The organism is Burkholderia sp. KBS0801 (assembly GCF_005937855.2).
Lineage (GTDB): Bacteria > Pseudomonadota > Gammaproteobacteria > Burkholderiales > Burkholderiaceae > Burkholderia > Burkholderia ambifaria.
The window spans coordinates 513,807-570,447 of the sequence record NZ_CP042179.1; the positions used below are offsets into that span (position 1 = coordinate 513,807).

Annotated in this window: 52 protein-coding genes and 1 pseudogene (1 of these 53 running past the window's edge); 21 read left to right on the plus strand and 32 right to left on the minus strand. The window is 68.1% G+C overall.

Annotation, left to right across the window (positions count from 1 at the left end; genetic code table 11):
• A protein-coding gene (locus tag FFI87_RS31855; RefSeq protein ID WP_138850459.1) for an ATP-binding protein crosses the window boundary here: on the plus strand, positions 1-1,833 show its 3' portion. The gene continues 360 nt to the left of window position 1, outside the view; 1,833 of the gene's 2,193 nt are visible here — the last part of the coding sequence; its start codon lies off the left edge, out of view; its stop codon occupies positions 1,831-1,833.
• 55 nt (positions 1,834-1,888) lie between these two features.
• Here FFI87_RS31855 and FFI87_RS31860 read toward each other — a convergent pair whose 3' ends face one another.
• A complete protein-coding gene (locus tag FFI87_RS31860; protein WP_138850460.1) occupies positions 1,889-2,599 on the minus strand; it encodes an MgtC/SapB family protein in 711 nt (236 codons plus the stop codon).
• Between the two features lie 309 nt (positions 2,600-2,908).
• Between FFI87_RS31860 and FFI87_RS31865 the strand changes: the two genes are divergently transcribed.
• Together FFI87_RS31865 and FFI87_RS31870 are read left to right on the plus strand one after the other, a co-directional pair.
• Entirely contained in the window at positions 2,909-3,193 is a 285-nt protein-coding gene (locus FFI87_RS31865) for a multiprotein-bridging factor 1 family protein (RefSeq protein WP_006752887.1), read from the plus strand.
• Positions 3,183-4,487, plus strand: coding sequence for a HipA domain-containing protein (locus tag FFI87_RS31870; protein ID WP_012372576.1), 1,305 nt, complete (start codon positions 3,183-3,185; stop codon positions 4,485-4,487). Before FFI87_RS31865 ends, FFI87_RS31870 begins: the two co-directional genes overlap by 11 nt.
• Before the next feature lie 241 nt (positions 4,488-4,728).
• On the opposite strand, the gene FFI87_RS31880 is transcribed toward FFI87_RS31870, so the two are convergent.
• Genes FFI87_RS31880 through nthA form a run of 3 tightly spaced genes read right to left on the minus strand, consistent with a single transcriptional unit; the run spans position 4,729 to position 7,270 of the window.
• Complete coding sequence (locus tag FFI87_RS31880) at positions 4,729-5,973, minus strand: GTP-binding protein (RefSeq protein ID WP_138850461.1); 1,245 nt, start codon at positions 5,971-5,973, stop codon at positions 4,729-4,731.
• On the minus strand, positions 5,970-6,626 hold the full coding sequence (gene nthB / locus FFI87_RS31885) for a nitrile hydratase subunit beta (RefSeq protein ID WP_138850462.1): 657 nt from the start codon (positions 6,624-6,626) through the stop codon (positions 5,970-5,972). Before nthB ends, FFI87_RS31880 begins: the two co-directional genes overlap by 4 nt.
• A gap of 44 nt (positions 6,627-6,670) precedes the next feature.
• Positions 6,671-7,270: a nitrile hydratase subunit alpha gene (nthA, locus tag FFI87_RS31890; protein ID WP_012372579.1), complete on the minus strand. Its 600-nt coding sequence runs from the start codon at positions 7,268-7,270 to the stop codon at positions 6,671-6,673.
• A gap of 424 nt (positions 7,271-7,694) precedes the next feature.
• On the opposite strand from nthA, the gene FFI87_RS31895 reads away from it, so the two are divergent.
• The 4 genes from FFI87_RS31895 (at position 7,695) to FFI87_RS31910 (ending at position 12,502) form a co-directional block, all read left to right on the plus strand.
• Positions 7,695-8,591 carry a transporter gene (locus tag FFI87_RS31895; protein WP_012372580.1) on the plus strand — a complete coding sequence of 299 codons (897 nt, stop codon included), beginning with the start codon at positions 7,695-7,697 and terminating at the stop codon, positions 8,589-8,591.
• A 98-nt stretch (positions 8,592-8,689) separates the two neighbouring features.
• Positions 8,690-9,742, plus strand: coding sequence for a phenylacetaldoxime dehydratase family protein (locus FFI87_RS31900; RefSeq protein WP_012372581.1), 1,053 nt, complete (start codon positions 8,690-8,692; stop codon positions 9,740-9,742).
• Between the two features lie 57 nt (positions 9,743-9,799).
• Positions 9,800-11,326, plus strand: a complete 1,527-nt coding sequence (locus FFI87_RS31905) for an amidase (protein ID WP_012372582.1) — start codon at positions 9,800-9,802, stop codon at positions 11,324-11,326.
• A gap of 132 nt (positions 11,327-11,458) precedes the next feature.
• Entirely contained in the window at positions 11,459-12,502 is a 1,044-nt protein-coding gene (locus tag FFI87_RS31910) for a helix-turn-helix domain-containing protein (RefSeq protein ID WP_138850463.1), read from the plus strand.
• A 204-nt stretch (positions 12,503-12,706) separates the two neighbouring features.
• Here the strand turns inward: FFI87_RS31910 and FFI87_RS31915 are convergent, their stop codons facing one another.
• Entirely contained in the window at positions 12,707-12,919 is a 213-nt protein-coding gene (locus tag FFI87_RS31915; protein ID WP_138850464.1) for a twin transmembrane helix small protein, read from the minus strand.
• On the minus strand, positions 12,916-13,266 hold the full coding sequence (locus FFI87_RS31920) for a hypothetical protein (RefSeq protein ID WP_138850465.1): 351 nt from the start codon (positions 13,264-13,266) through the stop codon (positions 12,916-12,918). Before FFI87_RS31920 ends, FFI87_RS31915 begins: the two co-directional genes overlap by 4 nt.
• 310 nt (positions 13,267-13,576) lie before the next feature.
• Between FFI87_RS31920 and FFI87_RS31925 the strand changes: the two genes are divergently transcribed.
• Positions 13,577-14,335 carry a YoaK family protein gene (locus tag FFI87_RS31925; RefSeq protein WP_012372586.1) on the plus strand — a complete coding sequence of 253 codons (759 nt, stop codon included), beginning with the start codon at positions 13,577-13,579 and terminating at the stop codon, positions 14,333-14,335.
• Between the two features lie 92 nt (positions 14,336-14,427).
• Positions 14,428-14,613: a ribbon-helix-helix protein, CopG family gene (locus FFI87_RS31930; RefSeq protein WP_006752901.1), complete on the plus strand. Its 186-nt coding sequence runs from the start codon at positions 14,428-14,430 to the stop codon at positions 14,611-14,613.
• A 33-nt stretch (positions 14,614-14,646) separates the two neighbouring features.
• On the opposite strand, the gene FFI87_RS31935 is transcribed toward FFI87_RS31930, so the two are convergent.
• Positions 14,647-15,483 carry a spermidine synthase gene (locus FFI87_RS31935; RefSeq protein ID WP_012372587.1) on the minus strand — a complete coding sequence of 279 codons (837 nt, stop codon included), beginning with the start codon at positions 15,481-15,483 and terminating at the stop codon, positions 14,647-14,649.
• Between the two features lie 44 nt (positions 15,484-15,527).
• The gene (locus FFI87_RS31940; protein ID WP_006752903.1) at positions 15,528-15,872 is read right to left on the minus strand and encodes a zinc ribbon domain-containing protein YjdM; all 345 of its coding nucleotides are present in this window, start codon (positions 15,870-15,872) and stop codon (positions 15,528-15,530) included.
• A 353-nt stretch (positions 15,873-16,225) separates the two neighbouring features.
• Between FFI87_RS31940 and FFI87_RS31945 the strand changes: the two genes are divergently transcribed.
• The 3 genes from FFI87_RS31945 (at position 16,226) to FFI87_RS31955 (ending at position 17,666) form a co-directional block, all read left to right on the plus strand.
• Positions 16,226-16,489 (plus strand): HPr family phosphocarrier protein, encoded by a 264-nt coding sequence (locus FFI87_RS31945; RefSeq protein WP_041490264.1) that lies wholly within the window; start codon positions 16,226-16,228, stop codon positions 16,487-16,489.
• Between the two features lie 65 nt (positions 16,490-16,554).
• Positions 16,555-16,776, plus strand: coding sequence for a hypothetical protein (locus tag FFI87_RS31950; RefSeq protein ID WP_011661424.1), 222 nt, complete (start codon positions 16,555-16,557; stop codon positions 16,774-16,776).
• Between the two features lie 335 nt (positions 16,777-17,111).
• Positions 17,112-17,666 carry a GNAT family N-acetyltransferase gene (locus tag FFI87_RS31955; RefSeq protein ID WP_244097026.1) on the plus strand — a complete coding sequence of 185 codons (555 nt, stop codon included), beginning with the start codon at positions 17,112-17,114 and terminating at the stop codon, positions 17,664-17,666.
• A 78-nt stretch (positions 17,667-17,744) separates the two neighbouring features.
• On the opposite strand, the gene FFI87_RS31960 is transcribed toward FFI87_RS31955, so the two are convergent.
• The 11 genes from FFI87_RS31960 to FFI87_RS32010 all read right to left on the minus strand — a co-directional run bounded on the left by FFI87_RS31960 (position 17,745) and on the right by FFI87_RS32010 (position 29,804).
• On the minus strand, positions 17,745-19,412 hold the full coding sequence (locus tag FFI87_RS31960) for an efflux transporter outer membrane subunit (RefSeq protein ID WP_138850467.1): 1,668 nt from the start codon (positions 19,410-19,412) through the stop codon (positions 17,745-17,747).
• 2 nt (positions 19,413-19,414) lie between these two features.
• The gene (locus tag FFI87_RS31965; RefSeq protein WP_138850468.1) at positions 19,415-21,019 is read right to left on the minus strand and encodes a DHA2 family efflux MFS transporter permease subunit; all 1,605 of its coding nucleotides are present in this window, start codon (positions 21,017-21,019) and stop codon (positions 19,415-19,417) included.
• 85 nt (positions 21,020-21,104) lie between these two features.
• Positions 21,105-22,487, minus strand: a complete 1,383-nt coding sequence (locus FFI87_RS31970; protein WP_138850469.1) for an HlyD family secretion protein — start codon at positions 22,485-22,487, stop codon at positions 21,105-21,107.
• A 302-nt stretch (positions 22,488-22,789) separates the two neighbouring features.
• A complete protein-coding gene (locus FFI87_RS31975; RefSeq protein ID WP_138850470.1) occupies positions 22,790-23,275 on the minus strand; it encodes a DUF1641 domain-containing protein in 486 nt (161 codons plus the stop codon).
• Between the two features lie 113 nt (positions 23,276-23,388).
• A complete protein-coding gene (locus FFI87_RS31980; RefSeq protein ID WP_041490266.1) occupies positions 23,389-23,871 on the minus strand; it encodes a BON domain-containing protein in 483 nt (160 codons plus the stop codon).
• Positions 23,872-24,093: 222 nt separating this feature from the next.
• Positions 24,094-24,834: an FRG domain-containing protein gene (locus tag FFI87_RS31985; protein WP_138850471.1), complete on the minus strand. Its 741-nt coding sequence runs from the start codon at positions 24,832-24,834 to the stop codon at positions 24,094-24,096.
• Between the two features lie 207 nt (positions 24,835-25,041).
• Positions 25,042-25,434: a DUF305 domain-containing protein gene (locus FFI87_RS31990; protein WP_138850472.1), complete on the minus strand. Its 393-nt coding sequence runs from the start codon at positions 25,432-25,434 to the stop codon at positions 25,042-25,044.
• A 59-nt stretch (positions 25,435-25,493) separates the two neighbouring features.
• Positions 25,494-27,164 carry a GMC family oxidoreductase gene (locus FFI87_RS31995; RefSeq protein ID WP_138850473.1) on the minus strand — a complete coding sequence of 557 codons (1,671 nt, stop codon included), beginning with the start codon at positions 27,162-27,164 and terminating at the stop codon, positions 25,494-25,496.
• Positions 27,154-27,813, minus strand: a complete 660-nt coding sequence (locus FFI87_RS32000; protein ID WP_138850474.1) for a gluconate 2-dehydrogenase subunit 3 family protein — start codon at positions 27,811-27,813, stop codon at positions 27,154-27,156. Before FFI87_RS32000 ends, FFI87_RS31995 begins: the two co-directional genes overlap by 11 nt.
• Complete coding sequence (locus FFI87_RS32005) at positions 27,810-28,661, minus strand: hypothetical protein (protein WP_012372599.1); 852 nt, start codon at positions 28,659-28,661, stop codon at positions 27,810-27,812. The genes FFI87_RS32000 and FFI87_RS32005 overlap by 4 nt, the downstream gene beginning before the upstream one ends.
• 42 nt (positions 28,662-28,703) lie before the next feature.
• A complete protein-coding gene (locus FFI87_RS32010; RefSeq protein ID WP_138850475.1) occupies positions 28,704-29,804 on the minus strand; it encodes an enolase C-terminal domain-like protein in 1,101 nt (366 codons plus the stop codon).
• A 164-nt stretch (positions 29,805-29,968) separates the two neighbouring features.
• On the opposite strand from FFI87_RS32010, the gene FFI87_RS32015 reads away from it, so the two are divergent.
• A complete protein-coding gene (locus FFI87_RS32015; protein WP_138850476.1) occupies positions 29,969-31,795 on the plus strand; it encodes a thiamine pyrophosphate-requiring protein in 1,827 nt (608 codons plus the stop codon).
• 161 nt (positions 31,796-31,956) lie between these two features.
• Here FFI87_RS32015 and FFI87_RS32020 read toward each other — a convergent pair whose 3' ends face one another.
• Together FFI87_RS32020 and FFI87_RS32025 are read right to left on the minus strand one after the other, a co-directional pair.
• Complete coding sequence (locus tag FFI87_RS32020) at positions 31,957-33,735, minus strand: glycoside hydrolase family 15 protein (RefSeq protein ID WP_138850477.1); 1,779 nt, start codon at positions 33,733-33,735, stop codon at positions 31,957-31,959.
• A 5-nt stretch (positions 33,736-33,740) separates the two neighbouring features.
• Positions 33,741-34,724, minus strand: coding sequence for an SDR family oxidoreductase (locus FFI87_RS32025; RefSeq protein ID WP_138850478.1), 984 nt, complete (start codon positions 34,722-34,724; stop codon positions 33,741-33,743).
• A 273-nt stretch (positions 34,725-34,997) separates the two neighbouring features.
• Between FFI87_RS32025 and coxB the strand changes: the two genes are divergently transcribed.
• Genes coxB through FFI87_RS32045 form a run of 4 tightly spaced genes read left to right on the plus strand, consistent with a single transcriptional unit; the run spans position 34,998 to position 40,691 of the window.
• Complete coding sequence (gene coxB / locus FFI87_RS32030) at positions 34,998-36,056, plus strand: cytochrome c oxidase subunit II (protein WP_138850479.1); 1,059 nt, start codon at positions 34,998-35,000, stop codon at positions 36,054-36,056.
• Between the two features lie 14 nt (positions 36,057-36,070).
• On the plus strand, positions 36,071-38,710 hold the full coding sequence (gene ctaD / locus FFI87_RS32035; protein ID WP_138850480.1) for a cytochrome c oxidase subunit I: 2,640 nt from the start codon (positions 36,071-36,073) through the stop codon (positions 38,708-38,710).
• Positions 38,707-39,108 carry a cytochrome C oxidase subunit I gene (locus tag FFI87_RS32040; RefSeq protein WP_138850481.1) on the plus strand — a complete coding sequence of 134 codons (402 nt, stop codon included), beginning with the start codon at positions 38,707-38,709 and terminating at the stop codon, positions 39,106-39,108. Before ctaD ends, FFI87_RS32040 begins: the two co-directional genes overlap by 4 nt.
• Complete coding sequence (locus FFI87_RS32045) at positions 39,099-40,691, plus strand: cytochrome c (protein ID WP_138850482.1); 1,593 nt, start codon at positions 39,099-39,101, stop codon at positions 40,689-40,691. Before FFI87_RS32040 ends, FFI87_RS32045 begins: the two co-directional genes overlap by 10 nt.
• Positions 40,692-40,891: 200 nt before the next feature.
• Here FFI87_RS32045 and FFI87_RS32050 read toward each other — a convergent pair whose 3' ends face one another.
• Positions 40,892-42,352: an efflux transporter outer membrane subunit gene (locus FFI87_RS32050; protein ID WP_138850869.1), complete on the minus strand. Its 1,461-nt coding sequence runs from the start codon at positions 42,350-42,352 to the stop codon at positions 40,892-40,894.
• 76 nt (positions 42,353-42,428) lie between these two features.
• Between FFI87_RS32050 and FFI87_RS32055 the strand changes: the two genes are divergently transcribed.
• The 4 genes and pseudogenes from FFI87_RS32055 to FFI87_RS32070 all read left to right on the plus strand — a co-directional run.
• Positions 42,429-43,046 (plus strand): TetR/AcrR family transcriptional regulator, encoded by a 618-nt coding sequence (locus FFI87_RS32055; protein WP_006753846.1) that lies wholly within the window; start codon positions 42,429-42,431, stop codon positions 43,044-43,046.
• An 82-nt stretch (positions 43,047-43,128) separates the two neighbouring features.
• Positions 43,129-44,238 carry an efflux RND transporter periplasmic adaptor subunit gene (locus FFI87_RS32060; protein WP_138850483.1) on the plus strand — a complete coding sequence of 370 codons (1,110 nt, stop codon included), beginning with the start codon at positions 43,129-43,131 and terminating at the stop codon, positions 44,236-44,238.
• Positions 44,235-47,372, plus strand: a complete 3,138-nt coding sequence (locus FFI87_RS32065; protein WP_138850484.1) for an efflux RND transporter permease subunit — start codon at positions 44,235-44,237, stop codon at positions 47,370-47,372. Before FFI87_RS32060 ends, FFI87_RS32065 begins: the two co-directional genes overlap by 4 nt.
• A 35-nt stretch (positions 47,373-47,407) precedes the next feature.
• Positions 47,408-47,506 (plus strand): annotated as a pseudogene (locus tag FFI87_RS32070) (SDR family NAD(P)-dependent oxidoreductase); the annotation flags it as partial.
• Here the strand turns inward: FFI87_RS32070 and FFI87_RS32075 are convergent.
• The 10 genes from FFI87_RS32075 to FFI87_RS32125 all read right to left on the minus strand — a co-directional run bounded on the left by FFI87_RS32075 (position 47,506) and on the right by FFI87_RS32125 (position 56,536).
• Positions 47,506-47,898 carry a RidA family protein gene (locus FFI87_RS32075; protein ID WP_138850485.1) on the minus strand — a complete coding sequence of 131 codons (393 nt, stop codon included), beginning with the start codon at positions 47,896-47,898 and terminating at the stop codon, positions 47,506-47,508. The pseudogene FFI87_RS32070 and the gene FFI87_RS32075 sit on opposite strands and share 1 nt — an antisense overlap.
• 116 nt (positions 47,899-48,014) lie before the next feature.
• Positions 48,015-48,791: a benzoate diol dehydrogenase BenD gene (benD, locus tag FFI87_RS32080; protein WP_041490267.1), complete on the minus strand. Its 777-nt coding sequence runs from the start codon at positions 48,789-48,791 to the stop codon at positions 48,015-48,017.
• Entirely contained in the window at positions 48,788-49,813 is a 1,026-nt protein-coding gene (gene benC / locus FFI87_RS32085) for a benzoate 1,2-dioxygenase electron transfer component BenC (protein WP_138850486.1), read from the minus strand. The genes benD and benC overlap by 4 nt, the downstream gene beginning before the upstream one ends.
• Before the next feature lie 38 nt (positions 49,814-49,851).
• Positions 49,852-50,340, minus strand: coding sequence for a benzoate 1,2-dioxygenase small subunit (gene benB, locus FFI87_RS32090; protein ID WP_138850487.1), 489 nt, complete (start codon positions 50,338-50,340; stop codon positions 49,852-49,854).
• Positions 50,337-51,695, minus strand: a complete 1,359-nt coding sequence (locus FFI87_RS32095) for a Rieske 2Fe-2S domain-containing protein (protein WP_138850488.1) — start codon at positions 51,693-51,695, stop codon at positions 50,337-50,339. The genes benB and FFI87_RS32095 overlap by 4 nt, the downstream gene beginning before the upstream one ends.
• A 116-nt stretch (positions 51,696-51,811) precedes the next feature.
• Positions 51,812-52,765, minus strand: a complete 954-nt coding sequence (catA, locus tag FFI87_RS32100; RefSeq protein ID WP_138850489.1) for a catechol 1,2-dioxygenase — start codon at positions 52,763-52,765, stop codon at positions 51,812-51,814.
• Between the two features lie 75 nt (positions 52,766-52,840).
• Positions 52,841-53,131, minus strand: coding sequence for a muconolactone Delta-isomerase (gene catC, locus FFI87_RS32105; RefSeq protein ID WP_011661452.1), 291 nt, complete (start codon positions 53,129-53,131; stop codon positions 52,841-52,843).
• 34 nt (positions 53,132-53,165) lie between these two features.
• On the minus strand, positions 53,166-54,302 hold the full coding sequence (locus FFI87_RS32110) for a muconate/chloromuconate family cycloisomerase (RefSeq protein ID WP_012372620.1): 1,137 nt from the start codon (positions 54,300-54,302) through the stop codon (positions 53,166-53,168).
• A gap of 1,060 nt (positions 54,303-55,362) precedes the next feature.
• Entirely contained in the window at positions 55,363-55,845 is a 483-nt protein-coding gene (locus FFI87_RS35120; protein WP_229203034.1) for a hypothetical protein, read from the minus strand.
• Between the two features lie 187 nt (positions 55,846-56,032).
• Positions 56,033-56,536 (minus strand): hypothetical protein, encoded by a 504-nt coding sequence (locus FFI87_RS32125; protein ID WP_012372622.1) that lies wholly within the window; start codon positions 56,534-56,536, stop codon positions 56,033-56,035.
• Positions 56,537-56,641 lie beyond the last annotated feature (105 nt).

Here is a 56,641-nt window from a genome sequence, read left to right on the forward strand (position 1 = left end):
CGATACGTCGGCGCCCTGCGACTGGAAGCGTTATGGGACGAACTGATCGCGCGCTACCGCTTCTCGCTCTACTGCGGCTATTCGCATGACGCGTTTCCGAGCGCCGAGCAGTCGGAGATGTTCCGCCACGTGTGCTCGCTGCACCGCCGCATCCTGCCCGCCGCGTCGCTGCGCAACGACGAAAACGAGCTGCACCTGACGCTGGCGCTGTCCCAGCAACGCTCGCGCGCACTGAGCGACGAGATCCGCCGCCGCGAGGACGCCGAACAGCAACGCAACGGCGTGCTGATGCATGCGCCGTTGCCGATCGCGCTGCTGTCGGGCCCGGAGCACCGGATCGTGCTCGCGAATCACCGCTTCTCCGCGCTGTGCGGCCGGACCGACATCGTCGACCGGCCGCTGACGTCGGTGCTGCCCGGCGGCGACACGCCCGCGATCGTGCTGGCGCTTGAAACCGCCCGCGAGCAAGGCTGCTCGACGACGATCGGCGAGCACCACGACCGGCCCGAACCGGACGGCGCCGCCCGCGTGTACCGGCTGCATTTCAATCCACAGCCGCTCGCCGAGGGGCTCGGCGTGATCGTCAGCGCGGTCGAGGTGACCGAGCACGTCGCCGCGCGCGAGAAGCTCGTCGCCGCGAATGCCGAGCGCGACCGGCTGCTGGGCGAACTGCGCGACGCGAACCAGGCGAAGGACCAGTTTCTCGCGGTGCTCGGCCACGAGCTGCGCAATCCGCTGACGCCGATCTCGCTCGCGCTCGAGCTGATCCGCAACCGCGACGGTCAGGCGACGCCGAACGAGATCGCGATCATCCAGCGGCAGCTCGATCACATGGTCCGGCTGATCGACGACCTGCTCGACGTGTCGCGCATCACGCGCGGCAAGATCACGCTGAAGAAGGAATCCTTGCGGCTCGCGGACATCGTCGACCGCGCGGTCGAGGTCGCCAGCCCGCTGCTCGAGCAGCGCCGTCACCGCCTGCATGTCGACGCCGATCCCGACGCGCGCTGCCACGGCGACCCGGTACGGCTGTCGCAGGTGGTCGCGAACCTGCTGACCAACGCGGCGAAATACACGATGCCGGGCGGCGACATCACCGTGCGCGCGACGCACGGCGCGGACGGCGCCGCGATCATCGAGGTTTGCGACAACGGCGCCGGCATTCCGCCCGACCGCCTCGACAGCATCTTCGAGCCGTTCTACCGGCTCGACGGCGAAACGAAGCAGGCGCACGGCGGCCTCGGCATCGGCCTCGCACTCGTGCGCAGCCTCGTGAACCTGCATGGCGGCACGGTGCGCGCGGACAGCGCCGGCCCCGGCTGCGGCAGCACGTTTACGATCGCGCTGCCCGAATACCGGCCGAAAGCCGTGGCGGTGGTCACGCCGCAGCCGCCGCCGGGCATCCGCGAGTTGGCGCCGGGCAGCACGGGCCGGCGCGTGATGCTGGTCGACGACAACGAGGATGCCGCGTCGACGCTCGCGCAATGGCTGCGTGACGCCGGCCACGAAGTCGCCGTCGTGCACGACCCGGTGACCGCGCTGGCCGCCTACCGCGCGTACCGTCCCGACGTCGCGATCCTCGATATCGGGCTGCCGGTGATGGACGGCTACGAGCTGCTGCGGCGGCTGAAGGCGATCAACGAAGTCACGACGTGCATGTTCCTCGCGCTGACCGGTTATGGCCGCAGCGCGGATCGCGAGCGCTGCCTCGCCACCGGGTTCCTGCAGCACTTCGTGAAGCCGGTCGATCCGGCCGCGCTGCATCTCGCGATGATGCTGCCCCGGCCGGGCGGCGATGCACACGACGGCACGGGCGCCGAAGCCGGACGCTGACCGCGACACGGCTCCGGTACATGCGCGCCGGCGACGGCGGGCGGCGGCGCGCGGCTCAGTTCTCCGATGAACAGCGGACCGACGTCAGCCCGGCCGACTCGAGAGTCCGGATCAGTTGCGGCAGCATCACGTCGGTGTTGGCCTGCTCGCGCCACTGCACGAGCAGCTCCTCCTCGCGCAGCGCACGCGCGACCGATTCGTGAAAGCCGCGCGTGCGGCACGTGAATCCCGCGGCGTGCAGCCGGGTCGTCAGCCGCTCGCGCGCCGTCGAGCCGAGTTCGTATTCGACCGTGACCCGCGCAGTCCTGACGCCGCGCAGCCGTTCCTCGACCAGCCGCAGCGGCCACACGACGAGCAATGCGAGCACGAGCCCGAGCGCGCCGAGCGACAACTGGCCGCCGCCGATGCACAGTCCGATGATCGTGACGAACCACAGCGTCGCTGCCGTGGTCACGCCGGAGACGAGGCCGTCGCGATGCAGGATTGCGCCCCCGCCGATGAAGCCCATCCCGGTCAGGATGCCGAGCGGCAGCCGCATCGGGTCGATCACCGCAAACGCGCCCTCCGGCTTGCCGGCCTGCATCAGCAGCGCATTCACCTGCAGCATCGCCAGGCACGCGGCGAGGCAGACGAGGATCGTCGTGCGAAGCCCGGCCGTCTTGCCGGCTTCACTGCGATCGAGGCCGACCAGCCCGGCCGCGACGAGCGCCAGCGCAATCCTGAGGAGAGCATCGGTCCAGTGAAGTACGACCGGCATCGGCTCCATGCGCGCCTCCATGCAAATCGTCATGCGAGATGCGTCGCGGTACGACCGCGGACGACACTGCCGGGGCGCAAGGTTCGAGCCCGGCCGCGCGAGCAGTGCGCGACGCCACATCCCGTTCTCGGTGTATCCGATCGGATACGGCCATAGCCGCACGCGGCGATTGAACGCTCCACCGTTTCCGATCGGGTACGAAATGACGCACCGACTTGCCGTGAACAGATCTTCGTTCCTGAGTGGATACGAAATGGTGCCCTGGCCGGCGCGTTGTGCGATACTGTTCCCGATCAGATACGAAGCACGGAGAACGTCATGTCGGAGTCCCAGTCCGTCGACACGATCGGCGCGCTCGCCCACCTCATTCGCGCGACGCGGCTCCAGCAGGGGTTCACGCGCGACGAACTCGCGAACGCGACCGGGCTGTCGCCGAAATTCATCAGCCAGGTGGAAGCCGGAAAGCCGACCGCGCAAATCGGCAAGGTCATGCTGCTGCTCGGCGAACTCGGCGTGCGCCTGTACGCGGAGTCGTCGGTCGAGATTTCGGAAGCCACCGCGCTGAAGGCCGCGCAACGCCGCAGGAGCAGCCATGGCGGCTAGAACGCTGATCGCCTCCGCCAACGGCGTGCGCATGGGCACGCTGACCGACGACAAAGGTATCTGGTCGTTCGCATACGATCCGCAGTGGCTCGCGTCCGCGGCCGCGTACCCGCTGTCGCCGGCGTTCGCGCTGCGCGCGGATACCTTCACCGACACGTCGACCGATCGCCCCGTCCAGTGGTTCTTCGACAACCTGCTGCCCGAGGAAGGCATGCGCACGTCGCTCGCCCGCGAGGCGAAGGTCGATGCCGCCGACGCATGGGGCCTGCTCGCATACTTCGGGCGCGAATCGGCCGGCGCGCTGACGCTGCTCGCCGACGGCGAGCGGGAAGCGCCCGGCAGCCTGCAGCCGCTGTCGCTCGACGAACTCGAACGCCGGATCCAGGCGATGCCCGAGCGCGCGCTGACGGCCACCGCGCCCAAGCGCATGTCGGCGGCCGGCGCGCAGCAGAAGCTGCTGCTGGTGTTGCGCGGCGACGCGCCCGACTACACGCTGTACGAGCCGGTCGGCAGCGAGCCGTCGATGCATCTGCTCAAGCCGGACATGCGCGCGGCCGGCTACCCGCACTCGGCGATCAACGAATTCTTCTGCATGAAGCTCGCGAGGAAGATGGGGCTCGACGTGCCCGACGTGCACTTCCTGCGTGCGCCGTCCGCGTGCTACGTGATCGACCGGTTCGATCGCGACGTCGCGTCGGCGCCCGCTGGGCGCGTGCATACGATCGACGCGATGCAGCTGCTCAACTACGACCGCGGCTTCAAGTACCAGCGCGCGAATGCGCAGGAGCTGGCGCGCGCGATCGAGCGCACCAGCACGCGCGCGCTGGCGCGCCTGTCGGTGTTCCGCTGGACCGTGTTCAACGTGGTGGTGGGCAATGCCGACGCGCATCTGAAGAACCTGTCGTTCTTCGTCGACGCGCGCGGCTACCGGCTCGCACCGTTCTACGACATCGTCAGCACGGTCGTCTATCACACGCCGACGCACCGGCCCGACCATCGCGGCGATCATTGGCCGCACTGCGAACTGACGATGCCGCTCGGCAGCGCGACGCGGTTTGCCGATATCGATGTGGATGCGTTGATCGCATTCGGCGAGGCGCTCGGGCTCAGAGGCAAGGCGGCGGCCAGCGAACTGCGGCGCTTTCTCGAGCCGCTCGATCGCCACGTCGCGCAGACGCTCGACGAAGTGCGGGAAATCGCGCGGCCGGACGCCGGGGAGATGCGGTTGCTGAATTCGATCGTCGCGATGCCGATCGCGGAGATGGGGCGGGCGCTTCGGTCGATGCGGGATTGAGCCGGGTTGGGTGGAAAAGCGCGCCGGCGGGCACTGCGCTTCGCCGCGGGCCTCCCCCGCCGGGACACCCGCTCAGCGGCGCACCGCGAAGGCGTCGACTCCCGTCAGCGCAGCGGAGTGCGCCCATAGACGCTCGGCCGCCTCGGGATCGATCGCGTGCGGCCGCACGCCGGCCTCCTCGTCGCCGCACGTGACCACGGCGACATCGCAAATTCATCGCTGACCGGCGGGCCAGCAAGCGTCACGGATGTTCGATGGCCACGAGCGCGTCGAACGCGTCGGCTTGCGGAAACGCCGCCCACGATTCTGGTCCCGCCTCGATTTCCTCCACCGTCAACAGGCACGCATCGAGTTCGCGGCGCAACCGTCCGTGATCGATCGACTGCCCGATGAACACGATTTCCTGCCGGCAATCGCCGACCGGCTCCGCCCATTTTTCCAGCACGCCGGCGCGGCGATAGTCGTCGCGCGGCCAGTCCGACTGCGGCACGAATCGCCACCAGCGGCCGACATAGCCCCACTGGAACCGCCCCCCCGTCTGCACGAGCATGCCGATCTCCTCATGGCGGTGCGCAGCCCATGCATAGCCCTTGCAGCGAAGTAACCGGCCGTTGGTCCACGGCCGCCGCAGCCAGGCGAGCAGGCGCGCCGGATGAAACGGCGCACGTTCGCGATAGACCCACGATCCGATTCCGTATGTGTCGGACTCCGACGGTCGTGGGTCGACCTGCATGTGGCGCATCCATCCCGGAGATTCGACGAGCGCCGGCAGGTCAAAGCGCCGGGTATCGAGCACGTCCGACGGATCGATTTCACCGTCCTGCATCGGCAGAATCCGCGCGGATGGATTCAACGACGCGAGCACCGCGCGCAGCCTGTCGAAACCCGCATCGCCGATCCGATCGAATCGGCTGACGAGGACGACGTTCGCATACTCGACCTGTTCGATCAGCAGGTCCGACAGCTTGCGTGGCTGCCCGGTTTCACTTCCGTCCGAGGCCGGTTCTTCCGACGTGATCATGTCCTCGAACGTCTCGCCGTTGACTACCGTGACGAGCGTATCGAGCCGCGCGAGTTCGCTGAGGCTGAAGCCGTCGCGATCGAGGAACGCGAACGTCTCCGCGACCGGCATGGGCTCCGAGATTCCAGTCGACTCGATCAGCAGGTAATCGAAGCGCTGTTGTCGCGCGAGCGTGCTGACCTGATCGAGCAGATCGGCGCGCAGCGTGCAACAGATGCAGCCGTTGCTCATCTCGACCAGTTCGTCCACGCCGCGATGCAGCTCGACGTTGCGTCGCACATCGTCGGCGTCGACGTTCACTTCGCTCATGTCGTTGACGATCACGGCCACCTTCAGGCCGGCGCGATTGCGCAGGATGTAATTCAGCAGCGTCGTCTTCCCGGCGCCGAGGAATCCGGACAGTACCGTCACCGGAATCCGCGCCGGCGGGCCGGCCGGCGCGGGTTGATTCGCCAGCGCATTCATGCGCGCGTCTCCGGCGCGCGATCCAGGTAGCCTTCGAACAAATCGGCCACGACATAACCGTCGTCGGCGGCGTCGTCGCCCCACAGATCCCTCACGCGGAATTCGACGTGATAGGTCGGCTGATGCGCGGCGCCGGTGTCGCCGTGACCGATCGCGTCCGGGAACGGCCACGATTCGGTCGTCCGGTGCAGCACGACGCCTGCCTTTCCTCGCACGTAGCCCGGTGCCCGGACGTGTCCGCTCACGTATTCGTCGCGCACGACGACGCGATCGCCGACCTCGAACCGCGTCGCGCCGGCGGGCGCCGCCCGGCCGACGGAATGCGACGGATTCGCGAGCCGGAAGTGCGAACCGAGCGCGCGGTCGAGTTCGTCCTGCGTCAGCACGCCGGTTTCGACGAGCAGCGTCGCGGTCGCGATCACGTAGCGTTCGTAGTAGCGCGTGCCGACATGCTGGCGCACTTCGATCCGTTCGACCGCGTGACGCACTTCGTCGACGCTGAACTTTTTCAATTGATCGACACCGACGAACATCAAGCTGTATGCGAGATGTTCCCAGTCTTCCTTGAAGACCGGCTTGTAGCCGAGGCTGTTGATCGTGTGCGGCACCTCGCCGAAGCCCTGGAATCCGCCGAGGTCGTGAAAGCCGTCCATCTGTGATCTCCGAAATGAAGGTCGATAAGGGAATGCGGCGCGGATCAGCTCGCGCGCGGCAGCGCGACGCCGATCAGCACGTCCTTCGTGACAAGCGTTCGCAGTTGTTCCTCGGTCATGTGCTCGGTGCCGGCGGGACGCACGGGCAGCACCAGGTAGCGGCTTTCGGCCGTCGTGTCCCAGACCTTCACGACGACGTCGTCGGGCAAGTCGGTACCGAGTTCGCGCAGCACCGTGCGCCCCTCGCGGACGAGCCGCGCGCGGTATTCGAAACCCTTGTACCACTCGGGCGGCAGCCCGAGCACCGGCCAGTTCGTGCACGAGCACAGGCTGCAGACGATCACGTTCTTCAGCGTCGGCGTATCTTCGAGCGCGACGATGTATTCGCCCTGCGGGCCGGTGTAACCGAACTGCGCACACGCGGCGGTACCGTCCTTCAACAGCAGCTCGCGAAACCCCGGATCGGCCCACGCGCGCGCGACGATCCGCGCACCGTTGGCCGGGTCCCAGGTCGTCGACATCAGTTCCGTCAGGCCTTCTATATAGCCGTCCGGGATCAGGTTTTTCTCTTTCATCACGCGAAACAGCGCCCAGGCGCGTTCGCCGGGTGTCGATGCTGTTTCTGCAGAGTGGTTCGCGCTCATCGTGGGGCTCCTCGTGGTGGTTCGGGTCGACCGCCGCCACGCCGCTGCTTCCCTGGCGGGGCGCGGACACGTCGTATCGGTCACGCTCGACGAGTAGGTTAAGAAGAGAAAAAGCGCGGTTCTTTGCCGGCACGGATCGGAAACTGTGCTGAGACGGATCCGACACCTGCCTTTGTTGCGACTGCATGGCATCGACGGCAGAGGCCCGCCACAACCAATTTCTTGTTCCGCCGGAAAACAGAATCGCGGATTTTGCCTCCCTATTCTCATCCTCAAGCGACGGCCGTTCGGTGTCGCGAATCGTCGGCGCACCCGATGCGCCGATGGATAACAGCGTGCAGCACACCACGACTCCGGCGTCCGGCAACGGCGCGCGTGCGTCGCACATCGGACGCGATGGTATCTGCGCATCCAGGCAAGGGGCATGATGGACAACGTCAACAGAATGAAACTGAAGCGAATCGCGCACTGGATCGGCGCATCGCTGCTGGTCGTCGCGTCGCATTACGCGGGCGCGGTCGAGGTCGATCCGGGCGACTACGAGCAGTATCCGGTCGGCGCGACCATCGGCGTGCTGTATTACAACTATTCGGCGACGAACGCGTATTACGCGAACGGCAGCAAGACGTCGAATTTCGACCTGCAGTCGAACATCGGCATCGCGCGCCTGCTGCACGTATTCCAGCTGACCGACCGGCTGACGATCGATCCGCAGGTGCTGCTGCCGTTCGGCCACGTGAGCGGCTTCGGCAATGCGAGCGCGCTCGGCAGCACGACCGGCGTCGGCGACGTGATTCTGACCGCGCCGCTGAAATTCCGCCTGAACGAAGCGAAGGACGTGATCGCCGCGACCGTCTACCTGTATGCGCCGACCGGAAGCTACGACCAGAACCGCGGCCTGAATCTCGGCGCGAACCGCTGGTCGCTCGACTTCCAGGCCGCGTACGTGAAGCATTTCTCGGCGCAGTGGGCGCTCGACCTCGTCGGCGACGCGATCTGGTACGGCAACAACACGTCGTACGGCGCAAGCGGTGCGACGCTGCATCAGCGGATGAGCTACAGCGCGCAGGCGATGGTTCGCTACATGCCTGATCCAGGCACATCGCTCGGCTTAGGGATCACGCAATTCTGGGGCGGCGAAACGCGCGTCGACGGTGTCGACGGCCATGACGCGCTGCGCACGACGCGGATGCGGCTGACCGCGTCGAAGTTCGTGACGAAGGCCGACCAGGTACAGGTCCAGCTCGGCACCGACCTGAGCGTGCGCAACGGGCCGAAGAACAGCCTGCTCGTCGGCCTGCGTTACGCGCACATCTTCTGACGATGAGCCGGCGCCGGGTTCTGCTTCCGGCGCATATCGATTCGTTTTACCGACAGTTGATTCGTCGACACCCGACTCCCTTTCCAATGAGGCCATGCATGGAATCCGCAATCGATAAACACCTGGTCTGCCCGCGCACGCTGTCACGCCGTGTCGCCGACGACTACCAGCCGCCGTTCCCGATGTACGTCGCCCGTGCGGCGGAAGACCTGAGCCAGGTCGTGATGGGCTATTTCGGCGTGCAGTATCGCGGCGCCGACAAGCGCTCCGTCGCACTGGCCGCGCTGCGCCGGATCGTCGCCGATTTCGATGCGCCGGACGGCCCGGGCAATCATGATCTGACGCAGCACACCGACAACCAGGGCTACGACAATCTGATCGCCGTCGGCTACTGGCGCGACCCTGACGCATACGCGCGCTGGATCGCGTCGCCGGCGGTCGCCGAATGGTGGGCATCCGACGCGCGACTCGCGGACGGCATCGGCTACTTCCGCGAGATCGTCGCGCCGCGCGCGGAGCAGTTCGAGACGCTGTACGCGTTCACGAACGATTTTCCCGGTGTCGGTTCGATCATGGACGGCGTCAGTGGCGAGATCGAGGAACACGGTTACTGGGGGTCGATGCGCGACCGGTTCCCGATTTCGCAAACCGACTGGATGCATGCGGACGGCGAATTGCGGATCGTCGCGGGTGATCCGGCGCGCGGCGGCCGCGTGGTCGTGCTGGCGCACGACAACATCGCGCTGATCCGCTCCGGGCAGGACTGGCGTGCGGCCGAAGACGACGAACGCCGGCTGTATCTCGACGAGATCGAGCCGACGCTTCGCAGCGGGATGGAATTCCTGCGCGACAACGGCGTCGACGTCGGCTGCTATAGCAACCGCTACGTGCGGTCGATCGATCTCGACGGCAATCTGCTCGACGAGAGTTACAACATCGGCCACTGGCGCTCGCTCGACCGCCTCGAGCGATGGGCGGAGTCGCATCCGACTCATCTTCGGATCTTCGTCACGTTCTTTCGCGTCGTCACCGGGCTGTCGAAGCTGCGGCTGTATCACGAGGTGTCCGTATTCGACGCGAAACATCAGGTCTACGAATACGTGAACTGCCATCCGACAACCGGGATGATGCGCGACGCCGCCGCCCGCTGAATCGTGCCGGCGCCGCGCAGTGCGGGCGGCGCCGCCTTACTGAACTGGAGAACGTCGATGGCCATCAAACGCCCGACCCGCGAACAACTTTCCGACATCGCAGCCGGCTTCGGCTTTCATGTCGATGCCCGGCAGCTCGCCGATTACGACGACGCGCTGCAGGCGAATTTCGACGCGTACGACGCGATCGACGCGCTGCCCGACTATCTGCCGACCATCGCGTATCCGCGCACGCCGGGCTACCGCCCGGAAGGCGACGAAAACCGTTATGGCGCGTGGGCGCGCAAGAGCACGATCCACGGCGCCGCCGACGGCAAGCTGCGCGGCAAGACCATGGCCGTGAAAGACAACATCTGCGTCGGCGGCGTGCCGATGCGCAACGGCGCGAGCACGTTCGAAGGTTACGTGCCCGACGTCGACGCGACTGTCGTCACGCGGATGCTCGACGCCGGCGCGACAATCGCCGGCAAGTCGACCTGCGAGTACTACTGTTTTTCCGGCGGCTCGCATACGAGCGCGTCCGGGCCCGTGCTCAATCCGCGCAAGGCCGGACATTCGGCCGGCGGTTCGTCGTCCGGCAGCGGTGCGCTGATCGCGAGCGGCGAAGTCGACATGGCGCTCGGCAGCGACCAGGGCGGCTCGGTGCGGATTCCGTCCGCGTATTGCGGTGTCTACGGAATGAAGCCGACGCACGGCCTGGTCCCGTATACCGGCGCAATGCCAATCGAGGCGACCGTCGATCACCTCGGGCCGATGACGGGCAACGTGCTCGACAACGCGCTGCTGCTCGACGTGATCGCCGGTGACGACGGGGTCGACCCGCGCCAGCGGGCGCTGCCGCCGCGCGCCGACTATCTCGGTGCGATCCGGGACGGCATAGCCGGCCTGCGGATCGGCATCCTGCGCGAAGGGTTTGGACTCGCGAATTCGGAGGCGGTCGTCGACGAGGCCGTGCTCGTCGCCGCGCACCGGTTGCGCCAGCTTGGCGCGAAGGTCGACGAGGTATCGGTGCCGTTGCATGCGACCGGAACGGCGATCTGGCTGCCGATTGCCGCCGAAGGCGCGACTCAGCAGATGATGAAGGGCAACAGCCACGGCTTCAACTGGGGCGGCCTGTACGTGACGGGCATGATCGATCATCACGCGGGCTGGCGCGAGCGTGCCGACGAGCTGCCGGATACCGTCAAGGTGACGATGCTGCTCGGAGAATATTTCACGAGCCGGTATCGCGGCCGCTATTACGCGAAGTGCCAGAACCTCGCACGGCGGCTGCGGGCGGATTACGACACGGCCCTGCAATCGTATGATCTTTTGTTGATGCCGACCGTGCCGATACGCGCGTCGAAACTGCCGGAGCCCGGTTGCCCGATGTCCGAATCGCTGACGCGCGCGTTCGAGATGCTCGCGAATACGGCACCGTTCGACGTATCCGGACATCCGGCAATGTCGCTTCCCTGCGGGATCGCGGAAGATCTACCGATCGGGCTGCAACTGGTCGGGCGTCGCTTCGACGAGGCGACGATCTACCGGTGCGCCTATGCGTATGAACAGTCGTCCGACTGGCGCCAGACGACGTTCGCATAATGAGCCGGGCACGTCGGTGCACCCTGTCGCGTCGGCGGCCAATGCGGCGCGGGGTTTCGACCGGGTTGGACAATGCGTTTTTGAACGGGCACGCTACTCGCTGCCGTTTGCTCATCCATGTGGGGCACGATCATGACAACACCTTCGATCCCTCCCTTCCCCGGTTGCGACGACTTCGCCCTCGCGTCAGGCGGTGCGCCGTTCGAATGGACGCGTTCGTCAATCGAGGTCGCGACCGACGGCTCTGTCAGCCAGCGCATCGAATTCTGGCGCGAGATGATCCTGCGCCTGTTTGCGGATGTGCAGATCGCGGCAGTCCAGAAAGACGATTTCTTTGGCCGGGTGCGGCAGCGCAAGTGCGACAAGCTGCGGATCTCGGATATCCACGCGAGCGAGCAGGCGGTGACGCGGCGCTTTCGCCAGGCGCGTAGCGAGTACGAGGACAAGTATTTCGCGGTACTGATGCTCGAGGGTAGCCAGTCGGTCGAACAGGACGGCAAGATCGTCACACTGCGTCCCGGTGATTTCGCGGTGTACGACGCGACCAGGCCGCATCACCTGCAGTTCGGCCAGTCGTGGCGCGAAATCGTCGTCAGCATTCCGCGCACGACGCTCAACCAGCTCGTCGTGGGGATGGAGCATCGTACCGCTTGCCCGATGCCGACCGGGCAAGGCGTCGGCTGCGTGATGCGCGGGTTTCTCGAACAGATGTCGTCGCAGATCCGCCACGTGTCCGAGGACGAGATGCTGCAGTTGTCGGATACCGCGATCTCGCTGATCGCGATGACCATCGGGAGCCTGCAGCGCAACGACGTCGCGCAGTCGCGGATGAAGGCGCTGACGCTCACGCGCGTGAAACGCCATCTGCTCGAACATCTGCGCGACCCGGAATTGAACCCCACGATGGTCGAGCAGGCGACCGGGATATCGTCGCGGTACATCAACAAGCTGTTCGAGGCGGAAAACACCTCGCTGATGCGCTACATATGGAACCTGCGGCTCGAACGGTGCGCGGAAGATCTCGCGAATCCGCAATGCGGGGTGCTGCGTGTGTCCGACATCGCGTTGCGCTGGGGATTCAACGACATGTCGCATTTCAGCCGAGCGTTCCGCGAACGGTTCGCGGTGGCGCCGCGCGCGTGGCGCCGGCAAGGTGGTGCGGAGGCCGCGAGTTGACGGTGGGGCGGTGTGGCGGTTCCCCGCTGATCCAATTGTCGGTATTCGCTATGGAGAGCGCTCCCCGCCTGAGACGCCTCTCATCGATGCCGAGGCGTTTTTGTTTCGATCCATCAGGATAAGTATTCTTATCACAACACGTCGATCACCGAGCAAAACTCGAGCGCACCGAACCACACCAGATGTGGCCGGCACGCACGAGCGTCACCTGCCGATCGGCAGCCCCGTCGGCTCGATCCACCCGAGCCGGTACGCGATCAGCAGCGACAGGAACAGCGTGATCGACAATCCGACGCGCGCCGCGAGCGACCACGCCATCCGCTTGCTCCTGCCGCGGTCGTGATTCATGAAATACAGCGCGAAAATCAGGCTTCCGATAATCAGCGCGAACGCCACCGAAACCAGCGCAACCTTCATCGTTGATGCTCCTCCAGGCCCGAATCGGCCTTCAGCAGTTCAGTCAGTCTTTGCCGCTCGGCAGCGACGTCGGCCACACCCGACGCCGGCCAGTCCAGCGCCACGCCATTGCCCAGCGAATCGCGCACGAGCGTCTGGTAACGCCTGTCGCTGATGCGCCCGTCGTCCAGCGCTTGCGAGATCTCATGTCGAAACGGTAGCGGAAAGCTCGCGTATCCGCGCGACAGCGCCGCATATTGCCGCGCGTCGATCTCCTTCGACGACGGCACGACGGCCCACACGACGACGGCCACGATGGCTGCGAAAGGAATCGCCGTGTAGCGGAGAACGAACTTGATCGGGGTCATGAGGCGGATATCGAAGTAACGACGACGTAGCGGGGAAATAGCGGCGAAGTCACGCCGCACGGACGGCGCACGCGGGCCGTGGGGAACCGGAAGCCGCCGCGCAAGCCGCGGCCGGCAGCGTCCTGCCGACATTGCAGACATTGTACTTAAAGCCCCATTCGACTAACAGAGTATGATAATGTCATTATCATGTCTTGCAGATGATTCCAGCAACCCGGCCCCCTTTGCCGGTGTCCCGCGCGGGCACCTCGCACCGGTGTCGGTCGTCGTCCTGTCCGTGCCCGCCGCCCGGGCGATTGAGCGTACCCCTATGCCAGCGCAGTACTTTCGAAGCCTCACCGGAAAACACCGCAGCGCGACCGCGAACCGTCAGCTCGGCTTTTCGCTGGCCTTCGTCGCGGGCGCGGCCAACGCCGGCGGCTACCTGGCGGTCAAGCAATACACGTCGCACATGAGCGGCATCGTGTCGGCGATCGCCGACCAGACGGCGCTCGGCGACATCCAGCTCGCGCTGGCCGGCATCAGCTCGCTGGGGTCGTTCCTGATCGGCGCCAGCTGCTCGGCGATCCTCGTCAACTGGGGGCGCCGCCGCGGCCTGCAGAGCCAGTTCGTGCTGCCGCTGCTGGTCGAAGCCGTGCTGCTGCTCCTGTTCGGGCTGCTCGGCAGCCATCTCGCGCTGTGGGAAACGTTCTTCGTGCCGGTCACGGTCACGCTGCTGTGCTTCATCATGGGTCTGCAGAACGCGACGATCACGAAGCTGTCGGGCGCGGAAATCCGCACGACGCACGTGACCGGCATCGTGACCGACCTCGGCATCGAGCTCGGCAAGCTGTTCTACTGGAATCGCTCGGCCGTCGCCGTGGACGCGCACGCGGTGATCGCCAACCGTTCGAAACTGAGGATTCACGCGACGATGCTCGCGTCGTTCTTCGTCGGCGGGCTCGCCGGCGCGATCGGCTTCAAGCATGTCGGCTACGTGGCGACCGTGCCGCTCGCCTGCCTGCTCGTGATGCTCGCGGCGATGCCGCTGATCGACGACCTGCTTGCGTGGCTCGAGCGCCGGCGTTGAGCCGGCGCGCACGCTGCAGCCGCGCATTCGGCCGTGGCGCCGAAAGCGGATGCATTATAATTTGATTAACATATCGACCACCCTGCCGCACGATGGAAACGAAAACCGCCCGCCTGACCGTCCTGATCGATCCCGCCAAGAAAGAAGCGTTCGAAATGCTCTGCGCGGAGCAGGATCTCACGCCGTCGCAAGTCGTGCGTCAGTTGATCCGCGAGTATCTCGACAAGCACGGGGTCACGTACAAGACGAAAAGCGCGCTCGGCAAGCGGATGAAGTAACGCGACAGAACCCGCACCGCGCTCAGGCGCAGCTCAGGTGCAGATTTCCCATCGCGCATGTTCGCGGGCGCGCCACACGAGCCGCTCGGGAGCAATGCACTCCCCTTCCTTCATGCGCCGCGCGGTGGGCGACAGCTTGAGCTCGCCGGCCGACGCAAACCCGAGCGCGCGTTCGAGCAGGATGCGTAGCGACGGCAGCGGGTTGCCGTTCTTCCACGCGAACGCGATGAAGTTGTTGTCGTCGCCGCACGGCAGCAGCGCATACGAAGCGTCGAACACCTCGCGCAATTGCGCGAGATGCCGCGGCAACGCCGGATCGTCGTCCATGAAGTTGATCGCGAGCACGCCCGTTTCGCTCAGCCGCGCGCGGCACGCGTCGAAAAAGGCAGTGCCCGTGCAGCGGCCCGGCATGCCGTCGGCGACGAACGCGTCGTGCAGGATCACGTCCGCCTTTACTTCCGGCCGGCCGACGTAGTCCGCGCCATCCGCGCAGATCACGGCGAAGCGCGCGTCGTCCTGCGGAATCCTGAACACGTCGCGCAGCGCGATCACGTCGGGGTTGATCTCGACCGCGTCGATCGCCGTATCGGGCAGGTGGCGATAGCAGTACTTCGCCAGCGATCCGCCGCCGAGCCCGATCATGCAGATGCGCGCGGGCGCCGGCTGCAGCAGCAGGAAACCCATCATCACGCGCGTATAGCCGAGTTCGAGACGGACCGGGTCCTTCAGCGACATGAAGCTTTGCGTGCCGAAGTGGTCGAAGTGCAGCGAGACCGTGTGCTTGGTCTCGAGCACGAACGGGCGGCCGTCGTTCAGCGGCATCGCCAGAAACCGCAGGAATGCGTCATAGGAAATTCGATCCTCGCTCATGGTCGGCAGCCCGGTAGTCGGAGAGTCGGTCGAACCGCGTGCGGTCAGACCTTCTTCAGGTAGCACGCCTTCAGCATGAAGCCGCCCATGTCGGTCTTGCAATCGACTTCGTGATCGCCGCCGACGAGCCGGATGCTCTTGACCTTGGTGCCCATCTTCAACGTGATCGACGAGCCCTTCACGCGCAAGTCCTTGATCAGCACGACCGAATCGCCGTCCGACAGCACGTTGCCGTTCGCGTCCTTGACGACGTCGCCGGCCGGTTCGTCGCCGGCGTCCGCGCCGGCACCGGCCGACCATTCATGTCCGCAGTCCGCGCACACGGTCAGCGTGCCGTCCGGGTAGGTGTTTTCCATCGCGCATTGCGGGCAGGCGGGGGCGGCGTTCATTGCAGCTTCCATTCGGTGGGAGTTCGGGTCAATCGAAAAAAATGCCGGGCACGCAAGCGCGTGGCCCGGATCGCGCATCGCAGCGGCCCGTCGACAGGGCGACGGGGCGGCCTTCATGCACACGGCATTATAATGCAATACACATAATCCGGCTGTCGTATTATAATCGTCCACTTTCGATCATTCGCCGGACTTGATGGCGGTTTCGCTGAGGATGTCGACATGTTCGAGATGAATGAAGCACCGGTGCCGGGCGCGCAAGGCCCGGCGCCCCGTCGGGAAGCCGTGTGCCGGGCCTGCGGGCCGGCCGTGGCACGCCGTTCCGACGACTTTCCCCGAGGCTGATCCGCATCGTGGCCACCGTCGTCTACGTTGAAATCGGCCCCGCATGGAACCGCGACCGCGCGATTGCGTCCCGCGACGCGATCGTCGCGGCGGCACACCGCTTCAAAAGCGACATCCTGCTGCTCGCCAACGGGCTCAGCGGCAGCGCGAAGGACGCGACGGCCATCGCGGCGCTGCAGATGCATGGCGGCACGTCCGCGCAGGTGCTCGCCACCGGTCCCGACGAGGAAGCCGCGCTCCACGCGCTGCTTCCATTGCTGCAGGCGGGTTGACTCCGCGTCGCCCGACTCCACGGCCTCGTGCCGTTCACCCTGAATCACCACTCTCCGAGGAAGCGATGAACGACAACGTCATGTCCAACACTCCCAACCTGTCGGCCTCCGCACTCTGGGCGCTCGAGCGCCTCGCCGATGTGCGCTACGGCCGCGATGCGCCGGCGCTCGGCTGGTCGGTCGAACAGGAACTCGTCGGCGCGGGCTTCGTCAGCCATGCGTCGAACAGCCGTTCCGGCGCGTCGATCACCGCGCACGGCCGCAGCTTCTTGAAGAGCCGCAAGTAGGAACGGCGGGTGCGGGCGCGATGCCGCTTCGTGCGAAACATGCGGGCGTATCGATGTCCGCCGTGACGCGTCCGCGCACAACCCGCCGCGCCTGACTTTCCCAACACGCTGCCGGCGATCGACCCGCATTCGTCGAGCGCCCTCCGCCACGGTCGGGCCGCGATGCCGTCGTGCGACCTTGACCGTGCCGCCACCGGCGGACGTCGGCGACGGCCATCCGCTCGATGCGTTTGCATTCCCCGAAGCAGGCAGGGATCGGCAGCGGCGCGCCGATTTCCGCGGTATCGTACGGGGCCCTGCCACGTCTTCCCTGCCCCTTTCACATGGAACGCCGAATGACATTCAGCGCGCTGCCGCCCGTCATGTCCCCGCCGGTTCTCGATACCCCCCGCCTGATACTCGAAGGCCATCCGCTCGGCGACTTCGACGCGCTCGCCGCGATGTGGGCCGAGCCGACCGTCGTCGCGCATATCTTCAACGGCCAGCCGTCCGCGCCACGCGACTCGTGGATGCGGCTGCTCGCCTATCGCGGGCTGTGGCCGCTGCTCGGCTACGGCTACTGGGCGATTCGCGAGAAGGCGTCGGGCCGCTACGTCGGCGATCTCGGCTTCGCCGACTTCCACCGCGCGGTCGAGCCGTCGATTCGCGGCGTGCCGGAAGCCGGGTGGGCGCTCGCGAGCTGGGCGCACGGCAAAGGTTACGCTAGCGAAGCGCTGTCGCACGCGCTCGGCTGGCTCGACGCGCAGAACCGGTTCGAACGCAGCGTATGCCTGATCGCGCCGACCAACGTCGCGTCGATCCGCGTCGCGGAGAAGGCCGGGTACGTCGATCCGGTACGGATCCGCTTCAACGACGCCGATTCGCTGCTGTTTTCGCGCGCGTGCAGGTAATTGCGATGCCCTGCGTCGGCCGTCGCAGGGCGGTCGGTGTTGCCGGTGTCGCCGGTGTCGCCGACGCGATCGCTACAGCTATTGCACGCGAGCCATATCGGCTCGTGACGGCGGCACCGCGCCGACCGTAGCCGCCTCCGCGGCCGGCCCGGTCGTCTGCCATCCGCCGCCCAGCGCCTTGTACAGCGCGACGAGATCGGTCGTCGTCTGCAACGCGCCCTGCACCGCCTGCTGTCGCCCCTCCGACCATTGCCGCTCGGCGTCGAGCACGTCGAGGAACGGCGACAACCCCTTCCGGTAACGATCGCGCGCGAGTTCCAGCGCGCCCTGCTCGGCCTTGACCGCATCGTCGAGCGCGGCCGCGCGTGCCTGGTCGGTGCGGTAGACGGCCAGCGCGTTGTCGACGTCGCGCAGCGCGACGAGCACGGCCCTTCGATAGGCGAGCGCCGCTTCGGCCTGGCGTGCCTGCGACAGCCGCAGGTTCGATACGAGTTGCCCGCCCGAAAAGATCGGCAACGACACGGCCGGCCCGAACGAGTAGAACAGATGCGACCAGTGCGCGAGCTCGCGCACGTGCGCCGCGCGCAACCCGACCTGCCCGGTCAGCGAGATGTCCGGATAGAACTGCGCGACCGCGACGCCGACGTCGGCGGTCGCCGCATGCAGCTCGGCCTCCGCGCGGCGGATGTCGGGCCGCCGGCGCGCCAGCGTCGACGGCAGCCCGACCGGCACGGTGGGCGGCACGCCCGGCAACGCGCGCGGCGCGTCGAGCCAGTCGTCGAGCGCGCCCGGGGCGCCACCGACCAGATACGCGAGGCCGTTGCGCAGCAGCACGATCTGCTGGTCGAACTGCGGCAGCTGCGCGCGAATCTGCGCGAGCCGCGCATCGGCGCTGCGCACGTCGAGGTCGCTCGCGAGACCGTGCGCGGCCTGCTCGCGCGTGAGATCCAGCAGGTCGCGCTGTGCGCGTTGCAGGTCGTCGGCCAGCGCGCGTTGCGCTTCGGCGCCGCGCAGTTGCAGATAGGTCTGCGCGACTTCGGCCTGCAGCGACAGCAGCGCATCGTCGCGACTCGCGACCGCGGCGCTCGCCTGCGCGCCGGCCGATTCGACCGAGCGACGCACGCGCCCGAACAGGTCGAGTTCCCATGATGCGTCGAACCCGGCCTGCCACACATTGACCGGCGCTTCGAGGGAATCGATCGCCGCGTGCGCGCCCTGCTGCACGCTCGCACCAGTGCCCGGCCCGAAGCGGTCGAGCGGCGAACCCGGCGCGCCGAGACGATCGACGCGCTGGTCGATGCCCTGTTCCTCGATGATTCCTTTGAGGCCCAACTGCTCGCGCTGGTAGCTCGCGTTCGCCCGCACGTTCGGCAAGCCCTGCGCAGCGGCCGCGCGCACCTGCGCACGCGCCTGCGCGATGCGCAGCACGGCCGCCTGCACGTCGAGGTTGTCGCGCGCGGCACGCTCGACGAGGCGATCGAGCAGCGGATCGCCGAACGCGCGCCACCAGCGCGGGTCGGGATCGGCGCGGGTCGTCGGCGACGACGGCGCATGCGCGCCGGCGGGCGATGCGGGCGCAGCCGACGCCTGCAGGTCATGCCAGTTGGCCGGCACATCCGCATGCGGCGGCTTGAAATCCGGTCCGACGGTACAGCCAGTGATCGCCAAGCAGGCCGCCAGCATCGCGGCGAGGCCGCGCGGTTGCAGCGCATGCCGGCGGTTGCCGCGCTGTCGATGGATCGTCATCGTCAATGCCCTCCCGCGCCGCGTGCGGCCTTCACCGGCGAGAACAGGAACGTCAGCGGAATGCTGAACGCGCAGAACACCGCGAGAATCGCGAACACGTCGATATACGCGAGGATCGTCGCCTGCGAGATGAACGTCTCGTACAGCCGGCCGGTCGCGGTTTGCAGCGCGGCCGGCGGCGGCACGCCCGACAGCGCGCCGATCGCGCGCGCGTTCTCGTGCAGCGCGTCCTGAAAGTTCTGCGACAGCGGCGACATGTGCGTGGACAGGTGCGCCATGCGCGCCTGCGTCCGCTCGCGGATCAGCGCGGTCGACACCGAGATGCCGATCGAGCCCGCGACGTTGCGGAACATCGTGAACAGCGCGGATGCATCGTCGTTGAGCCGCTGCGGCACGGTCAGGTACGCGAGCGTCGTGATCGGCACGAACATGAAGCCGATCGCGAGCGACTGCGCGCAGCGGATCATCACCAGGTGCCGGTAGTCGATGTCCGGCACCAGCAGCCGCGAATAGACCAGCGCGAGCGACAGCAGCACGAAACCGAAGCCGACCAGGTAGCGCGTCTGCACGTGCGGCATCAGCCGGCTCACGAGCGGGATTTCCAGCGTGATCAGCAGCGCGCCGGGCGACAGCACGAGCCCCGCGAGCGTCGCCGTATAGCCGAGGTGCTGCTGCGCGAGTTGCGGAACGATCACCGCGCTGCCGTACAGCACGGCCGCGAACGTCGCGATGGTCACGCAGCCGAGCGCGAAGTTTCGATCGCGCAGGCACGACAGGTCGACCACCGGCTTCTTCACGCGCAGCAGCCACAGCGTCGCGCCGATCAGGCCGAGCGCCGACAGCACCGCAAAGACGCGGATGAAGTTCGATCCGAACCAGTCCTCGTCCTCGCCGCGATCGAGCATCACCTGCAGGCAGCCGAGCCCGATCGCGATCAGCCCGATGCCGATGTAGTCGACCGAGATCCCGCGTTCGGCGCCGCGTCGCCACGGCGGATCCTCGACGAGCTGCATCACCGCGAGCACGGTCAGCGCGCCGATCGGCACGTTGAGCAGGAACACCCAGCGCCACGAGAAATGATCGGTGATCCAGCCGCCGAGCGTCGGCCCGAGCACCGGCGCGACGACGATCGCGATCGCCGAGATCGAGAACGCGCGGTTGCGCTGTTCGGGCGGAAACGTGTCGAGGATGATCGATTGCTGGTTCGGCTGCAGTCCGCCGCCGAACAGCCCCTGCAGCACGCGGAACACGATCAGCTCGCCCAGGTTGGTCGCAACGCCGCACAGGAACGAGCACGCAGTGAACGCGGCGATGCACAGCAGGAAGTAGCGCTTGCGGCCGAGCAGGCGCCCGAGGAAGCCGGAAATCGGCAGCACGATGCCGTTCGCGACGAGGTACGACGTGAGCGTCCAGGTCGCCTCGTCGTAGCTCGCGGACATCGTCCCGGCGATATGCGGCAGCGCGACGTTGACGATCGTCGTGTCGAGCACCTCCATGAACGCGGCGAGCGTGACGACGATCGCGATGACCCACGGGTTCGCGGCGGGCCGCCACGCGCCGCCGGCCGAAGAGGACCCGTTGGGCGGCTTGTCGGGCGGCCGGTTCATCGACGGGCCCCGCTCAACATGGCGGACGTGCGGATGTCGGGCATCGGATCGCTCCGGTGAAAGCGGGCCGCCGCGCGGCGGCCGGTCATTTCAGGTGCACGGTCGGTTCGGCCGACAGGCCGAGACCGAGTGGCGGATTGTTCGGCAGCGGGCCGTCGAGCACGATCTTCACGGGCACGCGCTGCACGATCTTCACGAAGTTGCCGGTCGCATTCTCGGCCGGAAACGCGGAGAAGCGTGCGCCGCTGCCGAGCTGGATGCTGTCGACGTGACCGTGCAGGTCGAGATCGGGATACGCGTCGACCGACACGTCGACGCGATCGCCGATGCGCATCCGCTCCAGTTGGGATTCCTTGAAGTTCGCGGTGATCCATACGCGCGGCGTGACGACCGAGAAGACCGACGCGCCGGCTTGCAGGTACGAGCCGAGTTGAACGTTCCTGCGCGTGACCCAGCCGTCGGACGGTGCGCGCACTTCGCAGTACGACAGGTTGAGATTCGCCGTATCGAGCTGCGCACGTGCCGCCAGTACCTGCTGGCGACGCTCCTCGACGGCCGTTTCGGCCTGGCGGATCTGCTGCGGCACGAGGCTCGCGGTGCGCGCCTGCGCTTGCGCCATCGCGACGTTCGCATCGGCGCTCGCCCGCTGCGCGTCGGCCGCGTCGATCGCCTGCTGCGAGGTTGCGCGCGCATCGACCGCACGCTGCCGCTCCTGCGCGGCGAGCGCCTGCCGGTACGCGGCCTCCGCCGATTCGATCTGGGCCCGCGCCTGCTTGTACTGGGCCGGGAATTGCACGTGCGCGATGTCGAGCTGCACCCGCGACGCGTCGAGCTGCGCCTGCGCGAGGCCGAGTTGCGCGCGCGCCGCATCGACGTGCGCACGATAGTCGCGCGGATCGATCTCGACCAGCACGTCGCCGCGGTGCACGTACGTGTTGTCGTCGACGGCGAGCCGTGTCACGTAGCCGGATACATGCGGCGCGACGGCCACCGCGTTGCCGTCCGTGTACGCGTCGTCGGTGCTTTCCTGGTTGCGCGTCGCGAGCCACCACACGAGCCCGGCGATCACCAGCACGACCGCCACCGCGCCGAGGATGATCAACGGCTTCTTGCCCGGCCGCTTGCGTTCGCCTTCGCCTGCGCCGTTGCCGCCGTCGCCATCGCCGCCGGTGCGGCCACCGCGATCGTCGTGCGGATGGCCGTCGCCCCCGCCGCCGCCCGGTGCGTCGGTGTCGCGTTCGTCGTGGCGGCCGGCTCCGGTGCGTCCGCCGTGGCCGCCGTCGGCGTTGCCGTCGCCGGCGCGGGTGACGGTGGGCGGTGCAAGCTCCGTAGATGCTGCGTCCGCGGATGGGATCGGAATAGCTGCCGGCAGCGCCCACGCACCGCGTCGTCCCGGCGTGAACGCGCGGCGCAGCACGACGCGGAATCGCTCATGAATGGACAACGGGAACAGGGTCGCATCGGGCATGAAAGATCGCTCCAGGGCGGTGGCCGCGGGCGGCATTGCCCGCGCCGGCCTTCAAGCGCGCGGGCAAGCAAGCGGCGCACCCGACCGGCGCGCGGACGGCGCGGCACGCGCTGAACTACGTTGAGCCGCGGCTCGTACGGGCCGGCGGCCGCCGCCAGGTGTCCGGCCTGCGGAACAAATGACAACGCATTGAAAAATCGCAGGCGGCGCGCGGCCGGCTGCATGTCCTCTTGAAGCGCGGCTCGCGTATCCGCGCCTGTTCCGAACTCACATGAACACGGCGCCGCACGAATGCGCCACCGTCACGCGTCCGTCTGCCTCTCGCTGACCGGCGGGATCGCGGGGTTAGGAGACTCGCGCGCGAGGCCTTGCGCGAACACCTTCAACCCTTCGAGCAACGGCGTCAGCGCGTCCCACAACGCTTCGTCGTGCAGCAACCGGTATGCACCGCGCACGCCGGGCGCGACATGTTCGTGCTCATCCGGCTTCCACGCGCCGATGTGACGCAGCGCATCGGCCGCCGCGAACGCGACCTTGCCGAACTGCTCCGGCGGAATGCGCGACAGCGCCATCACGAGTGCGGCAAGGTTCTGCACACCGGTTTGCATGCCGGGCTTGTCCAGCGCGCCGACGAACGTCTCGGCCATCTGCGCGTTCGCGCTGACGACCTCGTTCGCGAAGCGCAGGAAGCCGTGCCGGTGCAGACTGCCGAGCAGGCTTTCGAGCGCGTTATGCGCATCGGCTTCGGGTGCGGGAGGCGGCGTGCCGGGGGATGGGCGATCGGTCATCAGCTGTTCTCCGGATGGGGCGCCGCACAGCCGCCGTGGCGGCGGCCGCGCGGGCGCCGGATTCGCGTCGTGCTTCGTTCACCGCGCCCGCCGGCGCGCGGCCGATGCCGCCGTCAGTGCACGGGGCCGCCGGGCGGCGCCTTGTATTCGCTGCGTGCGCCCATCGCGTCCTCGACGGCCTTCACGCCATGCACCGCGGCGATGCCGTCGACGATGGCATGCCGTTCCGCTTCCTCCACCTGCCCGCTCAAGCGCACATGCCCGTGCGAGACGCTCACGTCGACGTCGCGCGCACGCCCGACCAGATGGCCCAGCGCGGCGCGTACGCGTTCGGCGACCACCACGTCGTCCGCATCGCCCGCGAGCCAGTCGGCGCGCAGCCCCGCGATCGCGCCGCGCGCGCGGTCGGCCGCCCGCTTCGCCTGCGTGTTCGCATAGTCGAGCACACCGTGCCGGCTCGCCGCCGCCTTGTCGCGCACGTAGGCGCGCCGCCGCCGGCCCGACGCCGGATCGAGGAAGTACATCGCCGCCGCGCCGCACGCCACGGCCACCGCTAGATTCAACAACGGATTGTTCGAACGCGTTCTGGAAGTCATGGGAATCACCGTAGTCGATACCCGGTACCGCCGGGCTTCGTCATCACGAGACAGCATGTGCCGTGCCTCGTACGGGCGCCTCGGTCGGCAACCGAAGCGCAAGACCGCGGGCCGCTTCGCGCCGCCCCCGGGGGCGGCCGAAATGACAAGCGGTTGAAAAATCGTCGGGGCGGACACCCGGACCCGCCGTGCGCAACCGTGCGTGCGGCGGGCCACCGCCGCTCACCGTGGCGCATGCGTATCCTCGTCGTCGGGGAAAAAGCGGATGTCCGTTAGTTGCGCAATGCCATCGAGGTCAGGGAAGATCGTACCGATGCTGACGCCGACGCCGGCCAGTTCGCGGCGGATCGCGCCGAAGCGCTCGCCCGGCACGACGATGCGGACCAGGCGCCCGGCCAGGTCCGGATCCTCGTCGAGCGGCGCGAAACCCTGCGCGTCGGCGTCGTAGCGGTGGATCGTGAACCAGCCGTCCTGCGCGGTAATCCTCGGCATCACGTGACGCGGCCGGAACACCTTGGTGCGCGTCACCTGCAACGGCGCGTGGCGCTCGGCCGCGGTCGCGATGTCCTCGGCATCGTGTGACAGGCACCACACCGCGCCGTCGGCCCCGATCCCGTTCTCGCTCCTGACCGCGAACCACAGCGCGGCCAGCGCGTTGCCGGACCAATCGAGCAGCCGCGTGCGCATGCCGTGCTGCTGGGCGAGCGCGAGCCAGTCGCACGCATCGAGGTTCGGGGCCGGATCGAGATGCGGCAGCGCGCGCCGCGTGAATTCGTCGAGCATTTGCGCTTCCACGTCCGGCGACGCGCGCTGACGCGCGATGCTCGGCACGAGCGGCCAGCCGGCGTTGCACTGCCCGCGGAACAGCCGCGAGGCCGTCGTACCGTGCGCCGCGCCGATCGCGGCCATATAGTCGGCGACACTGTCGATCGTGTGGTCCATCACGCGTCGTTCACGTCCCATGCTGCACGCCCTTGCAGATCGTCGTCGCTCGGGTTCGCAGCCGATATCGCCACGAACCTTGCCGCGAAACACCCGGTACGACCGCCACCCGCACAGCGGCAGCGCGGGCAGCGTGACAGCGCTGCCGGTCGTCCGGCACTCCAGCGACCTCTGCGCGGACGCCGGCGATCACGGCGAGCGCGGCCGCATCTGCATCGCCGCCGGCGCTCACGGCGCCGCGCCGTGCTCCTTCTGCCAGCGCTCCATCAGCGCGATCTCGTCGCGCTGCGCGGCGATGATGCGGCGCGCGAGCTTGCGCAGCGTCGGGTCCTTGCCGTATTTCAGCTCGACCTGCGCCATGTCGATCGCGCCCTGGTGGTGCGGCGTCATGTGCGCGACGAAATCGCGATCGGCGTCGCCGGTGTACGGCGCGGTTTCCATCGTTTCCATCATCCGGTGGTCCGCGCGCTTGTACGCTTGAGTCGGCATGTCGGCAACGGCCGCGGGGGCCGGCGGGCGCAACTGGCCCCATGCCGGCAGCGCGGCAACGGCCGCCACCAGCAGCGCGCAGGCCGCGCGGTGCCGGGGTTTGCGCATCGGGCGACGAGTGAACGGATCCATGTCGTGACTCCTCGAAAGTTGAACGGGCAGATGTGCGCGGCGCGGCGGACGGAGACCGCCTACCGCCACCGTGCGCGCGCATGTGCGTCGCCGCGCGCGACGAGCGCGCGGATGCGATCGGCGGTGCGGCACGCGATCGCCTGGATCGTCAGCGACGGGTTCACGCCGCCGACGGTCGGAAACACCGACCCGTCGCAGACCCACAGGTTCGGGATGTCCCAGCTGCGGCAGTCGCCGTCGACGACGCTCGTCGCCGGGTCGTCGCCCATCCGCACGGTGCCCGCGAGATGGCAGGTGTCGTCTTCTTCGTGCCAGATGTCGCGCGCGCCGGCGGCTTCGAGCGAACGCGCCATCTGCGCGAACGCATGGCGCATCATCCGGCGGTCGTTGTCGTCGTACGAATAGGTGACGCGCGCGATCGGCAGCCCGAACGCGTCGCGCTCGTCGGCGAGCGTCACGCGGTTGTCCGCGCGCGGCAGCGTCTCGCCGACGATCTTCAGGCCGGCCTGGAAGTTGTAGCGCGCCATCTCGCGCTTCAGCGCGTCGCCCCACAGCCCGCGCGCGGCGATCTTCCGCGCCCATTCGATCGGCAACGGCCCCTGGCTCATCCAGCAGTAGCCGCCGAAGAAGTCCTTGCCTTCGTCCACGTAGTTCCAGTGCTCGGTGAGCGACAGCGACGGCGGCCCTTTGTACCAGCGCACCTCGTCGTCCATCGTCCCCCACGACGCCTGGTTCAGTTGCGCCATCAGGTAGCGCCCGACGAGGCCCGAGCTGTTCGCGAGCCCCTGCGGATGGCGTCCGTTCGCGGACAGCAGCAGCAAGCGCGGCGTCTCGATCGCATAGCCGGCGACGACGACATTGCGCGCACGCTGGAAACGCGTGCGGCCGTCGCGCCGGTAATGCACGCCCGTCACGCGATCGCCCGCGGCCTCGATCCGCAGCGCCATCGCGAGATCGCGCACCTCGGCGCCGGCCGCGACCGCGCGCGGAATCCACGTGACGAGTGCGCTCTGCTTCGCATTGGTCGCGCAGCCGCTGATGCAGAAGCCGCGATACACGCACGGATGCGCACGACCGCGCGGCGCGGACAGCGTTGCGAGCGGGGTCGGCGTCCACTCGATGCCGAGCGCCTCGGCGCCGCGCGCGAGCACGAGCGCGGCCGCGTTCAGCTCATGTGCGCGGTACGGATAGCGCGGGCGCGGCGGCCCCCACGGGTAGCTCACCGGCCCGCTGATCTTCAGCGCCTGCTCGACCTCGCGGTAGTAGCGCCACATCTCGCGCCAGTCGAGCGGCCAGTCGACGCCGTAGCCCAGAGCCGTGCGCGAGCGGAACCACTCGGGCCGAAAGCGCAGCGACACCATCGCGAAATGCACGGTGCTGCCGCCGACCGCGCGGCCGCTGTTGTTGGTGCCGAGCGTCAGCGGATCGGCACCGTCGCAGAGCCGCTCGTCGGTCCAGAACAGCTTGTGCTGGTGCAACTCGTCGGACGCGAATTCCTCGAGCGGCCGCCACCATGCGCCCGCGTCGAGCGCGACGACCGAGAAGCCGTGCTCGGCGAGCCGGCACGCGAGCGTGCCGCCACCGGCGCCGGTGCCGACGATCACGAAGTCGACCGGATCGTCGTCGCGGAACATCCGCATCGGCGACCAGCCGCCGACGCGCAGCGGATCGGGCGCGCGGCCATCACGGCCACGCGGCCTGCCGGCGGACAACGCGTCGTCAGCGGCCATCGCGATCGCCCTCCCCGTCAACCTGCGCTTCCCACGGGTCGCGCCGGTTGAAATCCATTCGCACGTAGCCGCGCGGGCTCGCCGGGCCGCCGAAACCGATCTCGTTCCACGCGAACGGATGGCTGTAGTACGCGCCGCACAGGTCCATCAGCACGCGCTTCGCGAAGAACGTGCGCGGATCCATGCCGGCCCATGCGGATTCGACCTGCGGGTCGATCCTGCCTTGCTGGACCGCGCGCAGCAGCGCATCGGCGTCGTTGCCGTCGAGCGACGCGAACGTGCGATCGTGCGCATGGCGCGCCATCGCATCCAGCGCCGCGAGACCGATCTGCCAGGCGGCGCGCAGCGGCGGCAGCCTCGCGTCGCGATACCCGTCGCCTTCGTCGTTCGCGAGGCGCGCATCGAGCAGCGCGGCGGTCGGCACGACGGCGACGCCGCCGGGCGGCTGCGGCACGATGCGCACGCACAGCGCGGTCAGCGTCGCGAACCGTTCCGCGTCGAGATGGCGCGGCGCGGCCGCGGCGACACGCAGCCGTGCGTCGATCGCGCGTCGCGTCGCGTCGTTCCACGACGGTGTATCGCGCTTCGCGAGCACGTCGTAGCGGGAATAGCGCGGCAGCGCGAGCGGCTTGTCGTTCACGCGCTTCATCGCGCCTCCCGTTCGGCGAGCGCGGTCGCGGCGAGGCCCGCGATCGCGAGCGCGGTGAAGCTCGGCGGCGCAGGCAGCGGCGGCCCCGACAACACGTTCTGCGACCAGTTGCGCCAGCCGCCCATCTGCCGCGCGACGCCGCGCGCATGGAACGCGACGCCGACGATCCCGAGCACGGCCGTCGCGCGCATCCACCAGCGGCACAAGCGCCGGTCGCGCGACGGGCGCGACAGCGCGAGCTGCGCGGCCGTCAACGCGGCCACCGGCGGCACGACGAGCGGTGCGAACATCGCGCGATGCTGGAACGCGCCGCGAAAATGCAGCAACCCGACTTCGCCGAGCGTGCCGACGAGCCCCACCGCGACCAGCCCGGCCAGCGCCCGGCCGGCCGGCAAACCGGCAACGCGCGGCGCGTCGGCCGGGCACGCGCGCAGCCGCTCGCCGGCTGCGCCGAGCATGCCGGACAGCAGCAGCGCGAACGGCGCGCCGACCGGTGCACCGTAGAACAGGTTGTGCCAGCTGAAGCCGCCCGGCCGCTTCGTCACGTTGTACACGTGGAACGCGGACCCGGCGAGGCCGACGGCGGCCGACGCGACATGCACCGCGTCGCGCAACCGGTGGCGTTCAGGCGTGTCGTCCGCATGGCCGTGCACGCTCGCGAGCACCGACAGTGTCGACGACACCAGCGGCGCGAGCATCGCGCGATTGTGAAAGGTGCCGCGATAGTGTTCGACGCCGCTGTCGGCGAGCACCGACCCTGCGAGCAGCAGCGCGCTGCGGTTCAGCAGGCGCGCTGCATCGGCCAGCAACCTTTCCTGCTCGGTCGCGCGGTGGCTGGGGTGTCGCATCGGTCCTCCTTGCTCGTGGCGGGCCCCTGCCGCCGGATGCATTCAGATCGCGAACTGCGCGACGTCGGCCTCGCGCAACTCGAGGCCGAGCCCGGGGCGCGCGGCATCGATCTCGAGTGCGCCGTCGACGACGGTCGGCGCGCCGTCGAACATCATTCGCTCGATCCGCACATGATCGTGGAACCATTCGACGTGGCGCATGCGCGGCGCGACGCAGCCGACCTGCCGGTGCAGCGCCGGCGCGCAATGCGCGGACAGGTCGACGTGATGCGCATCGGCCAGCGCGGCGGCCGCGAGAAAGCCGCTGACGCCGCCGCAGCGTGTCGCATCGGCCTGCAGCACGTCGACCGCGCGGCCTTCGAGCAGGCGCCGGAAGTCGTCGGGCGTATATGCGTACTCGCCGGCCGCGACGTCGACGCACGCGCCGACGTGCTCGCGCACAAAGCGCAGGCCGGCGACGTCGTCGCTGCTGACCGGCTCCTCGAACCAGCGGATCGCGCAATCAGCGACGCTCTCCGCAAACGCGAGCGCGGTGCGCGCCGCATACGCGCCGTTCGCGTCGACGAACAGGTCGACGTCGGGGCCGAGCGCGTCGCGCGCGACCCGCACGCGCGACGGATCGCGCGCATCCTGCGCGCCGATCTTGATCTTGCACGCGCGGATGTGTTCGTTGCGCCAGCCGTCGAGCTGCGCGGCGAGCGTCGCGTCGTCGTAGGTCGTGAAGCCGCCGCTGCCGTACACGGGCACGCGTTCGCGCACGCGGCCGAGCAGGATCGCGAGCGGCACGCCCGCGAGCTTCGCCTTCGCATCCCACAGCGCGACGTCGAGTGCGGAAATCGCGGTCGCCGCGACGCCGGCGCGCCCGACGTTGCGCACCGCGCGCCACAGCGCGTCGACGGCGGCCGGGATATCGACGAGCGGCCGCTCGCGCAGCACGTCGGCCAGCATCGACTTCGCGAGCAGCGCCGCGCTCGCATCGGTGTACGTATAGCCGAGCCCCGTCACGGGCCCCGCATCGATCTCGACGACGACGATCGTCGTCGCGTGCCATGCGAAGGTGCCGTCGGCTTCGGGCCGGTCGGTCGGCACGCGGTAGACGCGGGCGCGCACGTCGTCGATCGCCGGCGCGTCGGAAAGTGCCATCGTTGCGCTCCGGATTGCTTGCCATTTGCTTGCAACGCCAGCGTGCAACGCCCGTGCCCGACGCGATCGCGCGGCACGCGCCTTGCGCGAGCGCCCGACAGCGCCGCGCAGGAGAATCGCCCGTGCGCGGCGCTTCGGCTCATCCGGAACCAAGGAGAAACGGCATGGCGACAGTGGCGGATTTCATCGTCGAACGGCTGTACGACTGGGGCGTGCGCCGCGTGTACGGCTACCCGGGCGACGGCATCAACGGCTTTTTCGGCGCGCTCAGCCGCGCCGAGGGCAAGATCGAATTCATCCAGGCGCGCCACGAAGAGATGGCGGCCTTCATGGCGTCCGCGCATGCAAAATTTACAGGCGAGCTTGGCGTGTGCGTCGCGACCTCGGGCCCCGGCGCCACGCACCTCGTGACCGGCCTCTACGACGCGCGGCTCGACCACATGCCGGTGCTCGCGATCGTCGGCCAGCAGGCGCGTGCCGCGCTCGGCGGCCACTATCAGCAGGAAGTCGATCTGCCCGCGCTACTCAAGGACGTCGCGGGCGCTTTCGTCCAGCTTGCAGTGGTGCCCGCGCAGGTGCGCCATCTGGTCGACCGCGCGGTGCGCATCGCGCTCGGCGCGCGCACCGTCACCGCGCTGGTGCTGCCCAGCGACCTGCAGGAGCTCGACTATGCGCCGCCGAAGCGCGCGCACGGCACCGTGCATTCGGGGGTCGGCTACACGCCGCCGAAGGTGGTGCCGTACGCGGACGACCTGCAGCGCGCGGCCGACGTGCTCAATGCGGGCAAGAAGGTCGCGATGCTGGTGGGCGCGGGCGCGCTGCACGCGACCGACGAGGTGATCGCGGTGGCCGACCGGCTCGGCGCGGGCGCCGCGAAGGCGCTGCTCGGCAAGGCCGCGCTGCCGGACGATCTGCCGTGGGTGACGGGCTCGATCGGGCTGCTCGGCACCAAGCCGAGCTACGAGCTGATGACCGAATGCGACACGCTGCTCGTCGTCGGCTCCGGCTTCCCGTATTCGGAATTCCTGCCGAAGGAAGGCCAGGCGCGCGGCGTGCAGATCGATTTGAAGGCCGACATGCTCAGCCTGCGCTATCCGATGGAGGTGAATCTCGTCGGCGACAGCGCCGAGACGCTGCGCGCGCTGCTGCCGCTGCTGAAGGAGCGCGGCGACACCGGCTGGCGCGACCGGATCGCGAAATGGAATGCGGACTGGCACGAAACGCTGGCCGCGCGCGCGGCCGCGAAGGCGAGCGCGGGGCGCGGCGTGAATCCGCAGCGCGCGTTCACCGAGTTGTCGCCGCGGCTGCCCGACGACGTGATCCTGACGAGCGATTCCGGCTCGTGCGCGAACTGGTACGCGCGCGACCTGATGATGCGGCGCGGGATGATGGGCTCGCTGTCGGGCGGACTCGCGTCGATGGGCGCGGCGGTGCCCTACGCGATCGCCGCGAAGTTCGCGTACCCGGTGCGCCCGGTGATCGCGATGGTCGGCGACGGCGCGATGCAGATGAACAACATGGCCGAGCTGATCACCGTCGCGAAGTACTGGCGGCAATGGCCCGATCCGCGCTGGATCTGCATGGTGCTGAACAACGAGGACCTGAACCAGGTCACATGGGAGCAGCGCGTGATGGAAGGCGACCCGAAGTTCGACGCGTCGCAGCAGATTCCGAACGTGCCGTACTCGCGCTTCGCGACGCTGCTCGGGCTGAAGGGCATCTACGTCGACGATCCCGAACAGCTCGGCGCCGCGTGGGACGAGGCGCTGGCTTCCGATCGTCCGGTCGTGCTCGAGGTGAAAAGCGATCCGGAGGTGCCGCCGCTGCCGCCGCACGTGACGCTGCAGCAGGCAAAGCACTTCGCCGAGACGCTGGTGAAGGGCGACCCGCGCGAAGCGAACGTCATCGTCGAGACCGCGCGGCAGGTGCTGTCGGCCGTGCTGCCGGGCAATGGCGAACACGGTGGCAAGGGAGGCAAGAAGGAGTCGTAGCGGAGGACGGGTGGCGACCGCGGCAGAGCACGGCGCGTTCGCGGTGTCGCCCGTCGCGTTCCGTGCGTGGCGGCGCGGCGTCCCGCGCGTCAGCACGTCAGCACGTCAGCACGTCAGCACGTCAGCACGTCAGCGCATCAGCGCATCAGCGCATCGGCACGTCAACCGATATCGACGTCGTCCCTTCCGTCGCCCTGCAGCGCGAGCGCCGCGTTGATCAACCCGACCTGCGCCAGCGTGAACGGGAAATTTCCGCACAGGCGCCGCGCCTTCACGTCGTATTCCTCGGCCAGCAGCCCGACGTCGTTGCGCAGGCTCAGCAGCCGTTCGAACAGCGCGAGCGCATCGTCGTCGCGGCCTTGCATCCGGTACACCTGCACGAGCCAGAAACCGGCCGTGACGAACGCGCCTTCGTCGCCTTCGCAGCCGTCGTTGAATGGCTGCGGCCGATAGCGGAACGGCAGTCCGTCCTCCAGCAATTCCTGCTCGATCGCGGCAACGGTGCCGACCACCCGCGGATCGCACGCGTCGAGCATGCCCGTCAACGGAATCAGCAACAGGCTCACGTCGAGCCCGTCGCCGTCGTAGCGCTCGACGAACCGGCCGAGTTGCTCGTGGTAACCGCGTGCGAGCACATCGTCGCGAATCGCATCGGCCCAGCGCTGCCACACGTCGAGCGGCGCGTGATGACCGAACGCGCGCGCCGAGCGGCACGCGCTTTCGACCGCCGCCCACACCATCACCTTCGACGACGTGAACAGGTGCCGGCCGCTGCGCACTTCCCAGATCCCTTCGTCGGGGTCGCGCCAGACCGTCGCGAGATGCTCGATCAGCCGCCGTTCGAGCATCCACACGTCGTCGTCGGGCGGCAAGCCGTGACGGCGCGCATGGTACAGCGCACCCAGCACCTCGCCGTACACGTCGAGCTGCAGCTGCAGGGCCGCCGCGTTGCCGAAGCGCACCGGTTGCGCGCCTTCGTAGCCGGCCAGATGCGGGGCGGTCCATTCCGCCGCGCGGCGGCCGCCGTCCGCCGCATACAGCACCTGCAATTGCGACGGATGGTCGGCGATCGCGCGCACCAGCCAGTCGCGCCAGCGCGCGGCCTCTTCGCGGTACCCGCAGCGCACCAGCGCGCGCAGCGTGAAACTCGCGTCGCGCAGCCAGCAGAAGCGGTAATCCCAGTTGCGCTCGCCGCCAAAACGTTCGGGCAACGAAGTGGTCGGCGCCGCGACGATGCCGCCGGTGCGCAGGCTCGACAGCAGCTTCACCGTGATCAGCGCACGCTCGATCGCGTCGCGATACGGACCTTCCGCCGTGTTGCACGTCACCCAGCCGCGCCAGAACGACTGCGTATCGCGCACCGACGCGTAGGCGTCCGGCACGACCGGCGGCCGGTCGTACGAACGCGCGTAGCTGATGGCGAAATCCACGCGCTCGCCCGCCGTGATCCGCTGCGAGCCGACGAGCCGGTCGTCCTGCACGTCGAGTTGCATCTCGGTATCGAGCCACATCGCGTCGCCGCCCGTCATCATCCGCCAGCGCCGGCCGAACGGACGGCACCACGGCAGCGCGTGCCCGTAGTCGAACCGCACGCCGAGATCGACGTCGATCTCGACCGTGCCGCGCTCGCCGCGCACGCTGCGGATCAGGCACGGATCGGCCGTATTCCAGCTCATCCAGTCGAGGATCACGATGCAGCCCGACGACGTTTCGAAGGTCGTCTCGAGAATCGCGGTGCCGGGCAGATAGCGGCGCACCGCACGTGCATTCGCGTCGCGCGGCGCAATGCGGAAACGGCCGTTGTCGGGCGTGCCGACGAGTGCGGCGAAGCATGGCGGCGAGTCGAAGTCCGGCCAGCACAGCCAGTCGATGCTGCCGTCGCGCGCGACGAGCGCGGCACTGCGGCCGTCGCCGATCAGCGCGTAGTCCTCGATCCGCATCGCGCTCACCGGTCCAGCTTGCGCGCGGCGACGAAGCCCGCCGCGAGCACCGCGAAGACCGCCGCGAACGCGAGCGCGCGCGACGCGCCAAGGCCCGCTTCGGCGCCGGTGCGGCGCGCTTCGGCGGTGAACGCGCCGCGCGTCGCATGGCCGGCCGGCACGGTATGCCACAGATTCGACTCGCGCGGCCCGGCCGGTGTCGCGCGCTGCTGGCCGCGCACGGCCATCAGCGCGAGATAGCGGTCGAAGCAGCCCGGCGCGAACGCGTTCGCCGCGATCGCGGCGAGCGACGACCAGCCAATCCAGCGCTCGCGGCACGGACGACGCGCGGCCTGCACGATCGCGTCGGCCGCCACTTCCGGCGCATAGACGGGCGCGACCGGACGCGGCGCATTCGGCAACGTGGATTGGGCCCAGTCGAACTGCGGCGTGTCGATCGCCGGCAGTTGCACCATCGTCACGCGCACGCGGCTGTGCGCATGCAGCAGCTCGCAGCGCAGCGCGTCGGTGAAGCCGCGGATCGCATGCTTCGCGCCGCAGTACGCCGACTGCAGCGGGATCGACCGGTACGCGAGCGCGGAGCCGACCTGCACGATCGTGCCGCGATTGCGCGGCGCCATCCGCGCGAGCGCCGCACGCGTGCCGTACACGCAGCCCAGATAGGTGACCTCGGTCACGCGTGCATAGTCTTCCGGCGAGATTTCGTCGAAAGGCGCGAACACGGTCACCATCGCATTGTTGACCCACACGTCGAGCGGGCCGAGTTCGTTCTCGATGCGCTCGGCGGCCGCATCGAGCGCGGCGGCGTCGCTGACGTCGACCGCGATCGGCAGCGCCTCGACGCCATACGCGCGCACTTCGGACGCGGTGTCGTCCAGCGCGCGCGGATCGCGTGCGAGCAGCGCGACGTTCGCGCCGAGCCGCGCAAACGCGTGCGCAGTCGCGCGGCCGACGCCGGCGCTCGCACCGGTAATCGCGACGGTCTTCACGGTCGATTCCTCCCGCTGTTTCAGGGTGGCCCGCACGCCGAGGGCTGCTTGCGCATTGCGTGCCGGAACGCGATCGGCGTAGCAAGCGGCATGCCGCGCAGCGTGCGGGCCTTGCAATCGGGGCGCGCGATGAACGGTCGCCTAATTTACAAGCCGCCTGTAACGCGCCGGACGTTGCGCCCGCAATCTCCGAGCCATACGCAAATGCGCAGCGCGCACGGAAATTGCTCGGCCGCGAACGGTTTGTGGTCATGCCGTCGGCAAGGAGTCGCTTTGCCCGTTCCGCCGTTCGCCCAGTCGCGCCGCATCGCGTGCCTCGCTTCCGTCGCAAGCCTCGTCGCGCCGGCGGTCGCGCGTGCGGCCGGTGAATTGGGGGAAGCCACCGCCGGGCCCGCCGGACCGCTGCCGCTCGCGTACGTCGCGCATGCGGCGGGCCCCGCCGCGCGGCCGGTGTTCGTGCTCGGCTGGGCGCTCGTCGCACTGTGCACGTTCGTGTGCATCGCGATCGCGGTGTTGCTGCTGATCGCGATATTTCGCCGTCGCGCGCACGCAGGCGGTGCCCACGGCAGCGGGCTGGCGATCGTGACGGTCGGCTCCGCGATCTCGATCGTGCTGCTGTTCGGCGCGCTCGTGTACATGCTGCGCGTGCTCGGCGTGGTCGCGGCGCCGCCGCGCCCGCCCGCGCTGACGATCGTCGTGACGGCACACGACTGGTGGTGGGCCGTCCGCTATCCGGACGACGCGGGCGGCCCCGCGTTCGTCACCGCCAACGAGATCCACATCCCGGTGGGCGAGCCCGTCGCGATCGAACTGAACAGCGCCGACGTGATCCATGCGTTCTGGGTCCCGCAACTGGCCGGCAAAACGCAGACGATACCCGGCCAGACCAACCATCAATGGCTGCAAGCCGACCGGCCCGGCGTCTATCGCGGACAGTGCTCGCAATACTGCGGCGCGCAGCACGCGCACATGGCGTTCGAGGTCGTGGCCGAGCCGCCGGACGCGTTTCGCGCGTGGCTCGCCGCGCAGCGGCAGCCGGCTCCCGCCCCCGCCGCCGGCGCCGAGCAGCGCGGCCGGCACGTGTTCGCCACGCGCTGCGCGGGCTGCCACGCGGTGCGCGGCACCGATGCGGCGGGCGACGCGGGCCCCGACCTGTCGCATGTCGGGTCGCGGCGGCTGCTCGCGGCCGGCACGCTCGACAACACGCCCGACAACCTGCGGCGCTGGATCGCGCACGCGCAGCAGATCAAGCCGCAGACGCTGATGCCGTCGTTCGCGCTCGCGCCGCGCGACGCCGACGATCTCGCCGCCTATCTCGCGACGCTGCATTGAACGGAGGATCACGAATGGCCGTTGCCCACGACACGCCCACCGCGCTCAGCCGCGTGCCCGACCTCGGCGACGCGCCGCCGGGCTCCGCGCACGAGCGCGCGCTCGCCGCGCTGTGGGAATCGGAACCCGGCTGGCGCGGCTGGCTCGGCACGGTCGATCACAAGCGCATCGGGCTGCGCTACATCGTCACCGCCTTCGCGTTCCTGCTGCTCGGCGGCGTCGAGGCGCTCGTGATGCGCATCCAGCTCGCGCGGCCGAACGCGACGGTGCTCACGCCCGCGCAGTACGACGCGCTGTTCACGATGCACGGCGTCACGATGATCTTCCTGTACGCGCTGCCGGTGCTGTCCGGCTTCGCGAACTATCTGTGGCCGCTGATGCTCGGCTCGCGCGACATGGCGTTCCCGCGGCTCAATGCGTTCTCGTACTGGGCGTTCCTGTTCGCCGGGCTGTTCCTGTATGCGAGCTTTCCGCTCGGCGCGGTGCCCGACGGCGGCTGGTTCAACTACGTGCCTCTCACGTCGCTCGACTACAGCGCCGGCGCGAACATCGACATCTACGCGCTCGGGATGATCCTGCTCGGCATCTCGACCACCGGCGGCGCGGCGAACTTCGTCGTCACGCTGCTGCGCATGCGCGCGCACGGGATGTCGATCGACCGGCTGCCGATCATCGTATGGGGCACGCTGACCGCATCGGTCGCGAACCTCGTCGCGGTGCCGTCGGTGAGCCTCGCGTTCCTGCTGCTGTGGCTCGACCGCAATGCCGGCACGCACTTCTTCGACGTCGCGAACGGCGGGCGGCCGCTGCTGTGGCAGCACCTGTTCTGGATGTTCGCGCACCCGTGGGTGTATGTGGTCGTGCTGCCCGCGATGGGGATCGTGTCGGACGCATTGCCGACCTTTTGCCGCCGGCCGCTCGTCGCGTACGAGGCCGTCGCGGTGTCGACGGTCGCGACGATGCTGATCGGCTTCGAGGTGTGGGTCCACCACATGTTCGCGACCGGCATCGCGCCGCTCGCACTCGCGTTCTTCGGCGCGGCGAGCATGCTGATCTCGATCCCGAGCGCGGTCGCGGTGTTCGCGTGGCTCGCGACGATCTGGACCGGCCGCCCGGTGTTCCGCACGCCGTTCCTGTATTTCGCGGGCTTCGTGCTGATGTTCGTGGTCGGCGGCGTGTCCGGCGTGATGACGGCCGCGGTGCCGCTCGACTGGCAGTTGACCGACACGTACTTCATCGTCGCGCACCTGCATTACGTGCTGCTCGGCATCAACGTGTTCCCGGTGCTCGGCGGCGTCACGTACTGGTTCCCGAAGTTCACCGGGCGGATGATGAACGAGCGCTTCGGACGCCTGACGTTCTGGGTCCTGCTGGTCGGCTTCAACCTCGGCTTCTTCCCGATGCACGTTGCCGGGCTGCTCGGGATGCCGCGCCGCATCTATACCTATCCGTCCGGGATGGGCTGGGACACGTCGAACCTGCTGACCACGATCGGCTCGTTCATCTTCGGCATCGGCATCGTGATGTTCGTCGTCAACGCGCTCGTCAGCGCGCGGCGCGGCGCGCGTGCCGGCGAGAATCCGTGGGGCGGCGCCGGGCTCGAATGGTCGGTCGCGTCGCCGACGCCCGTGTACAACTTCGCGGTGCTGCCGCTCGTCGGCTCGCGGCATCCGCTGTGGGAAACCCGCGACGATCCGAAGCGCACCAGCCTGCGGGTCGGCTACCGGCTCGCCGACGGCCGCGAGGCGCTCGCCGTCACGCCGCTCGCGGCGGCGCCGAGCGCGATCCTGAAGATGCCGGAGGACACCTGCGTGCCGTTCGTGCTCGCGCTGCTTGCCACGGCGGTGTTCGCGGCGATGCTGGCGCGCTCGCCGACGCTCGTGTGCGTGGCCGTCGCCGGTTGTGCGATCGCGACCACCATCTGGCTGTGGCCGCGCGGCACGCTCGGACAGCGCGCGCACCGGCCGGCCCGCGACGACACGCAGGCGCCGTCGGCCGCCGCCGGCGCGCATCCGGACGAACCGTCGTCGGCCGCGGCCCCGGCCGGCGCGCCGGCCGCGTGCGTCGAGCCGCTGCCCGTCGGCAGTTGCGGCGAACGCGCGGGCGGCTGGTGGGGTGTCATTACGCTGATCGTGACCGAGGCCGGGCTGTTCGGCTACCTGCTGTTCTGCTACTTCTACCTGCAGTCGCAATCGTCCGCGCCGTGGCCGCCCGAAGGGATGCCGAAGATCGGCCTCGCGGCCGGCAACACGGTCGTGCTGCTGTCGAGCAGCGTGTTCGTGTGGCTCGCCGAGCGCGCGGTGCGGGCCGACAAGCGGCCGCGCGCGGTGGCCGCGCTCGCCGTCGCGCTGGTGCTCGGCATCGCGTTCGCGCTCGTTCAGCTGCACGAGTGGCGCGACCATCCGTACGGCCCGACCGTACACCTGTACGGCAGCCTGTACTTCACGATCACCGGCTTTCACCTCGCGCACGTGGTAGCCGGGCTCGCGATCCTCGCGCTGCTCGCCGGCTGGACGGCCGCCGGCTTCTTCAGCGGCGAGCGGCGCGTCGCGCTGACGGTCGGCGGGCTCTACTGGCACTTCGTCGACATCGTGTGGCTGTTCATCTTCACCGCGCTGTACGTGTCGCCGTACTGGCTCAGGAGATCGGGATGAACGGCACGCGACGCTCGTGGACTCCCCTGCTCGCGATCGCGGCCGGCCTGATCGGCGCGCCCGCGCTGTGGTTCGCGCAGATGCTCGCGTCCGAGACGCTCGCGTCGACCGCGTGCTATCCGCTCGGCGTCGCGCAGGCCGTGCCGCGCTGGGCGCACGTGGGCGTGTGGCTCGCGCTGATCGCCGCGGGCGCGTTCGCGCTGGCGGCGGCGTTCGCCACCTGGCTCGTGCGCACGTGGCAACGCCGGCACGACGCCAACGTCCAGGCCGCGACGCGCGACGACAGCACGCGATTCCTCGCGCGCTGCGGGATGCTCGCCGCGCTCGGGTTCGTGATCGGTCTCGTGTTCACGGGCGTCGTGTCGGCTTTCGTGGGGCCGTGCAGTCCATGGCGCTGATCTCGTTCACTTCGTTCCGCTTTCCCGGGCGCGCGATCAGCGTCGCACTCGCCGTACTCGCCGCTTGCGTCGCGCTCGCCGCCTGCGACATGCAGCAGGACGACCATCCTGCGTCCCCCGGCGATACGGCCGACGCGGCGTCGGCGGCGGAAGCACCCGAACCCGCGTCGGGCTGGCGTTTCGTGCGGATCGGTGCGTCGGCGGCCGATGCCGGCGCGTCGATGTCGGCTCGCGTGAAAGAGGATCGCAGGCTTTCCGGGGCGCCTGCCGCGGCTGCGTCGTCGGCGTCGACGGTGTCGGCCTCATCGGCCGCCGCGCCGGCGGACGCGGCATCCGCCAAGCCGGCTCGGCGCCCGATGGTCGCCGCTGCCGCCGCGAACGCCGACGCCGCGACGATCGCGCGCGGCCGCTACCTCGCGCTCGCCGGCGACTGCGCGGCCTGCCACGACGCGGCCGATCACACGCCCTACGCGGGCGGCCAGCCGGTGAATTCGCCGTTCGGGCCGATCTATGCGCCGAACATCACGCCGGATCCGGCGCACGGAATCGGCCACTACACGCTGCAGCAGTTCGACGACGCGTTGCGGCGCGGCGTGCGCGCGGACGGCAGTTGGCTGTACCCGGCGATGCCCTACCCGTCGTTCGCGCGGATGACCGACGCCGACGTGCGCGCGCTCTATGCGTATTTCATGCGCGGCGTCGCGCCGTCTGCGAACGCGGCGAAGCTCACGCGGCTGCCGTTCCCGTTCAACCAGCGCTGGGCGCTCGGGCTATGGAGCCTCGCACTCGCGAACCGCGACCGGTTCGTGCCGCAACCGTCGCAATCGGCGCAATGGAATCGCGGCGCGTATCTGGTGCAGGGCCTCGGCCACTGCGGCGCGTGCCATACGCCGCGCGGGCCGGCCTACAACGAGCGCGGCTACGACGAGCGCAGCCCGGCGTTCCTGACCGGCGGCATCAACGATCACTGGTTTGCGCCGAACCTGACCGGCGCGGACACGGACGGCCTCGGCCGCTGGACGATCGACGAGCTCGCCGCCTTCCTGCGCAGCGGCCATGCGGTGCGCGGCGCGGTGTTCGGCGCGATGGCGCCGGTCGTCGAAGAGAGCACCGCGCTGCTCAGCGACGACGATCGTCGCGCGATCGCCGTGTACCTGAAATCGTTGCCCGCGCAACCGACCGCCGCGACGAACCCGCTGGGCGTAGGCGTCCCGCGGCTGACGGCCGCCGGCCCGCGGCCGGAAGGCGGTCAGCAGGCGCCGGGCGCCGGCGTGTATGCGGGGTTCTGCGCGCGCTGTCACGGCGCGGACGGCGCCGGCGTGCGCGATCACGGGCCGCCCCTCGCGGGGAATTCGGCGGTGCTCGCGGCCGATCCGACGAGCGCGATCCGGATCGTCGTCGAAGGCGCGCGGCCGGCGCCCGGCACGAACGGCCCCGTGCAGCGGATGCCGGCGATGCGCGGCGCACTGACGAGCAGCGAAATCGCGGCGGTGGTCAGCTATGTGCGCGGCGCGTGGGGGAATCGCGCCGCGCCGGTGTCGGAGCAGGAGGTGAGGCGGTTGCGGGCGGCGATTCATCGATGACGGCGTCCGATCGCGCCGTTCGGCGCATCGCGCATGCCGGTGTCACCGGAGCGGCGCACGCGCATCGCGTTCGTCGTGTTCATCGTGTGTAGCCCGCGTGGGCGACGATATCCACGGCGCGGGTCGCGGCCAACCCAATTCCGGCGATGACGGACATTGGTCGCATTCGCAGCCGAACCGGCCGCATTCCGACGAAGTCGTTACCGCGCCGCCACCGCTTCCGATTCCGGCGCCTGCCACCCACCGCCGAGCGCCTTGAACGCCGCGACCGCCGCGCGTGCGGATTCGGTTTGCGCCTGCACGCGCTGGTCGGACGCCCGCAGCAGGTTTTCATCGGCCTGCAGCACTTCGATCAGGCTGACGACGCCTTTCTGGTACGCCGCAAACGACGCGGCTCTCGCCCGGCCCAGCGAATCCACGCCGCCGCCAAGAACTGCTGCCTGCTCGTCGCGCTTGACGAGCGCCGAGAACGCGTTTTCGACGTCCTCGGTCGCGTGCAGCGCCGCGAGCCGATACGCGGCCAGCATTTCGGCATCCTGCCCTTTGGCCTGCGCGATCTGCGCATTGATCCGGCCGAAGTCGAACAGGCGCCAGCGCAGGCCGAGCACGCCCGCGGCCTGGTTGGCACCGCCGGTGAACAGGTTGCCCACGCCCATCGTCGTCGCGCTGCCGATCAGCCCGCTCAGCGAGAACTTCGGGTAATACTCGGCGATGGCCACGCCGATGCGCGCGTTCGCCGCCGCCACGCGCCGCTCGGCCACGATCAGGTCGGGCCGCCGCCTGAGCAGCTCACCGGGCGTTCCGGTCGCCGCGATGCGCGGCGCAACCGGCACGTCGCCGCCGTCGAGCAATTCCGCGCGATGCGTGCCGGGCTGCGAACCGAGCATCACGTCGAGCGCATTCATCGCTGTGTCGAGCGCCGCTTCGAGCACCGGCACCGTCGCGCGCACCTGCGCGAGCGCGCCTTCGGCCTGCCTGACCTGAAGCTCCGCCGCGAGGCCCTTGCCATACAGCAGACTGATGGTCGACAACAGATCCTGCTCGGTCTGCACCTGGTGCCGCGCGACCTTCAGCCGGCCCTGCAATCCGCGAATCGTGATGTAGATGTCCGCGGTTTGCGCGGCGACGGCAAGGCGCGTCGCCACCGCGCCGGCTTCCGACGCCTGGTAGTCGGCCAGCGCCGCTTCGCGGCCGCGGCGCAACCCGCCGAACACGTCCAGCTCCCAGCTCGCGTTGAAGTCGGCCTCATAGTCGCTGCCGTGACGATCGAAACCGGGCGCCGAATTCAGCACCCGCCCCAACGGCGTTTCGACCGACTGATAGACGCGCGCCGCCTGACCACTCACCTCGCCCGAAGGCAGCAGCGCGGCATTCGCCGCCCCCACCGCCGCGCGCGCCTGCGCGACGCGTGCGGCGGCCTGCGCGAGATCGAGGTTCTGCGCCAGTGCCAGCGTGACGTAGCGCGTGAGTCGCGGATCGCCGAACCCGGTCCACCACGTCGCGAGGTCGGCATCGGCGGCCGCGTGCCGCTGGTCCACGGCGGCCTGGCCCTGGAATCGCTGCGGCATCGCGACCTCCGGGCGCGCATAGTCGGGACCGACGGCGCAACCCGCCAACAGGACGGCAACAAGAACCGCGGCAACGACGGGTTTGGGTAGCATGACGGTTTTCGCAAGAATTCGATAGTGACTATAATACCAAATAGTCACTCGTTGTCCATCCTGTCGGCTGCAGCCCATGAAAAAAACCGCTTCTTCCCCGGCCCCCGCGCGGGGGCCGGCCGACCATGACGTCCGGGACCAGATCGTCGTCGCCGCCACCGAGCACTTCAGCCGCTACGGCTATGAAAAGACGACCGTGTCCGATCTCGCGAAGGCGATCGGCTTCTCGAAGGCCTATATCTACAAGTTCTTCGAGTCGAAACAGGCGATCGGCGAAATGATCTGCGCGAACTGCCTGCACGAGATCGAAACCGAGGTGCGCGCGGCCGTCGCCGAGGCCGAACTACCCACCGAAAAGCTGCGGCGGATGTTCAAGGTCTTTACCGAAGCGAGCCTGCGGCTGTTTTTCCGCGACCGCAAGCTGTACGACATCGCCGCCTCGGCCGCCACCGGGAACTGGCAATCGGTGCAGGCCTACGAAGCGCGCGTGCAGAAACTGCTGCAGGACGTGCTGCAGGCAGGCCGGCAAAACGGCGAGTTCGAGCGCAAGACGCCGCTGGACGAAACCGCGATGGCGATCTACCTGGTGATGCGCCCGTACCTGAATCCGCTGCTGCTGCAATACAACCTCGACACGACCGACGCCGCGCCCGCGCAGTTGTCGAACCTCGTTCTGCGCAGCCTCGCCCCGTGATGCATCGCCATTTGTGACCATTGACTATTTTAGTCACTAGATCCACAATGAAAGCCCCGAACACTTCGTCACTGGGTCTTTCATGGTCAGGCATCGCCTCGCTCTCCTCGCAGTCGCGTCCGCACTGCCGCTCGCGCTAGCCGCGTGCAGCGGAAAAGCGCCTTCCGATCCGCGCACGGAAGCGCCGCTCGTGCGTACCGCCGTCGTGCAGGCGGCCGTGCCCGCGTCCCGCGCGTTTACGGGAACCGTCGCCGCCCGTGTGCAGAGCGACCTTGGGTTCCGGGTGTCCGGCAAGGTGCAGGAGCGGCTCGTCGATGCCGGTCAAACCGTCCGGCGCGGCCAGCCGCTGATGCGGCTCGACCCCGTCGACCTGAAGCTCGCGGCCCGCGCACGCGACGAGGCCGTGGCCGCGGCGCGGGCCCGCGCGCGGCAGACCGCCGAGGACGAAGCCCGCTACCGCGACCTGCGCGGCACCGGGGCGATATCGGCGTCGGCCTATGACCAGATCAAGGCGGCGGCCGATGCCGCGAAGGCGCAACTGAGCGCCGCCGAGGCCGACGCGAACGTGTCGCGCAATGCGACCGGCTATGCGGAACTCGTCGCGGACGGCGACGGCGTCGTGATGGAAACGCTCGCCGAGCCCGGTCAGGTCGTCAGCGCGGGCCAGCCGGTGGTGCGGCTCGCGCACGCCGGCAGCCGCGAGGCCGTGATCCAGCTGCCCGAAACCCTGCGCCCGGCGATCGGGTCGAACGCGCAGGCCGAGCTGTTCGGCAAGCAGGACGCGAGCGTTCCTGCGACGCTGCGCCAGCTCTCCGATACCGCGGATGCCAGAACGCGCACGTTCGAAGCGCGCTATGTGCTGCAGGGTGCGTTGGCCGGCGCACCGCTGGGTGCGACCGTGACGATCCGGATCGCGGACGTCGCGCCGCAAGCCGGCCTGCAGGTGCCGATCGGCGCGCTGCTCGATGCCGGCAAGGGCCCCGGTGTATGGGTCGTCGCCGGCGATCCGGCCAGGGTTGCATGGCGGCCGGTCAGGCTCGAGCATCTGGATGACGACAGCGCCCGCGTGTCCGGCGCGCTGAAGCAAGGCGAGCGCGTCGTCGCACTCGGTGCCCACTTGCTGCGCGAAGGCGAGACGGTCCGCGTGTCGCCGCAGGCCGTCGCGGTCGCCAGCGAAGGAGCACGGCCGTGAGCGAGCGCCGCTTCAACCTGTCGGCGCTCGCGGTGCGCGAGCGCGCGGTCACGCTGTTCCTGATCTGCCTGATTTCGCTCGCCGGGCTCGTGTCGTTCTTCAAGCTGGGCCGCGCGGAAGACCCGGCCTTCACGGTCAAGGTGATGACCATCGTCACCGCGTGGCCCGGCGCGACCGCGCAGGAAATGCACGACCAGGTCGCCGAAAAGATCGAAAAGCGCATGCAGGAGCTGCGCTGGTACGACCGCACCGAAACCTACACGCGCCCCGGCCTGGCCTTCACGACGCTGACATTGCTCGACAGCACGCCGCCGTCCGAGGTGCAGGAGCAGTTCTATCAGGCGCGCAAGAAGATCGGCGACGTGGCGAACGATCTGCCGTCCGGCGTGATCGGGCCGATGGTCAACGACGAATATGCGGACGTCACGTTCGCCCTCTTCGCGCTGAAGGCCAAGGGCGAGCCGCAGCGCCTGCTGGTGCGCGACGCGGAGACGCTGCGCCAGCGGCTGCTGCACGTGCCCGGCGTGAAGAAGGTCGACATCATCGGCGAGCAGGCGGAGCGCATCTATATCCAGCTGTCGCACGATCGGCTCGCGACGCTCGGCGTGAGCCCGCAGGACGTGTTCGCCGCGCTCAACGGACAGAACGCGCTGACGCCAGCCGGCTCCGTCGAGACGCGCGGCCCGGAGATCTTCATTCGCGTGGACGGCGCGTTCGACAAGCTGCAGAAGATTCGCGACACGCCGATCGTCGCGCAGGGTCGCACGCTGAAACTGTCGGACATCGCCACCGTCGAGCGCGGTTACGAAGACCCGTCGACGTTCCTGATCCGCAACAACGGCGAACCCGCGCTGCTGCTGGGCATCGTGATGCGCGACGGCTGGAACGGCCTCGACCTCGGTAAGGCGCTCGACCACGAGGTCGGCGCGATCAATACCGGGCTGCCGCTCGGCATGAGCCTGACCAAGGTGACCGACCAGTCCGTGAACATCAGCTCCGCCGTCGACGAGTTCATGGTGAAGTTCTTCGCCGCGCTGCTCGTGGTGATGCTGGTGAGCTTCGTCAGCATGGGCTGGCGCGTGGGCCTCGTCGTCGCCGCGGCCGTGCCGCTGACGCTCGCCGTGGTGTTCGTCGTGATGGCCGCGACCGGCAAGAACTTCGACCGCATCACGCTCGGCTCGCTGATCCTCGCGCTCGGCCTGCTGGTCGACGACGCGATCATCGCGATCGAGATGATGGTCGTGAAGATGGAGGAAGGCTACGACCGCGTGGCCGCGTCGGCCTACGCGTGGAGCCATACGGCCGCGCCGATGCTGGCCGGCACGCTGGTGACCGCGGTCGGCTTCATGCCGAACGGCTTCGCGCGCTCCACCGCCGGCGAATACACCAGCAACATGTTCTGGATCGTCGGGATCGCGCTGATCGCGTCGTGGGTCATCGCGGTGGCCTTCACGCCGTACCTCGGCGTGAAGATGCTGCCGGACTTCAAGAAGTTCGAAGGCGGTCACGATGCGATCTACGACACGCCCCGCTACAACCGCTTCCGCCAGTTGCTGACGCGCGTGATCGCCCGGAAATGGCTGGTCGCCGGTTCGGTCGTCGGCCTGTTCGTGCTCGCGATTCTCGGCATGGCGATCGTCAAGAAACAGTTTTTCCCCGTCTCCGATCGCCCCGAGGTGCTGATCGAGGTACAGATGCCGTACGGCACGTCGATTTCGCAGACCAGCACCACCACGTCGAAGGTCGAGGCATGGCTCGCCAGACAGAAGGAAGCGCGGATCGTCACCGCGTATGTCGGCCAGGGTGCGCCGCGTTTCTATCTGGCGATGGGGCCGGAGCTGCCCGATCCGTCGTTCGCGAAGATCGTGGTGCGCACGGACAGCCAGGAGGAACGTGATGCATTGAAGGCGCGACTGCGAAGAGTCATCGCCGACGGCCTCGCGCCCGAAGCGCGCGTGCGCGTCACGCAACTCGTGTTCGGTCCGTATTCGCCGTTCCCGGTGGCCTACCGGATCACGGGCCCCGATCCGGACACGCTGCGCGGCATCGCAACCGATGTGCAGCGCGTGATGACCGGCAGCCCGATGATGCGCACGGTCAATGCCGACTGGGGCACGCGCGCACCGACGATGCACTTCACGTTGCAGCAGGATCGCCTGCAGGCGGTCGGATTGACGTCGGGCGCGGTCGCGCAGCAACTGCAGTTCCTGCTCACGGGCGTGCCCGTCACGGCGGTGCGCGAGGATATTCGAACCGTGCAGGTGATCGCGCGTTCGGGCGGCGATACGCGGCTCGACCCGGCGCGGCTCGCCGACTTCACGCTCGTCGGCGCGAACGGCCAGCACATTCCGCTGTCGCAGGTCGGCAAGGTCGACGTGCGAATGGAGGAGCCGATCATGCGCTGGCGCGATCGCGTGCCGACCGTCACCGTGCGCGGCGACATCGCCGACGGCTTGCAGCCGCCCGACGTATCGGCCGCGATCACGAAGGCGCTGCAACCGATCGCCGACAAGCTGCCGAGCGGTTACCGGATCGAGCAGGCCGGCTCCATCGAGGAATCGGGCAAGGCGACCGCGGCGATGCTGCCGCTGTTCCCGATCATGCTCGCGATCACGCTCGTCATCATCATCTTCCAGGTGCGCTCGATCTCCGCGATGGTGATGGTGTTCCTGACGAGCCCGCTCGGGTTGATCGGCGTGGTGCCGACGCTGATCCTGTTCGGGCAGCCGTTCGGCATCAACGCGCTGGTCGGGCTCATCGCGCTGTCGGGGATCCTGATGCGCAACACGCTGATACTGATCGGGCAGATCCATCAGAACGAACTCGCGGGGCTGGACCCGTTCCATGCGGTCGTCGAAGCGACCGTGCAGCGGGCCCGCCCGGTCATCCTGACCGCGATGGCGGCGGTGCTCGCGTTCATTCCGCTCACCCACTCGGTGTTCTGGGGAACGCTTGCATACACGCTGATCGGCGGCACGTTCGCCGGCACGGTCCTCACGCTGGTGTTCCTGCCCGCGATGTATGCGATCTGGTATCGAATCCGGCCCGGCCATGCCGCCGGTTCGCGCCGTGGCGAGCACGAGGCGTCGTCTCCCGAACCTACGCTTGCACCCGCGCTCGACGCGCGCGATTGATACCCACCCCGTTCATCGTATCGAAGGAAACAGCCATGTCGAACCCCACCGTTGTCGTCGTGACCGGCGTGTCGTCGGGCATCGGGCGCGCCGCCGCCGAGAAGTTCGCGAAGCGCGGGTGCCGCGTGTTCGGTTACAGCACCGCAACCGCCTTGATCTCGACGATATAACCCGCCGAACCGCCCAGCATGTGCGCGCCGACAGCAGTCCACGCCGGCCGCGGATGCGCATGGAAATAGCGGTCGCGCACCTGCATGAACAGCGGCAGGTCGCGCATGTCGGTATGGAAAGTCGTCAGGTCGACCACGTCGTCGAGCGAAGCGCCGCCGGCCTCCAGCACGCGCTTCAGGTTCTCGAACGCCTTCACGATCTGCGCTTCGCGGCCTTCCACCAGTTGCATCGCGGCGTCACGGCCGATCTGGCCGGACACGTAGACGGTATCGCCGACCTTGATCGCCGGTGCATAGCCGATTTTTTCGTACACGTCTTCCATTCCTGCCGGAATGATCGCTTCGCGTTCGCGCATGAGTGTCTCCGTGGCCGGGCTCGCGGCGCCGGCCGATCATGTGAGTGTCGGATAGCGTGCACGCACGGCTGCGGCGCGTGCACGCATGAAGCACGATTCGGCAAGCAGTGCGCCGCTCAACCCGTATCGCCGCCCGCGACCGGCAGCACCGTGCCGGTGATGTAGCTCGCCTCGTCGGACGCGAGGAACAGGATCGGCGCGATCTGTTCCTCGAGACTGCCGTAGCGCTTGAAGAACGTCGAGTCGGTCACCTGCCGCACCGCTTCGGCCATCCACGCCTGTTCCTGCTCGCTGTCGCCGGCCGCATTGCGCGGCACGCGGCGCGGCGGCGCCGCGGTGCCGCCGGGCGCGGTCGCGACCACGCGGATGTTGTGCTCCGCGTATTCCATCGCGAGCGCCGCGGTCAACGCATTGACGCCGCCCTTCGCGGCCGAGTACGGCACGCGGCGAATTCCGCGCGTCGCGTTCGACGATACGTTGACGATCGTGCCGCCGCCCCCGGCCAGCAGATGCGGCAGCACCGCGTGGCAGCTGTAGAGCGTCGGCATGAGCGAGCGGCGGATTTCCGCGTCGATCTGCGCGGGCTCGAACTCGGCGAACGGCCGCATCCGGATCGCGCCGCCGACGCCGTTGATCAGCACGTCGATCCGGCCGAACGTCGCGACCGCGCACGCCATCGCCGCGTGCGCGCCGTCGTAGGTCTCGAGATCGGCGACGAAGCCGGCCGTGTTTCCGCCCGGCGCTTCGGCGGCCACCTCGGCCACGAATTCCGCACGATCGACGAACAGCACGCGGCCGCCCTCGGCCGCCGCACGCAGCGCGACGCCACGGCCGATGCCCTGCGCCGCGCCGGTGACGACGACGACCTTTCCGGAGAATCGTTGCATGGTCATGCCGCCTTTGCCGTCACGTTGTTCGGCGTGAACTTCTCGTAGTGGAAGCTGTTGGGCTTCACGCCCTGGTCGTCGAAGTACTGGCGCACCGCATCGACCATCGGCGGCGGCCCGCACAGGTAGACGTCCACGTCGCCGTCGTTCAGCGCATCGGCCGGAATGTGCTGCGTGACCCAGCCCTTGCGCGCATGGTTCGACGCCGCATCGGCGACGACGGTCGCGAAGCTGAAGTTCGGCAGCTTCGCCGCATACGCTTCGATCGCGTCGACCAGCACCAGGTCGAGATCGCGCGTCACCCCGTAGATCAGGTGCACCTTCTGCTGCGAGCCGCCGCGCGCGAGCACCTCCAGCATCGACAGGAACGGCGCGAGGCCCGTGCCGCCCGCGAGGAACAGCAGCGGCCGCGCGACGTCGCGCATGTAGAAGCTGCCGAGCGGCCCGTTCAGCTCGAGCGTGTCGCCGGGCGCCGCCGATTCGAGCCACGTGCTCATCACGCCGCCGGGAATCTTCTTGATCAGGAATCCGACCTTCGTGTCGCCCGGCGCGGACGAGAACGAGTACGACCGGTGCTGGCCGCTGCCCGGCACGCCGATGTTCACGTACTGGCCCGGCAGGAACGCCGGCGCGGCCGCGTCGACGTCGAGCTCGAGCACGATCGCCGCGTCGTTGTGCGGCTCGACCTTCGTCACGGTCGCGGCGAACGCGCTGTGGCCGGTCTTGCACGCGACCGACGAGGTCGGCACCGCGATCACGCAATCGCTTTGCGGCACCATCTGGCACGTCAGCACGAGGCCGCCGTCCTTCTCGTCCTCGGTGAGCGCGTCGTCGATGTAGTCGTCGCCGAGGTCGTAGCTGCCGCTTTCCGCGCGGCACTTGCAGGTGCCGCACACGCCGTCGGAGCAGTCCATCGGCAGGTTGATCTTCGCGCGAAACGCGGCGTCGAGCACCTTCTCGCCGGCCTTGCAGTCGATGAAGCGGGTGACCCCGTCCTCGAAGTTCAGTGCAATCTTGTAGGTGGACATGACCTCGTCTCCCTCGGTTACTGTCGAAACAATCGGCGTCAGACGTGATACACGTCGAGCACCTGCCGGATATAGTCGTTCTTCAGCACGATCTTCTTGCTCGAGATCAGCAGCGCGTCGTTCACCCTGCGCAGCGTGACGAACATCGTGCCGAAGTAGTGATCGGTCACGCGGTAGCGATGGTTGAGCGTGTCGAAGTTGTAGCGCACGTCCACCTCGCCGTCGCGCTCGGCCAGCACCTCGACGTTCGTCACGTTGTGGCTGGTGCGCGGCTCGGGCGTCGACGCGCCGCTGCGCTCCGTCTTGATCCGGAACACGCGATCCTCGAGGCCGCCGCGATCCGCGTAGTACATCAGCGAGATCTCGCTTTGCGGATCGTCGGTCGGCCGGTCGTCGTCGTCCCATGCGGGCATCCAGTACGTGACGTCCTCCGTGTAGCAGGTCAGCCACTCGTCCCACTCGCGATCGTCGAGCAGGCGCGCTTCGCGATACAGCGCCGCGCAAATGGTCCGGTAATCGATGTTCATGCCGCCACCTCCGCGCGTTCCTTCTTCAGTGCATCGCGCATCACGTTCACCCAGTGTTCGTGCTGGCACACGAACAGCCCTTCGTCCTCGCTGCGCTCGCCCGAAATGCGCGGGTTCAGCCCCATCTTCTTCGCGTTCTCGTCCGGCCCGTGGATCCACAGCGGCGCGCCGCGCGACAGGTCGTTCCACATCGCCGTGATGCCCGCGTAGCCGGCCTGGCATGCGCGGAATTCCTCGAGATCGTCGGCCGTGCCCATTCCGGTCACGTTGAAGAAATCCTCGTACTGTCGGATCCGCGTCGTACGGTCGGCTTCGCTCTCGCCCTTCGGCGCGAAGCAGAAGATGCTGACTTCGGTCTTGTCGACGCCGAGCGGACGCACCACGCGGATCTGCGTGCTGAACTGGTCCATCAGGAACACGTTCGGGTACACGCACAGGTTGCGCGTCTGGTTCACGATGAAGTCGGCCTGCGCCGCGCCCACGCGCGCCTCGATCTCGTCGCGGTGCCGGTACACGGGCCGCACTTCCGGGTTCATCGTCTTGGTCCACAGCAGGATGTGGCCGTTGTCGAAGCCGTACACGCCCGCGACCGACTTGCTCCAGCTGTTCGCATCGACGGCCTTGGTGCCGTCTTCCTTGCGGCGGCCCATCGTCGCCGCGTAATTCCAGTGCACGGTGCTCACGTGATAGCCGTCGCAGCCGTTCTCCATCTGCATCTTCCAGTTGCCTTCGTAGATGTAGGAGGAGTTGCCGCGCAGCACCTCGAGCCCGTTCGGCGCCTGGTCGACGATCTGGTCGATGATCACGCGCGCCTCGCCGAGGTAGTCCTCGAGCGGCAGCACGTCGTCGCTGAGGCTGCCGAACAGGAAGCCGCGATAGCTCTGGAAGCGCGCGACCTTCTTCAGGTCGTGCGAGCCGTGCGTGTTGAACTGCACCGGATACTCGGTCGTCTTCTCGTCCTTCACCTTCAGCAGCTTGCCGGTGTTCGAGAAGGTCCAGCCGTGGAACGGGCACGTGAAGCTGCCCTTGTTGCCGTGCTTGCGGCGGCACAGCATCGCCCCCTTGTGCGCGCAGGCATTGATCACCGCGTGCAGCTCGCCGGCCTTGTCGCGCGTGATGACGACCGGCTGGCGGCCGATCCACGTCGTGTAGTAATCGTTGTTGTTCGGGATCTGGCTCTCGTGCGCGAGGTACACCCAGTTGCGCTCGAAGATGTGCTTCATCTCGAGCTCGTACAGCGCCTCGTTCGTGAAGATGTCGCGGCGGCAGCGGAACACGCCGGCTTCCTTGTCGTCCTGCACGGCGGTGGCGAGCAGGTGGTCCAGTTCGGTGGTGGGGTCGATCGTGGCGGACATGTTGGTTCCTCCTGTGCGCGTGCCGGGTCCTGCAAGCACGCTCGCATCGGTATCGATTGAATCTCGCGGGAGCCCGGCCGGCGGCGGCGCATGCGCGCCGCCGCGCCGTCGGGCGGTTATGCCGTGGCGGAAGCGCGCAGGCGTTCGACGATCTGGTTGTCCTTGCCCTCGACGCGCGGCGTCAGGACGAAGTTGAACTCGATGTCCTGGTACGCGTCGGCCTTCAGCCCGAGCGCGGCGCCGCCGGTCTTGGCAGTGACGGGCGGAATCAGCTCCTCGCGCGTCGCATACGCGAAGTCATCCCAGATCAGCGGGTCGCCTTCGATGTTGAACTGCGTCGTCAGCTTGCGGTGGCCGTCGCTGGTCACGAAGAAGTGCACGTGCGCCGGGCGGTTGCCGTGACGGCCGAGGCGATCCAGCAGCTGCTGCGTCGCGCCCTGCGGCGGGCAGCCGTAGCCGACCGGCATCAGCGTGCGGAATTCGTACTTGCCGTCCGCGCCCGTCTTCACCGCGCCGCGCAGGTTGAAATCGCTCTGCTTGCCGGTCGGGTCGAAGTGCGAATAGAAGCCGTGCGAGTTCGCGTGCCAGCACTCGACCAGCGCGCCGGCCACCGGCTTGCCGTCGAGCCCCGTGACCGTGCCGTGGATCACGAGCGGGCCCGCGCCTTCGTCCGCGTCGAGATCGATCTTCGCGACGCCGTCGCGCACCGGCGCGCCGGCGACATACAGCGGGCCTTCGATCGTGCGCGGCGTGCCGCCGTCCAGGCCGATCGCCTCGTCCTCGGCGTCCATCCGGATGTCGAGATACTTCTCGAGGCCGAGGCCCGCCGCGAGCAGCGCCGCTTCGCCGTCCTGGCCGAGCTTGTTCAGGTAGTTCACGCCGGCCCACACTTCGTCGGGCGTGATGTCGAGATCGTCGATCGCCTTGAACAGGTCGCCGAGCAGCCGGTGGACGATCTGCTGCGTGCGCGCGTTGCCGGCCTGCGTGCCGTTCGCGCCGTTCGTGCCCGCGTTCGACGCGGCCTTCAGCAGATCCTGCACTTCCTTCGTATCGAAAACTTTGACGCTCATGATGGTGTCTCCACGTGTATTTAGGGGAATCGTGACCCGGGGTGCTCGCTGTCGGAGAACGAGCGGCTCCGTGGCTCAAACGTCGTCGTCGTGTATCGACGACGGGTGGCGACACAACGGCGTCACCGAAATCTTCATGTACGGGAACAGCGGCAGGCCGGTCAGGATGTCGTGCAGCTCGGCGTTGCCCGACACGTCGAACACGCTGTAGTTAGCGTATTCGCCTGCGATGCGCCAGATGTGACGCCACTTGCCGCTGCGCTGAAGCGCCTGCGAGTACGCCTTCTCGCGGGCCTTGATCTCGTCGGCCACCGCGGCCGGCAGGTCGGCCGGCAGGTTGACGTCCATGCGTACGTGGAAAAGCATCGTGATGTCCTGATACGTAATCGGTTAGCGCGGGTTAGCGGGAGACTTTCGTCAGCCCGTCGCGGGTGAAGCGCGCGACCTTCGCTTCGTCGAGTTCGATGCCAAGGCCCGGACCGCTCGGCACGGTCAATTCGAAATCGCTGTAGTCGAGCGGGGTCGTGAGAATTTCTTCGGTGATCAGTAGCGGTCCGAACAATTCGGTGCCCCACTGCAGGTTCGCGAAGCTCGCGAACAGATGCGCGGACGCGACCGTGCTGAACGCGCCTTCGAGCATCGTGCCGCCGTACAGCTCGATGCCGGCCGCATCCGCGATCGCCGCGACGCGCTGCGCGGCAAAGAGGCCGCCGCTCTGCTCGATCTTGATCGCGAACACGTCCGCGCCGTGATGCTTCGCGATCTCGAACGCGCTGTCCGGGCCCTGCAGGATTTCATCGGCCATCAGCGCGACCGGGAAACGGCGCATCAGGCGCGCGAGCGCCGCGGCCGACGCCACCGGCTGCTCGACCAGTTCGCAACCCGCATCGGCCAGCGCCGGAATCGCGCGCGCCGCCTGCGTTTCGCTCCAGGCCATGTTCACGTCGACGCGCACCGATGCGCGCTCGCCGAGCGCCCGCTTGATCTCGGCCACGTGCCGGATGTCGTCGGCGAGCGCCTTCGCGCCGATCTTCAGCTTGAATACGTTGTGACGACGCAGGTCGAGCATCCGCTCGGCCTCGGCGATATCGGTCGCCGTGTTGCCCGATGCGAGCGTCCACGCGACCGGCAGGCGATCGCGCCGGCGACCGCCGAGCAGCTCGCTGACCGGTACGCCCAGGCGCTTGCCGTGCGCGTCGAGCAGCGCGGTTTCGAGCGCGCTCTTCGCGAAGTGATTGACCTTCGCGAGCTTGCCGAGGAACGCCATCAGCGTCTGGATGCGCGTCGCATCGCGGCCGATGACGGCCGGCGCGAGGTACGCGTCGATCGCGAGCTTCATCGCTTCCGGGCTTTCCGGGCCGTAGGCCATCCCGGCGATCGTCGTGCCTTCGCCGAGGCCCGTCACGCCGTCGCTGCAGAGCACCTTCACCAGCATCAGCGTCTGGCCGTGCATGGTGGCGACCGACAGCTTGTGCGGACGGATCGTCGGCAGGTCGACGAGGCGGGTTTCAATGCGTTCGATGGTGATCGGGGACATGGGGTGCGCTGCGTGTGGGGAGTTCATGGAACGGATTTATACGCGGCGGCGAAATGGGGCGTCCAATACTTTTGGGCGCGGTTTTTGATACCTGGGAGGTATTGAAATTGGGTTTTGGGCTCGGAATATTGTGGGGCGCCATACCTTTTTTGCTGGGTATGTAGGCTGGGAGGCTTGCTGGAGCGGGGTTGGGCGTGGGCGGGGTATCGGTTGGGCCGAGGCGCGACGCGGCTACTTTCGGCAGGGGGAAATCCGGCTGAAACGGGTAGCCTGCCTGAGTCGATCAGGGTTTTCCTGAGGGCGAAACGGTGAGGTTCGCCGGGGGCTTCGGCTTCGGCATTCTGTAGCGGGCCTTAATGCGGACTCTCAAACGACTGCCTTCGTCCGCCGCTCGCACAACATCAAATCCCTGCGTTGGTCCCCTGCATGCCCATTTTTGGTGTGACGTTAAAGAAGGCATCGGACGCGGCCGTAAACGCTGTTATGAGAAGAAATCTGATTGTCTGGGGACTAGTCTTCGCGCTGACGGGCTGCGCAAGTTGGTGTGACGACAGCGCAGACAAGGAGAAGTGCCTGAACCGAGTGCACGTGGCTCAAGCTGTCGGCGTGGTGGCGCTTGTCGTCACGGCGGCGGTCGTGGCAGCGAAGGCGGGAGGCGGCGGGACTAGCGGCAATTACCCGGGAAACTGTCAATACGACTGGCAAACCGCCGCAGATGGATCCCGTTGCGGCGGGCGCTCTGCGGAGTCACGCCCGGGCGGCTACTGACGCAAAAAGGTGAAGGCACGCACACATCGACCAATTAGCGCGAATGACCGCCCGCACGAACGCACGAACTATTCCGGCCTTCACGGTTGTCTCAAAGACCCTTGTATCCGGCAAGCGGCCGTCGTGCCAATGCATGCCTGAGAGACCGCTCAGCGCCGGAACTTGTCTCGTGCGTGCAGCCGGGCCGAGAACAGCCATCCCGCCATCGTTTTGCTCAGACACCCAGACGGTCGGCTCACGTCGGATTTCGGTCTCGTTACGAAAGCACCAAAGCTTCGTCGGAAGGAAGCGGTCATTGACGCTCACTTACCGTGACCGGGACGATTTTCTCTAGTTTGTCCAGCAACAGCTCCTTTTGCTGCTCCGGGAGCTTGACCAGGCTCGGATACATGTTAATCAAGGCCAGCCGTTGCGATGCCGACCTGGATGGCAGCAGCATGAGCAACCCCGCTCTCTCACGGTCGGACAGCGATGACAGATGCGGTAGCGCGCTGAGTTGCAACATCTTGGCAGAGCCTGTTGACGGCACGGGAGGTTCGTCCACCACTCCCAACGGTGCCGATTTTTCCCCTCCTGGCGGCGTGCCTTGCGCCGCCAATGGGCCCAGTCCCGACGAAGCTTGCTGCGGGGCTGCCGTTGACGGTGGAGCGGAATCCCCTCCGCCGCATCCGGTGATCAGCAGACTAAACAGCAGCATCGACCGAGCGTGCAAAAAATAGCGCGCTGCATGTGGGACATGCCACGCGCGGCAACCAAGGTGAACATCGTGTTGCATGACCAAGGATCCGATGATTCAGGAAAAGTGGGCGTTGCACCGTACGAAATGACGGTACCAGTAGTCGCCGCCGATTGCAGACGTGCCAGCGGATGCTGGCACGTCCATCCCTATGGCTTAGGGCGTTCCCGCTAATGTCGGGGTCTTCCCGTTCAGTGGAATGTGCCGAAGCCTGTGCCAAAGTCAATCAAGGGCCCACGAGGCTGAAATAAGGCCCGCTGAAGCCCGCGAAGGTGATCGTATAGACGTAATTCGCGAGGGTGGGGCCCGCGGTAAGCTGCTTGGTCCAGTTCCCGTTGGGGCAACTGGCATTGGCAAGTAACTGTTGCGCGGTCGGCGCCACCACGCCGAGCGGCGGCACGACGATTTGCCCGTTCTTGGACGCGGTCAGCTTTCCCGACGAAGCAGCATCCGTGACCTGCGTCTTCACGTCAACGACCTGACCGCCATGGTTGGTGCACTGCACGGTGCCCGAGTAAGTCGCCGACAGGTTCGCTGTCGCATTCGTATGGCCGATCCCCCCGATGGTAGTCCCGGTACAACTGACATCCAGAGTGGATTGATCTACGGTGCATACCGGCGCGGCAGTTGCAAAATGTGCTCCACTGGGCCCATCGGCGGCATTGGTTTCGGCCCATGCCGCGGGAGCGACCAGCACCGCTGTCAATGCAATCAAAGCGAGATTCTTCATGCTTGTTCTCCAAGAAGCTATTGATAAATAACCGGCTTGCTAATTGCCTTTTTTCTCCTTTCATCAGATAAAAGAAGCACCGATCCATCACCTTTTTGTCGGTGA

Bases quoted from the DNA above. Each gene is read 5' to 3' on its own strand.
- FFI87_RS31870 (WP_012372576.1), top strand. From the start codon at position 3,183: ATGGCGGCTAGAACGCTGATCGCCTCCGCCAACGGCGTGCGCATGGGC.
- FFI87_RS31990 (WP_138850472.1), bottom strand. From the start codon at position 25,434: ATGGATCCGTTCACTCGTCGCCCGATGCGCAAACCCCGGCACCGCGCG.
- FFI87_RS31925 (WP_012372586.1), top strand. From the start codon at position 13,577: ATGCCAGCGCAGTACTTTCGAAGCCTCACCGGAAAACACCGCAGCGCG.
- FFI87_RS31920 (WP_138850465.1), bottom strand. From the start codon at position 13,266: ATGACCCCGATCAAGTTCGTTCTCCGCTACACGGCGATTCCTTTCGCA.
- FFI87_RS32010 (WP_138850475.1), bottom strand. From the start codon at position 29,804: ATGGCACTTTCCGACGCGCCGGCGATCGACGACGTGCGCGCCCGCGTC.
- FFI87_RS32125 (WP_012372622.1), bottom strand. From the start codon at position 56,536: ATGAAGAATCTCGCTTTGATTGCATTGACAGCGGTGCTGGTCGCTCCC.
- FFI87_RS32110 (WP_012372620.1), bottom strand. From the start codon at position 54,302: ATGTCCCCGATCACCATCGAACGCATTGAAACCCGCCTCGTCGACCTG.
- FFI87_RS31880 (WP_138850461.1), bottom strand. From the start codon at position 5,973: ATGAATGCGCTGGCGAATCAACCCGCGCCGGCCGGCCCGCCGGCGCGG.
- FFI87_RS32000 (WP_138850474.1), bottom strand. From the start codon at position 27,813: ATGAAGCGCGTGAACGACAAGCCGCTCGCGCTGCCGCGCTATTCCCGC.
- nthA (WP_012372579.1), bottom strand. From the start codon at position 7,270: ATGAGCGCGAACCACTCTGCAGAAACAGCATCGACACCCGGCGAACGC.
- FFI87_RS32060 (WP_138850483.1), top strand. From the start codon at position 43,129: ATGGTCAGGCATCGCCTCGCTCTCCTCGCAGTCGCGTCCGCACTGCCG.
- FFI87_RS32075 (WP_138850485.1), bottom strand. From the start codon at position 47,898: ATGCGCGAACGCGAAGCGATCATTCCGGCAGGAATGGAAGACGTGTAC.
- FFI87_RS31860 (WP_138850460.1), bottom strand. From the start codon at position 2,599: ATGGAGCCGATGCCGGTCGTACTTCACTGGACCGATGCTCTCCTCAGG.
- FFI87_RS35120 (WP_229203034.1), bottom strand. From the start codon at position 55,845: ATGCAACACGATGTTCACCTTGGTTGCCGCGCGTGGCATGTCCCACAT.
- FFI87_RS31930 (WP_006752901.1), top strand. From the start codon at position 14,428: ATGGAAACGAAAACCGCCCGCCTGACCGTCCTGATCGATCCCGCCAAG.
- FFI87_RS31905 (WP_012372582.1), top strand. From the start codon at position 9,800: ATGGCCATCAAACGCCCGACCCGCGAACAACTTTCCGACATCGCAGCC.
- FFI87_RS31970 (WP_138850469.1), bottom strand. From the start codon at position 22,487: ATGCCCGATGCGACCCTGTTCCCGTTGTCCATTCATGAGCGATTCCGC.
- FFI87_RS31940 (WP_006752903.1), bottom strand. From the start codon at position 15,872: ATGAACGCCGCCCCCGCCTGCCCGCAATGCGCGATGGAAAACACCTAC.
- FFI87_RS31950 (WP_011661424.1), top strand. From the start codon at position 16,555: ATGAACGACAACGTCATGTCCAACACTCCCAACCTGTCGGCCTCCGCA.
- FFI87_RS32050 (WP_138850869.1), bottom strand. From the start codon at position 42,352: ATGCTACCCAAACCCGTCGTTGCCGCGGTTCTTGTTGCCGTCCTGTTG.
- FFI87_RS31985 (WP_138850471.1), bottom strand. From the start codon at position 24,834: ATGGGACGTGAACGACGCGTGATGGACCACACGATCGACAGTGTCGCC.
- FFI87_RS31895 (WP_012372580.1), top strand. From the start codon at position 7,695: ATGATGGACAACGTCAACAGAATGAAACTGAAGCGAATCGCGCACTGG.
- FFI87_RS32095 (WP_138850488.1), bottom strand. From the start codon at position 51,695: ATGTCCGCCACGATCGACCCCACCACCGAACTGGACCACCTGCTCGCC.
- benC (WP_138850486.1), bottom strand. From the start codon at position 49,813: ATGTCCACCTACAAGATTGCACTGAACTTCGAGGACGGGGTCACCCGC.
- FFI87_RS32020 (WP_138850477.1), bottom strand. From the start codon at position 33,735: ATGCGGATCGAGGACTACGCGCTGATCGGCGACGGCCGCAGTGCCGCG.
- nthB (WP_138850462.1), bottom strand. From the start codon at position 6,626: ATGGACGGCTTTCACGACCTCGGCGGATTCCAGGGCTTCGGCGAGGTG.
- FFI87_RS31915 (WP_138850464.1), bottom strand. From the start codon at position 12,919: ATGAAGGTTGCGCTGGTTTCGGTGGCGTTCGCGCTGATTATCGGAAGC.
- FFI87_RS32045 (WP_138850482.1), top strand. From the start codon at position 39,099: ATGGCGCTGATCTCGTTCACTTCGTTCCGCTTTCCCGGGCGCGCGATC.
- benD (WP_041490267.1), bottom strand. From the start codon at position 48,791: ATGACCATGCAACGATTCTCCGGAAAGGTCGTCGTCGTCACCGGCGCG.
- FFI87_RS31955 (WP_244097026.1), top strand. From the start codon at position 17,112: ATGACATTCAGCGCGCTGCCGCCCGTCATGTCCCCGCCGGTTCTCGAT.
- FFI87_RS32055 (WP_006753846.1), top strand. From the start codon at position 42,429: ATGAAAAAAACCGCTTCTTCCCCGGCCCCCGCGCGGGGGCCGGCCGAC.
- catA (WP_138850489.1), bottom strand. From the start codon at position 52,765: ATGAGCGTCAAAGTTTTCGATACGAAGGAAGTGCAGGATCTGCTGAAG.
- FFI87_RS31935 (WP_012372587.1), bottom strand. From the start codon at position 15,483: ATGAGCGAGGATCGAATTTCCTATGACGCATTCCTGCGGTTTCTGGCG.
- FFI87_RS31995 (WP_138850473.1), bottom strand. From the start codon at position 27,164: ATGGCCGCTGACGACGCGTTGTCCGCCGGCAGGCCGCGTGGCCGTGAT.
- FFI87_RS31980 (WP_041490266.1), bottom strand. From the start codon at position 23,871: ATGACTTCCAGAACGCGTTCGAACAATCCGTTGTTGAATCTAGCGGTG.
- FFI87_RS31960 (WP_138850467.1), bottom strand. From the start codon at position 19,412: ATGACGATCCATCGACAGCGCGGCAACCGCCGGCATGCGCTGCAACCG.
- FFI87_RS31965 (WP_138850468.1), bottom strand. From the start codon at position 21,019: ATGAACCGGCCGCCCGACAAGCCGCCCAACGGGTCCTCTTCGGCCGGC.
- FFI87_RS32005 (WP_012372599.1), bottom strand. From the start codon at position 28,661: ATGCGACACCCCAGCCACCGCGCGACCGAGCAGGAAAGGTTGCTGGCC.
- FFI87_RS32040 (WP_138850481.1), top strand. From the start codon at position 38,707: ATGAACGGCACGCGACGCTCGTGGACTCCCCTGCTCGCGATCGCGGCC.
- FFI87_RS31865 (WP_006752887.1), top strand. From the start codon at position 2,909: ATGTCGGAGTCCCAGTCCGTCGACACGATCGGCGCGCTCGCCCACCTC.
- ctaD (WP_138850480.1), top strand. From the start codon at position 36,071: ATGGCCGTTGCCCACGACACGCCCACCGCGCTCAGCCGCGTGCCCGAC.
- FFI87_RS31900 (WP_012372581.1), top strand. From the start codon at position 8,690: ATGGAATCCGCAATCGATAAACACCTGGTCTGCCCGCGCACGCTGTCA.
- FFI87_RS31975 (WP_138850470.1), bottom strand. From the start codon at position 23,275: ATGACCGATCGCCCATCCCCCGGCACGCCGCCTCCCGCACCCGAAGCC.
- benB (WP_138850487.1), bottom strand. From the start codon at position 50,340: ATGAACATCGATTACCGGACCATTTGCGCGGCGCTGTATCGCGAAGCG.
- FFI87_RS32015 (WP_138850476.1), top strand. From the start codon at position 29,969: ATGGCGACAGTGGCGGATTTCATCGTCGAACGGCTGTACGACTGGGGC.
- FFI87_RS31910 (WP_138850463.1), top strand. From the start codon at position 11,459: ATGACAACACCTTCGATCCCTCCCTTCCCCGGTTGCGACGACTTCGCC.
- catC (WP_011661452.1), bottom strand. From the start codon at position 53,131: ATGCTTTTCCACGTACGCATGGACGTCAACCTGCCGGCCGACCTGCCG.